35 protein-coding genes are annotated in these 42,342 nt (G+C 72.9%); 19 read left to right on the top strand and 16 right to left on the bottom strand.

All coding sequences use genetic code 11. The annotated features are described in order from the left end of the window. The coding region (locus ABZ135_RS34685) for an acyl-CoA dehydrogenase family protein (RefSeq protein ID WP_356693835.1) at positions 1 to 252 on the top strand (252 nt) is incomplete at its 5' end. Positions 253 to 319: 67 nt separating this feature from the next. Here the strand turns inward: ABZ135_RS34685 and ABZ135_RS34680 are convergent. The 3 genes from ABZ135_RS34680 to ABZ135_RS34670 are packed head-to-tail and all read right to left on the bottom strand — an operon-like array spanning position 320 to position 3,146. Next, positions 320 to 853: a hypothetical protein gene (locus ABZ135_RS34680; RefSeq protein ID WP_356701650.1), complete on the bottom strand. Its 534-nt coding sequence runs from the start codon at positions 851 to 853 to the stop codon at positions 320 to 322. Then, positions 854 to 2,665 carry an alpha/beta hydrolase gene (locus tag ABZ135_RS34675; RefSeq protein ID WP_356701648.1) on the bottom strand — a complete coding sequence of 604 codons (1,812 nt, stop codon included), beginning with the start codon at positions 2,663 to 2,665 and terminating at the stop codon, positions 854 to 856. 7 nt (positions 2,666 to 2,672) lie between these two features. Further along, on the bottom strand, positions 2,673 to 3,146 hold the full coding sequence (locus ABZ135_RS34670; protein WP_356701647.1) for a hypothetical protein: 474 nt from the start codon (positions 3,144 to 3,146) through the stop codon (positions 2,673 to 2,675). A 258-nt stretch (positions 3,147 to 3,404) separates the two neighbouring features. On the opposite strand from ABZ135_RS34670, the gene ABZ135_RS34665 reads away from it, so the two are divergent. Beyond that, positions 3,405 to 4,994: a hypothetical protein gene (locus ABZ135_RS34665; protein WP_356701645.1), complete on the top strand. Its 1,590-nt coding sequence runs from the start codon at positions 3,405 to 3,407 to the stop codon at positions 4,992 to 4,994. On the opposite strand, the gene ABZ135_RS34660 is transcribed toward ABZ135_RS34665, so the two are convergent. Beyond that, positions 4,978 to 6,219: an LCP family protein gene (locus ABZ135_RS34660; protein ID WP_356701656.1), complete on the bottom strand. Its 1,242-nt coding sequence runs from the start codon at positions 6,217 to 6,219 to the stop codon at positions 4,978 to 4,980. The two genes, ABZ135_RS34665 and ABZ135_RS34660, sit on opposite strands and share 17 nt — an antisense overlap. 173 nt (positions 6,220 to 6,392) lie before the next feature. Here ABZ135_RS34660 and ABZ135_RS34655 point away from each other — a divergent pair, with 173 nt between their 5' ends. Next, the gene (locus ABZ135_RS34655) at positions 6,393 to 6,926 is read left to right on the top strand and encodes an acyl-CoA thioesterase (protein WP_356701643.1); all 534 of its coding nucleotides are present in this window, start codon (positions 6,393 to 6,395) and stop codon (positions 6,924 to 6,926) included. A 40-nt stretch (positions 6,927 to 6,966) separates the two neighbouring features. On the opposite strand, the gene ABZ135_RS34650 is transcribed toward ABZ135_RS34655, so the two are convergent. After that, the gene (locus ABZ135_RS34650) at positions 6,967 to 8,343 is read right to left on the bottom strand and encodes an LCP family protein (RefSeq protein WP_356701641.1); all 1,377 of its coding nucleotides are present in this window, start codon (positions 8,341 to 8,343) and stop codon (positions 6,967 to 6,969) included. Between the two features lie 222 nt (positions 8,344 to 8,565). Between ABZ135_RS34650 and ABZ135_RS34645 the strand changes: the two genes are divergently transcribed. Then, positions 8,566 to 9,573, top strand: coding sequence for a glycosyltransferase family 2 protein (locus ABZ135_RS34645; RefSeq protein WP_356701639.1), 1,008 nt, complete (start codon positions 8,566 to 8,568; stop codon positions 9,571 to 9,573). Positions 9,574 to 9,670: 97 nt separating this feature from the next. Here ABZ135_RS34645 and ABZ135_RS34640 read toward each other — a convergent pair whose 3' ends face one another. From ABZ135_RS34640 to ABZ135_RS34625, 4 genes are all read right to left on the bottom strand, one after another. Beyond that, positions 9,671 to 11,500 carry an LCP family protein gene (locus ABZ135_RS34640; RefSeq protein ID WP_356701637.1) on the bottom strand — a complete coding sequence of 610 codons (1,830 nt, stop codon included), beginning with the start codon at positions 11,498 to 11,500 and terminating at the stop codon, positions 9,671 to 9,673. Between the two features lie 50 nt (positions 11,501 to 11,550). Continuing rightward, positions 11,551 to 13,332, bottom strand: coding sequence for an LCP family protein (locus ABZ135_RS34635; protein ID WP_356701635.1), 1,782 nt, complete (start codon positions 13,330 to 13,332; stop codon positions 11,551 to 11,553). A 245-nt stretch (positions 13,333 to 13,577) separates the two neighbouring features. Then, positions 13,578 to 14,720, bottom strand: a complete 1,143-nt coding sequence (locus ABZ135_RS34630; protein ID WP_356701633.1) for an LCP family protein — start codon at positions 14,718 to 14,720, stop codon at positions 13,578 to 13,580. Positions 14,721 to 14,991: 271 nt separating this feature from the next. Then, the gene (locus ABZ135_RS34625; RefSeq protein WP_356701631.1) at positions 14,992 to 15,747 is read right to left on the bottom strand and encodes a TIGR03089 family protein; all 756 of its coding nucleotides are present in this window, start codon (positions 15,745 to 15,747) and stop codon (positions 14,992 to 14,994) included. A gap of 136 nt (positions 15,748 to 15,883) precedes the next feature. Here ABZ135_RS34625 and ABZ135_RS34620 point away from each other — a divergent pair, with 136 nt between their 5' ends. From ABZ135_RS34620 to ABZ135_RS34610, 3 genes are all read left to right on the top strand, one after another. After that, positions 15,884 to 17,344 carry a peptidoglycan recognition protein gene (locus tag ABZ135_RS34620; RefSeq protein ID WP_356701629.1) on the top strand — a complete coding sequence of 487 codons (1,461 nt, stop codon included), beginning with the start codon at positions 15,884 to 15,886 and terminating at the stop codon, positions 17,342 to 17,344. Between the two features lie 113 nt (positions 17,345 to 17,457). Continuing rightward, complete coding sequence (locus tag ABZ135_RS34615) at positions 17,458 to 18,540, top strand: NDP-sugar synthase (protein ID WP_356701627.1); 1,083 nt, start codon at positions 17,458 to 17,460, stop codon at positions 18,538 to 18,540. A gap of 511 nt (positions 18,541 to 19,051) precedes the next feature. Further along, the gene (locus ABZ135_RS34610; protein ID WP_356701625.1) at positions 19,052 to 20,038 is read left to right on the top strand and encodes a DNA-3-methyladenine glycosylase 2 family protein; all 987 of its coding nucleotides are present in this window, start codon (positions 19,052 to 19,054) and stop codon (positions 20,036 to 20,038) included. 17 nt (positions 20,039 to 20,055) lie between these two features. Here the strand turns inward: ABZ135_RS34610 and ABZ135_RS34605 are convergent, their stop codons facing one another. From ABZ135_RS34605 to ABZ135_RS34595, 3 genes are all read right to left on the bottom strand, one after another. Continuing rightward, complete coding sequence (locus ABZ135_RS34605) at positions 20,056 to 21,336, bottom strand: coenzyme F420-0:L-glutamate ligase (RefSeq protein ID WP_356701623.1); 1,281 nt, start codon at positions 21,334 to 21,336, stop codon at positions 20,056 to 20,058. 104 nt (positions 21,337 to 21,440) lie between these two features. After that, the gene (gene cofD / locus ABZ135_RS34600; RefSeq protein WP_356701621.1) at positions 21,441 to 22,433 is read right to left on the bottom strand and encodes a 2-phospho-L-lactate transferase; all 993 of its coding nucleotides are present in this window, start codon (positions 22,431 to 22,433) and stop codon (positions 21,441 to 21,443) included. Between the two features lie 13 nt (positions 22,434 to 22,446). After that, a complete protein-coding gene (locus ABZ135_RS34595; RefSeq protein WP_356701619.1) occupies positions 22,447 to 22,989 on the bottom strand; it encodes a cysteine dioxygenase family protein in 543 nt (180 codons plus the stop codon). Positions 22,990 to 23,699: 710 nt separating this feature from the next. On the opposite strand from ABZ135_RS34595, the gene ABZ135_RS34590 reads away from it, so the two are divergent. From ABZ135_RS34590 to ABZ135_RS34580, 3 genes are all read left to right on the top strand, one after another. Beyond that, complete coding sequence (locus tag ABZ135_RS34590) at positions 23,700 to 23,963, top strand: WhiB family transcriptional regulator (RefSeq protein ID WP_345487777.1); 264 nt, start codon at positions 23,700 to 23,702, stop codon at positions 23,961 to 23,963. A gap of 193 nt (positions 23,964 to 24,156) precedes the next feature. Next, complete coding sequence (locus ABZ135_RS34585) at positions 24,157 to 27,858, top strand: glycosyltransferase (protein ID WP_356701617.1); 3,702 nt, start codon at positions 24,157 to 24,159, stop codon at positions 27,856 to 27,858. Further along, positions 27,855 to 29,381, top strand: coding sequence for a DUF5719 family protein (locus tag ABZ135_RS34580; protein ID WP_356701615.1), 1,527 nt, complete (start codon positions 27,855 to 27,857; stop codon positions 29,379 to 29,381). Before ABZ135_RS34585 ends, ABZ135_RS34580 begins: the two co-directional genes overlap by 4 nt. A gap of 101 nt (positions 29,382 to 29,482) precedes the next feature. On the opposite strand, the gene ABZ135_RS34575 is transcribed toward ABZ135_RS34580, so the two are convergent. Further along, positions 29,483 to 29,896 carry a metallopeptidase family protein gene (locus ABZ135_RS34575; protein ID WP_356701654.1) on the bottom strand — a complete coding sequence of 138 codons (414 nt, stop codon included), beginning with the start codon at positions 29,894 to 29,896 and terminating at the stop codon, positions 29,483 to 29,485. Between the two features lie 305 nt (positions 29,897 to 30,201). Here ABZ135_RS34575 and ABZ135_RS34570 point away from each other — a divergent pair, with 305 nt between their 5' ends. From ABZ135_RS34570 to ABZ135_RS34545, 6 genes are all read left to right on the top strand, one after another. Then, positions 30,202 to 30,636: a DUF3499 domain-containing protein gene (locus ABZ135_RS34570; RefSeq protein ID WP_356701652.1), complete on the top strand. Its 435-nt coding sequence runs from the start codon at positions 30,202 to 30,204 to the stop codon at positions 30,634 to 30,636. An 89-nt stretch (positions 30,637 to 30,725) separates the two neighbouring features. Then, complete coding sequence (locus ABZ135_RS34565; RefSeq protein ID WP_356701613.1) at positions 30,726 to 32,087, top strand: phosphomannomutase/phosphoglucomutase; 1,362 nt, start codon at positions 30,726 to 30,728, stop codon at positions 32,085 to 32,087. A gap of 458 nt (positions 32,088 to 32,545) precedes the next feature. Further along, complete coding sequence (locus ABZ135_RS34560) at positions 32,546 to 32,728, top strand: Trm112 family protein (RefSeq protein ID WP_356701611.1); 183 nt, start codon at positions 32,546 to 32,548, stop codon at positions 32,726 to 32,728. 104 nt (positions 32,729 to 32,832) lie between these two features. Continuing rightward, positions 32,833 to 33,990, top strand: coding sequence for an SIS domain-containing protein (locus ABZ135_RS34555; RefSeq protein ID WP_356701610.1), 1,158 nt, complete (start codon positions 32,833 to 32,835; stop codon positions 33,988 to 33,990). Between the two features lie 166 nt (positions 33,991 to 34,156). Further along, a complete protein-coding gene (manA, locus tag ABZ135_RS34550) occupies positions 34,157 to 35,308 on the top strand; it encodes a mannose-6-phosphate isomerase, class I (RefSeq protein ID WP_356701609.1) in 1,152 nt (383 codons plus the stop codon). Positions 35,309 to 35,398: 90 nt separating this feature from the next. After that, positions 35,399 to 36,358: a cation diffusion facilitator family transporter gene (locus ABZ135_RS34545; RefSeq protein WP_356701608.1), complete on the top strand. Its 960-nt coding sequence runs from the start codon at positions 35,399 to 35,401 to the stop codon at positions 36,356 to 36,358. Positions 36,359 to 36,463: 105 nt separating this feature from the next. Here the strand turns inward: ABZ135_RS34545 and lepB are convergent, their stop codons facing one another. Then, positions 36,464 to 37,162, bottom strand: a complete 699-nt coding sequence (lepB, locus tag ABZ135_RS34540; RefSeq protein ID WP_356701607.1) for a signal peptidase I — start codon at positions 37,160 to 37,162, stop codon at positions 36,464 to 36,466. A gap of 327 nt (positions 37,163 to 37,489) precedes the next feature. On the opposite strand from lepB, the gene ahcY reads away from it, so the two are divergent. Next, a complete protein-coding gene (gene ahcY / locus ABZ135_RS34535) occupies positions 37,490 to 38,944 on the top strand; it encodes an adenosylhomocysteinase (protein WP_356701606.1) in 1,455 nt (484 codons plus the stop codon). Positions 38,945 to 39,092: 148 nt separating this feature from the next. Continuing rightward, positions 39,093 to 39,704, top strand: coding sequence for a hypothetical protein (locus ABZ135_RS34530; protein ID WP_356701605.1), 612 nt, complete (start codon positions 39,093 to 39,095; stop codon positions 39,702 to 39,704). Positions 39,705 to 39,728: 24 nt separating this feature from the next. On the opposite strand, the gene ABZ135_RS34525 is transcribed toward ABZ135_RS34530, so the two are convergent. Further along, positions 39,729 to 40,745 (bottom strand): RDD family protein, encoded by a 1,017-nt coding sequence (locus ABZ135_RS34525; RefSeq protein WP_356701603.1) that lies wholly within the window; start codon positions 40,743 to 40,745, stop codon positions 39,729 to 39,731. 131 nt (positions 40,746 to 40,876) lie between these two features. Here ABZ135_RS34525 and ABZ135_RS34520 point away from each other — a divergent pair, with 131 nt between their 5' ends. Next, positions 40,877 to 41,884, top strand: coding sequence for a stage II sporulation protein M (locus tag ABZ135_RS34520; RefSeq protein ID WP_356701601.1), 1,008 nt, complete (start codon positions 40,877 to 40,879; stop codon positions 41,882 to 41,884). Between the two features lie 167 nt (positions 41,885 to 42,051). Here the strand turns inward: ABZ135_RS34520 and ABZ135_RS34515 are convergent. Beyond that, a partial coding sequence (locus ABZ135_RS34515) for a hypothetical protein (RefSeq protein WP_356701599.1) occupies positions 42,052 to 42,342 on the bottom strand: 291 nt, incomplete at its 5' end.

The raw sequence follows: 42,342 nt of genomic DNA, 5'->3' as shown, positions 1-42,342 counted from the left end.
GCCGCCGCCAAGTCCGAGCGCGTCTCCGCCGGAGGTGACGGGGAGGCCCTGACCTTCTTCGGCGCCGCCGCCAAGTGCTTCGCCTCCGACGTCGCGATGGAGGTCACCACCGACGCCGTCCAGCTCCTCGGCGGCTACGGCTACACCCGCGACTACCCCGTCGAGCGCATGATGCGCGACGCCAAGATCACCCAGATCTACGAAGGCACCAACCAGGTCCAGCGCATCGTCATGGCCCGCAACCTCCCGTAGGACCTTTACGGAACCCCACGGCCCCCGGCACGAAAGCGCCGGGGGCCGTGGTGCGGGCGGGGGCCGCTCAGAAGCGCTCGACCTTCTCGCCGTCCGGCACCTGGTAGCAGCCGGACGTGAGGAACACGTTGAGGTTCGGCCGGGCGTCCTTCGCGAAGTGGGCGATCTTGACGCCGTACTTCTTCGCGTCGTGGTCGGCGGTGATCGTGACGTTCTGGTTCTTGCTGTTGTCGGGGCCGTAGGCGACGATCTTCCAGCCGTGCTTCGGCATCTCCTCCTTGAGCCGCTCCATGACGCCGTCGAGCTGCTCGGGAGAGGCCGGGGTGAAGGTCCACGGGTGGAAGACCGTGAAGTACTTCTCCGGGTCCTTGTCCGAGCACTCCGAGACGCCGGCCCTGGTCTTGGTCGTCGTCCCCTTCAGGCCGATCAGGTCGAAGAGCTCGCTGGAGACCTTCTCCGCCTGGTCGGCCGCCTGACTGGTGGTGCTGGTGCCGGCGGACGGGAGGCTGTCGGACTCGTGGGTGTCAGTCATGCTGCATCCGGTGAGGGTCGAGAGGACGAGGGACGCCAGGAGCGCGGACGCACCCGGGTTGATCTTCATCTAGCGCACTCCAGGAGTGGGGTTCGGCGGCGGCTTCAGGTCCGCGTTGTCGCCCTTGCCGGCGACCACGAGGCCCTGGTTCCGGAGGCTCTCGGTGCCTTCCTTCCAGTAGTCACTATGGCCTTCGGTGTCCGTGGCCAGTTGGTTGGCACCGAAGCGCTGGTCACTGGGGATCGTCCACGGGCCGTCCCAGTCGGTCCCGCCGTGTCCGAACCGGCCGATGTCCGGGACGGGGTCCCCCTTGGCCTCCTGGTTCCAGACATGACCCTTGGGCACGTCCATCTGCTCGGCCTTGGGCACCTGCACGCCGGGGCTGCCGGCCAGGATCACGTCGTCCGCGTTCAGATGGCCCTGTCGGGCCGCCGAGCCGATGAGGGTCGTGCCGTACGAGTGGCCGATCGCCGTGCGGTGCGGTTCCGAGTCGACCGCGCGCGACGCGTCGAGGCCGTCCATGAAGCGGTTGTACGCGGGGGCACCGTCATTGGCGTAGTGGCTGAAAGGGGCGTCCTTGACGATGTCCTGGGGGGCGTCGTAACCGAGCCAGGTGATGGTGGAGACCGAGCCGTTGTTCGCACCGGCGGCCACCCGCCAGACGTTCTCCATCCGCCCGATGTCCCCGCCGACGCTGCCCAGGTTCGAGGTCGTGCCCGGCACGTAGACCGCCTGGTGGTCGGCCGTGTCGGGGTTGCCGTTGGCGACGATCGCCCGGCCGTTGCCCTCCGCGTTGAAGCCGAGCAGATACGCCTCGGGCAGCCCCCGCTCACCCGTCCTGTCGAAGCGCGCCTGGATCGCGTTCATGCCGTTCAGGGATTTGTTGAGCTGCTCGTAGCGGTCCCCGTACTGCCGGTGCCACTCCATCCACTCGTCGGTGTGGACCTTCACCGGGAATCTCCCCGCCGTGATCCACGTCCACTCGTTGGCCGGCGGCTTCGGGATGGAGTTCAGCTCCGTCTGGTACTGGCCGTGCTTCTCCGCGAGGACGACGCGGTTGGCCTCGTCGCGCACCGGCGACGGCAGTCCGTCGAGCGCGCCGACGGTGTCGGGACGCAGGGACAGCCAGGCCGCCTGCTGCTCCTCGGTGAGCCCCTTCCACCACGACGCGTTGTCCTTCGGGCTGCCGTCCTTGGGCGGTTGCGGCAGGGAGGCGAGATAGCTGTTGCCCGCCTCGCGGGTCCCGCCCATGTCCGACTGGGCGTCGGCCCAGTCCCCGTCCGAGACCTTCAGGTCGTCGTCCGCCTTCAGTGCCCGCAGCTTCGGCGCCCACTTGGCGTCCGCGTCCGTCGCCTCCTTCAGCGCCTCGGCGATCCGGTCCGCGAAGGCGAGCGCCTTGCCGTAGTGCGGGTTGGGGTGGATGTTGACGGCCTGGCGTTCCAGGGCGTCCGCCGTGGGACTGCCGCCACCGGCGCTGCCGGTCACCGTCCCGCCGTCGGCCGGCTTGTCGGCGCCCGGTTTCGCGCCGGCCGGGAAGCCGACCGAGCCGTCCGGGTGCACCGTGCAGCCGGCGGCGTGGGCGTCCTCGATCGCCGCGTCCAGCTTCTTCTTGGCCGCCGCCATGTCGAAGGCGAAACCGTTCAGGGCGGTGCTCACCAGGCCGCATTCGGTCTGCGCGTAGTGGAAGTTCTTCGACAGTTCCTTGAGCTCGGCCAGGGCGGCGGTCGCCGCCTCGCCCTTGAGCTGGGCGCGGATGCCCGCGGAGACCTGGTTGTCGATCACGTCCTTGGCCGTGCCGGCCATGGCGCCGACGGCCCGGTAGCCGTCCGCGGCCTCCTCGTACTCCGTGGGCTTGAAGCCCTTCAGGGTCTGCAGGTCCACGGTCCCGTCACCGTCCCTGCGCCTGGCCGCCGACGGGCGCGGTGTCCGCGTACTTCGCCGTGAGGCCGCCGAGCTCCCCGACGAGGGCCTGGTCGGGCTTCGACAGGTCGTGCCCCGACGTCTGCAGCAGTCCGCCCAGCGCCTCGCAGCGGCCGCTCACGTCACCCACGTACTTCTTCCAGGAGTCGTACAACTCCTTCTGCGCCGCCGCGCTCTGGCAGCCGCCGGTGTCACCCAGCCCCGCCTGTCCGCAGTCGAGCGCCGATAACGCCTTGGCGACATCGGCCTTGAGACCCGAGACGCCCTCACCGGCCTTCACCCAGGCCCGCTTCTCCGTCTTCAGCTCCTCGGAGGCCCCGCCGGCCGGGGCGCCGCCTCCCGGGTCGGCCGGTAACTGGTTCAGCCGCATCGAGGGGGAGTGCTCCTCGGAACGTCCCGCCACCACCTCGGCCTTGAGCTGCTCCCATTCGTCCCACGCCATACGTGAAACCTCCCCGTTTCCCCGTGTCCGCGTCGTTTCCCGATCCCGGGAGCCTCCCGGGACCCGCCGCCATACTCCCGGGTTCGGCGCCCCCGGGGAGGCGAAACCGGACACTCACCGAACACTTCGGCGCGGAAACCGGACAGGAGTGCGTCGAGAGCGTGTTCCCGTCGGCGGTACCGTGGGGGACGGGCCGCAGGTCCTGGGGTTTCCGGGCGGTCGTGCCCGTGTCCGTCCGACCCAGTGAGGCCACCACCGATGACCGGCGAGTCCGCCATGCCCCGCTTCCGACCGCTCGACTCCGGCCGGCTGCTCACCGCGCTGCGGGGCGCGATCCTGCTGCTCGCCGCCGGCGCGGTCCTGATGATCGTGCGGCTGCCGTGGATCGGCGACATGGGCGTGCACGCCGCCACCGTCGAGCGGCTGCGGCACGACCTGGTCCACCCCGGCAACCCGATGGTCGACTCGCCCACCGACAGCCCGTACTACTCGCCCTGGACGGTCTGCCTGGCCCTCTTCGCCAAGGCGACCGGCCTGGACACCTTCGACGTGCTGCGCTGCGCCGCGGTCGTCGGCCTGCTCCTCCTGGCGTTCGGCGTACGGCAGTTCGTCCGCACCCTCAGCCCGCACCCGGCCGCGCCGCCGCTCGCCGTGCTGTGCCTGCTGCTGCTGTGGGGCGTCAAGCCGTTCATATGGAGCGGCTTCCTCGGCCTCACCTCCCTCTCGGCGAACGCCTCGTACCCGAGCACCTTCGCCACCGGCCTCGGCTTCCTCCTCCTCGCCCTGCTCACCCACGCCCTGCGGCGCCCCGACACCGGATTCGCCGCCTACGCGGGCCTGGGCGCGCTCTGGGCGGTGCTGACGCTGAGCCACCAGTTCACGGGTGTCGTCTTCACCTTCGGCGCCCTCGGTGTCCTGGTCACGGCCCGCGCCGGCTCCGCCCGGGTCCTGCTGCCGCGGCTCGCCGCCGCCCTCGCCGTGGGGCTCGCGATCCTCGCCGTCTGGCCGTACTACTCCTTCTTCGCACTGCTGGGCGCGGGCGGTCTCGAGGAGATACACCAACCGCTCTACCAGCACACCCTGGTCCGGTTCGGCCTCGTCCCGCTCGGTGTGCTGGCCCTGGCGCTGCGGCTGCGCCGGGACCGGCGCGACCCGCTGGTCGTCTGGTTCGCGCTCGGCCTGGTGACGGTCGCCGCCGGCGCGGCGCTCGACAAGTGGTCGCTCGGCCGCACCGAGCCCGCGGTGGTCATGCCCGCGCAGATCGCCGCCGCGCTGTGCGTCCTGGAGAGCGGCGCGCGCCGCTTCCGCGCGGCGTTCGCCGCGGTGCTGACCGCGGCTCTCGCGGTAGGCCTGTGGGCGCAGCGCGACGCGGTGACCTTCGTCGTCCGCGAGGACGCGCTGCCCGCGGCCGTCACCGCCGGCGCCTGGAAGGTCTGGGAGCCGCCGGCGTGGACGACCCGGTACACCGCGTACGGGGACGTCGTGCTGACCGGCGACCAGGGGGCGGCGATCACCCTGCCCGCGTACGGCGGCTACACCGTCGGGACCGGCTATCCGGACTTCTTCCTGCCGGACGAGGACCGGCGCGACGCCGACACCGAGCGCTACTTCGCCCCCGGCACCCCGCGCGAGGAGCGCCTGGCCGTCCTGCGCCGCTACGACGTGCGGTGGGTGCTCCAGCGGCCCTCGCGCGGCGGGCTCCCGGCCGGGGACCCCGCCCTGCGCGAGGCGGGCCGGGGCCCGGACGGCCGGGTCCTCTACGAGGTCGTCGACGAAGTGGTCGGCCAGGCGACCGGCCAAGCGCCCGGTCGGGCGGGCGCCGCCGGGGCGGTCAGCGGTCCGAGGTGACCGTCACCGGCTCGTCGTTCTGGATCTCCTTGACGAGCTGCTTCACCTTCGGCATGTCCCACTTCAGGGAGCCCTGCGGTGCGCCGCCGCTGATCGGGATGTTCATCGACTTCCCGTCGCCGCCGCTGATGCCCTTCATCGCGAAGAACATCTTCGCCAGGTCGTAGAGCGACATGTCCTTGTCCACGATCAGCGTGTCCAGGCCCGCGCCCAGCGTCGGGTACAGCGTGAACGGGTTGAGGATCGTGCCCGGCGTCGCGGCCTGGTTGGCCAGCGCGGACAGGAACTTCTGCTGGTTCTTGGTCCGCGCCAGGTCCGACTCGGCGAAGGCGTAGCGGGTCCGCACGAACGCGAGGGCCTGCTCGCCGTTCAGGGTCTGCTGCCCGGCCTGGAAGTCGGCGCCGGACTTCTTGTCCTTGAAGCCCTTCTCGATGTTCATCTCGACACCGCCGAGGGCGTCGACGATGTTCGCGAAGCCGGCGAAGCCGATCTCCGCGTAGTGGTCGATGCGCAGCCCGGTGTTGTACTCGACCGTGCGGACGAGCAGCTCGGGGCCGTCCATCGCGTACGCCGCGTTCAGCTTGGAGCCGCCGCGCGCGCCGTACTGCTTGCCGGACTCCGAGCCCACGAAGGACGGGATCGTCACCCACGAGTCGCGGGGCAGCGAGATCATCGTGTTCCCGCTGGAGCAGGCCGCCAGGATCATCATCGAGTCGGTCCGCTTGCCCTCGGCGGAGCCGGTGTGCAGCTTCTTCTTCTCCTCGGCCGACATGCCCTCGCGGCTGTCGGAGCCGACGATCAGATACGTGGTGCAGTCGCCCTCGGCGGGCCGCTCGATCACCTTGGCGAGATCGACCTCGTTCCGCATCTGCGAGCTGGCCCAGGCGTAGGTGCCGACGCCCCAGGCGAGCACCGCGACGACGAGGACGGCCGAGCCGACCTTGATCCGGCGGCGCCAGTCGGGTGCGGGGGAGCCCGGCGCGCCGCCGGGGCGGGGCGAGTACTGCGGCGGTACGGTGCCGTGGCCGCCGCCCTGCGCGCCCCGGCCGCCGCCCGGGCCCTGCGGGGCGCCGTAGACCTGGCCGCTGCTGTAGCCGGAGTCGTAACCGGACGCCTGGGCCTGCGTGAAGTTGGGGTTGTAGCCCTGGTCGTACTGCGGCTGCTGCTGCGCCTGCGGGTACGGCTGCTGCTGCGGGGGGACCTGCGGACGCCGCACATGGCGCATCCGGCGAGGCCCCTCGGGCTGGGCGTCGGGCCACTCATTCATGCGGAACAGTCTGCCGTTCCGCCCGGCCGGCCCGACAGGGCGGGTGGGGAATCGGGTCGGCGCTGTTGCCAAGCTGATGCAAAGCGGACGGCGTCGCGACCGGCCCGGGGGCCGGGCATAAGGTAGAGGGCATGACAGATCAGGGCGACATCCCGGGCAAGCCCACCTCGGCGTCCCGCACCACCCTCAGCCACATCATGACCAGCCACGACACCAACCTTCTGGGGACGGTGCACGGCGGCGTGATCATGAAGCTGGTGGACGACGTGGCGGGCGCGGTCGCGGGCCGGCACTCGGGCGGTCCCGCCGTCACCGCCTCCATGGACGAGATGGCCTTCCTGGAGCCGGTCAGGATCGGCGATCTGCTGCATGTGAAGGCCCAGGTCAACTGGACCGGCCGGTCCTCCATGGAGGTCGGCGTCCGGGTCATGGCCGAGCGCTGGAACGAGTCCACGCCCGCGACCCAGGTCGGCTCCGCCTACCTCGTCTTCGCGGCCGTCGACGCGGACGGCAAGCCCCGGCGGGTCCCGCCGGTCATCCCGGAGACGGAGCAGGACAAGCGCCGCTACCAGGAGGCCCAGATCCGCCGCACCCACCGCCTGGCCCGCCGCCGCGCGATCATGGACCTCCGCGAACGCCGCGCGGCCGAGGGCTACCCGGACTGACCGGCCCCGGCCCGAGTACCCGGCGAACCGAGCCACAAAATCACGGGCATGTCACCTGGTCGCCGGTGACCGCGTCGAACGGGCCCTTCTGGGTCTCCCGTGCCCGCACCGGTGTGACGCCCCGGTAGTCCGCGCCCACCGTCACCCGCAGGGTGCCGCCCTGGCCCTGTACGGGGCGCAGTTCGGCGCCCGGGAGGGCGGCGGCCAGGGACTTCGCCGAGCGGTCCCAGCCCGGGTCGTACTCGATGAGGGTGCGCGGGTGGGCCCGGTTCGGTCCGGCGGTCCTCGGGGCGCGGGTCGTGTCGAAGCCGGTGCCCCGCAGCGCCGCGTCGACCCGGCCGCCGAGCCCGTCCGTGCGGGTGCCGTTGTAGACCTGGACCCGGATCGTCCGGGGCGCGACGTCCACGTCGACGGGGCGCGGCCCCTGGGTGGCGGGTGGCCGGGCCGGGGCGAGGGGCCGGTCCTCGCGCAGCGACTGGAACAGTTTCTGCGCCTTCGCCGCGTCCCACTTCACGGTCGAGCCGATGCCCTTCACGGGGTAGCTCATGTCGCCGAGGGGCACGGACACGAATTCCGACGACGCCGGTGTGAAGCCCCGCATCGCCTTGGCCAGGGCCAGCATCTGTTCCGTACCGAAGCCCTCGTCGGCCCGCACGGAGCTCAGCGTGGTCGCCGCGACCTGGCGGAACCGCACCGGGTTGAGCAGGACGCCGCTGCTGGTGATGCGGTCGATGAGCGCGGCCAGGAACCTCTGCTGGCGCTGCATGCGCCCGATGTCGGCCGCTCCGTCGACGTGGCGGGCGCGCACGTACTGGAGTGCCTGCCCGCCGTCGAGCTCGTGCGGTCCGGCGGCGAGGTCGAGCCCGGTGTAGGAGTCCTTGAGCGGCTTGGCGGTGCAGATCCGCACGCCGCCGACCGCGTCGACCGTCTTCATGAAGCTGGTGAAGTCGACCTCCAGGTAGTGGTCGATCTTCACGCCGGTCATCGACTCGACGGTCCGTACGGTCAGTGCGGGCCCGCCCTCGGCGTAGGCGGCGTTCAGCTTCACCGGGTGCGCGTCGTGGTGGCGGCCGGTGGTGAGGTCGGTGTGCGCGGGCATCTCGGCGTACGAGTCGCGGGGGAGCGACACCACGCTCGCCCGCTCGCGGTCCTCGGAGATGTGGACGAGCAGGACGGTGTCCGTGCAGTGGCAGGGGGCGCCGCCGAGCCGGTACTTCCGGCGTTCCTCCTCGGTGATCCGGTCGCGGCCGTCGGTGCCGACGACCAGGACGTTCATCCCGTGTCCGGCCTGGGGGCGGTTCTTCATGTCCTTGAAGGGGTCGACGCGGGTGATGCCGGTGTCGAGGCCGGTCACCACCGCGTGCCCGATGCCTCCGGCGGCGAGCACCACCACCGAGAGCGTGGTCGCCATCCGCATTCCCCACCGGGGCCGTCTGGGGCGGCGCCGCCGGCGGACCGGTGCGGGGCGGGCCGGGAGCCGAGGCGGACGGGGCGTGCGGGGCGGTGTGGGCACCGGGGGACACCTCCGCGGTGGGACAGGGGGGACCGTGAGCACCGTAGGCCCATACGATCAGCGCCACACCGCATCGGGACCGGAGGCGCGCGTTCGTGTCCCCCGTTCGCGGTAACGTGGCGGACGATGAACGCCACGCCCCCTGTCTCCGTGATCATGCCGGTCCTCAACGAGGAGCGGCATCTGCGCAACTCGGTCCGCCACATCCTCGAGCAGGAGTACGACGGCGAGATGGAGGTGGTGATCGCGCTCGGCCCGTCCACGGACCGCACCGACGAGATCGCCGCCGAGCTCGTCCGCGAGGACCCCCGGGTGCACACCGTGCCGAACCCGACGGGCCGCACCCCGGCCGCCCTCAACGCGGCGATCAAGGCTTCCCGCCATCCGATCGTGGTCCGCGTCGACGGTCACGGCATGCTGTCGCCGAACTACATCGCGACCGCCGTCCGTCTCCTGGAGGAGACGGGCGCGCAGAACGTGGGCGGCATCATGCACGCCGAGGGCGAGAACGCCTGGGAGGACGCGGTCGCCGCCGCGATGACCTCCCGGATCGGTGTGGGCAACGCGTCCTTCCACACGGGCGGCGCGGCGGGCCCGGCCGAGACGGTCTATCTGGGCGTGTTCCGCCGGGAGGCCCTGGAGCAGCAGGGCGGCTACAACGAGGAGTTCATCCGCGCCCAGGACTGGGAGCTGAACTTCCGCATCCGCGAGGCGGGCGGTCTGATCTGGTTCTCGCCGGAGCTGCGCGTGCGGTACCGGCCGCGGCCGAGCGTCCGCGCGCTGGCGAAGCAGTACAAGGACTACGGCCGCTGGCGGCACGTGGTGGCCCGCTACCACGAGGGTTCGATCAACCTGCGCTATCTGGCGCCGCCGGTCGCGGTCTGCGCGATCGCCGCAGGCGTCGTGGTGGGGGCCACCCTCACCCCGCTCGGCCTGCTGGTCCCGGCCGGCTATCTGGCCGCCATCACCCTGGGCTCCGTCCCGGCGGGCAAGGGCCTGTCCCTGAAGGCGCGGCTGCAGATCCCGGTGGCCCTGGCGACCATGCACATGTCGTGGGGCTTCGGCTTCCTCACCAGCCCCCGCTCCCTGGCCCGGAAGGTCATCGCGAGCAGGCGCGAGGCGGTCACGGCGTAGCGGCCGGAGACGTTCGTCGTACGACGGTGGCCGGGCCCCTCCCTGGGGCCCGGCCACCGTCGTACGCCACCGCCGTGTCCCGGCGCCGGTCAGCGGGTCAGCTCTTGCCGTCCCAGCGGTAGACCGAGTAGACGTCCATGCAGGCGGTCTTGCTGGACGCGCCCTCGGGCAGGTCGCCCGCCTCGACCGTCGGCCGTTTGTACGTGCCGCCCTCGCGCCAGTCCGAGCCGATCACGAGCGTGATGTCCGACACCTTGGCGTCCGGGCGGACCGCCGTGGCCGGCAGGCCGAGCGAGGTGGCCACGGACAGGGCGTTCGCCTTGCCCTGGTCGCCGGCGCTCTTGGGGTAGAGGACCACGCTGTCCTTGCGCGGCTGGGCGTCCCGGGAGGCGTCGGCCCGGGTGAAGCCCTTGCCCTTCAGCTTCTCGGCGATCGAACCGGCCCGGCCCTCGGCGGGTGCCTGGCCGTCGCCGGCGGTGCCGTTGACGACCGTGACCGGGAAGGAGCCGGGCGCCTCGGCGGTCGCCGACGGCTTCGCGGAGGCGCTCGGCTTGGGCTTGGCGTCGGCCGGGTCGCCGTTCTTGTCGAAGGCGACGTCCTCGCGGAGCATCGACCACATCTTGTCGGCCGAGGACGGGACCATCTGGAGCCACGCCCTCGGGTTGCCCGGGTAGGGCTGCGTCGGCACGGTGGCCGTCGTGAGCCGGTCCAGCTTCACGTTCTTCAATTGCATCGACAGGTCGAAGAGCCGCTTCACCGACTTGATCTCGTCGGAGACGACCAGTGCCCGGGTGGCGGCGTCCGCGAGGCCCATGAGCCGGCCGGTGTCGGTCCAGGCGTTCTGCTCCTGGAGCTTCTTCATCATGCCGTTCATGTACATGTGCTGGGCCTTGGCGCGGTTCTGGTCGCTGCCGAACGCGTGCCGGGTGCGCAGCCACTGGAGGGCCTGCTCGCCCTTGACCTCGGTGGTGCCCTTGGGCAGCTTCAGGCCGGAGCCGCCCTTCTGGTCCCGGGTCGACTTGTCGTGGACGCCGGTGGTGACGCAGACCGGGACGCCGCCGACCTCGTCGGCCATCGCCACCACGCCCGCGAAGTCGATCATCATCCAGTGGTCGATGTAGACCCCGGTGAGCGTCTCCCAGGTGGTCAGGGTGCAGCCGGGGCCGCCGCGGCTCAGCGTCTCGTTGATGGGCCGGTTGGTGGTGGCCGGGTAGGTCTGCCCGCCGTCCGTGCACTTGGGGATGGGGACGACCGTGTCGCGCGGGATGGAGATGATCGAGGCGTTCTTGCGGTCCGCCGAGACGTGCAGCAGCATCTGCACGTCGGCGAGCGGCTTGCGGTCCCGCTGGTCCTTGCCGCCGCCGAGGGCGACGTTCTTGTCGTCCTTGCGGCTGTCGGAGCCGATGAGGAGGATGTTGAGCGGGGTGTCGCCCAGCGCGTTCGGCTTGGCCTTCTCCACGCCGCTGTCGCCGCCCGCGCGGCTGCCGCCGCGGAGGTTGTCGTTGAGTTTCTTGTAGTACAGGTATCCGGCGCCCGCCGTGCCGAGTATCAGCAGCGACAGCGTCGCGGCCACCCAGCGCAGCACCTTGCGCTTGCCCGCTTTCCTGGCCCGCCGGCGCGGCCCGCTCCGGCGGTGGCCCCGGCGGGTGCCGGCGTCGCCGTCGCCCCCTCCGCGACCGCCTCCGTCGGCGCCGTGACCGGCTCCCTGACCGGCCTCCTGACCGGAGTCGCCGCCGTCGCCGGCGGCGGTCCCGTCGTCGAAGGAGCCGCCCCGCGCGCGGCGCGAGCGGGGCACGGTGCGGCCCGGGCGTCCGCCCGGACCGGTGTCGCCGGCCCTGTCCTCGTAGAGACTCTCGTCCCAGCCCAAGTCGCGGGGGTGCGTGACGCGTTCCCGCGTCCCCTCCCCACCCACGCCGTTCTGTCCCACCCCTGGTCTCCTCGTCACTCAGGTGCGCCCCAAGTCCCGGCTCCGCCGGGTCACTTGGCGCACACCTGCTTGTCTGCCGTCTGCGCACCCTCCGGCGCCTTCGCCGGACCGGTGAGGGGCACCCCCGCGCCCTTGAAGTCCGCGCCGAGGACGAGCGTCATGGGCTCGCGCTCCCCGGCGTCCTGCGTGCCCGGCCGGAGAGCCGAGGCGGGCAGGCCCATCAGGTCCGCGAGCTTGCGGGCCTGGTCGGCTTGGTTCGGTGCGTACGTCAGTGTGGTCTTCGCCGCCTTCTCGGGGGCGTTGCTCTTGTTGGTGGACCGCGTCACACCGTGCTCGTTCTGCAGCCAGTCGATGGTCTTCTGCGCCGCGCCCGTGAGGCCGCTGCCGTTGTAGACGTCGACGCGGACCTCGCGGGCGGTGGAGCGCGCGCCCTTCAGGAGCGCCGCCTGGGCGTCGGCCTGGGCGTTCTTGGCGTCCTGCTCCTTCTTCTTCACCTCGGTGAGCGAGGTGTCGGACTTCATCATGGCGAAGAGCCGCGGTGCCTCGGCCGGGTCGGGGACGACCGTGACCGGGGTGGGCTCGGCCGGGTTGTCGATGACCGGCATGGTCAGGAAGGTGATGTTCTTGGTGTCGATCCGGGTCAGCTCCATGGCCAGGGACTTGAGCTTCGAGATGCTCCCTATCCCGGTGTCGACCGTGAGGGCGTTGGTCGCGGCCTCGGCGAGGTCGTAGAGCTTGCTCGGCGAGGTCAGGGTGTCGTCCGACTTCATCTGCCGGATCATCGAGCTCAGGAACTGCTGCTGGATCTTCATGCGGTCGAGGTCGCTCTTGTTGCCGAAGCTGGAGCGGGTGCGGACGAAGGCGAGGGCCTGCTCGCCCATGATCGTCGACTCGCCCTTGGGCAGCTTCAGATGCGACTTCGGGTCGTCGATCGGCCGCTCGACGCAGACCTTCACACCGCCCACGGCCGTCGTCATCTCCTTGACGGCGTTGAAGTCGGCCATCATGAAGTGGTCGACGGTCAGGCCGGTGATCTCCTTGACCGTGCGCATGGTGCAGCCGGGGTCACGGCCGGACTGGCCGAGGCTCGTGTTGAAGCGGACCCCGGACTGGGCGGGGATGGTCTTGACCGTGCCGTCGGGCTGCTTGGTCTCGCACTCCGGGATGTCGGTCATCAGGTCGCGCGGGATGGACATCGCCGTGGCGTTCGTCCGGTCCTTGGAGACGTGGAAGAGGATCGTGGTGTCGGCATGGCCGGGACTGTTCTTGTCTCCGTAGCCGCTGTTGCCCTCACCGGTCCGCTTGTCGGTGCCGATGAGAAGGATGTTGAAGGCGGCGTCCTTCTTGAAGCCGCCGTCGCTGCCGCCCGCGATCTCGATGGTGTTGATGTTGTTGTCGAAGTGCTCGTAGAGCGCGTACGCGCCGGCGGCGCCGCCCACGAGCACGAAGGCCATGGTGCCGCCGGTCCACATCAGGACCTTCTTCTTGCGGGACTTCGCCGGCTTCCGCTTGCGGCGGCTCGGCTGGCCGGGCCGTTCACCGGGCTCGGCGGCCCGGCGGCGGCGCTGCCCGGGGACGGGCGGGATCGTCTCGGTGAGGCGGTCCTGCGCTCCGCGGTCCTGCGTGCCACGATCCCGCGTTCCCCGGCCCTGCGCTCTGCGGGTCGGCGGGGGGACGGTGCCGGGCGTGCCGGGGCGCGAAGCGGACGGGGTGTGCGGCGACTGCCCAGCGGAGTGGTCCAGTCGCAGTTCGTAGTTGCCGGTCTGCGGGTTGAGCACCCACTGGTCGGCGGGGTCGATCTCGTCCGCCCGTCCACGGCTGTGCGCGTCCACGGTTACTTGAGTCCTCCGTCGGTGCCACGCGAGGCGCCTCCCCCTCGGGCGCTCGGTCGTTCGATCCATAGAGTGCGCGACCACGTGGTCGGGTGCACCGGATCGCGTCACACTATCCGCCCAGTTCAGCGTGGGGCGACGTCCGTGACAAATTCCACGCCCCTTACAACCGGGCAATTTGCTCAAACCTCATGCACTTCCACCCTCCCCTTGGTCACGCCTTTACGAATCGCGCCCCGCACGCCTCACCGGCACACCCCCTCCGCCGCGTTCCGTCCCGGGTAGGAGGGCGCCACCGACGCGTTCGGACCGTCCGCCTCCGGCTTCCCGGTGCCGCCCGGCCGGACGGTCACCGGCCGGTCGGCCCGGATCCGGGCGAAGAGTTCGTTCGCATCGGGCTGCACCAGTTCGTCCCGGTTCGCGTTGTACGTGTACGGGCGCCGCGGCACCGTGAGGAACTGCACCTTCTCGGTCGGGATCGCCCGCATCGACCGCGCCAGGTCGTACAGGTCCCGCATCGAGTCGAGACCGGGATCGGTCGTGATCGACTTGGTGGCCGCGTCCAGGACCGGATAGAGCCGGGTCGGGTTGAGCAGCACGCCGTCGCTCTGCACCTTGTTGACCAGGGCGCCGAGGAACTGCTGCTGGCGGTCCATCCGCTCGGTGTCGCTGCCGTTGCCGAGCGACTTGCGGGCGCGGACGAAGCCCAGCGCCTGTTCCCCGCGGAGCGTCTGGCGCCCGGCCGGCAGCTTCAGATGGGCGTCGGCGTCGTCGATCGGCTCGTCGAGGCAGATCTCCACCCCGTCCACGGCGTCGACCATCTTCTTGAAGCCCTGGAAGTCGATCACCATGTGGTGGTCGATCCGGATGCCGGTCAGCTTCTCGAGGGTGCGGATCGTGCACGCCGTACCGCCGAACTCGAACGCGAAGTTGAACTGGGCGAATATGGCGGGGCCGCGCGTCCCGTCCGGCTTCGTGCAGCTCGGGATGCGCACCATCAGGTCGCGCGGGATCGACACCGCCGTCGCGCTCGCACCGCGCGCCGAGAGGTGCAGCAGGATCGTGGTGTCCGAGCGCTGGGTGCCCTTGTCCCGCCCGTACTCCCGGTTGCCCGCGCCCGCGCGCGTGTCGGAGCCGATCAGCAGGATGTTCCGCGCCGCGTTGACCGCCGCCGACGGCCGCTCCTTCTCGTACTTGAGGAGTTCCGCGGCGGCGGTGGTGTCGGTGGTGATGTTGCCGTCGAGCTTGCGGTAGAGCCACCAGCCGGTGCCGGCCGCGGCGAGCACCACGACCGCCGCGCCGAGAGCGGTCCAGCGCAGCCAGTGCCGCTCGCGTCCGCCTTCGCCTTCGGCTCCGGCCTCCGCGGGCGTGTCTGCGCTGTCCGTCACGTCTGGGTCCGTCCCTCGATGGCGTCTTCGGGCGCCGGCCGGCCGTCGTCGCTGAAGGAGACGGCCGATCCGGGCGCGTGGTTCTGCGGAAGGCGTCGGTACCCCCCGGCCGATCATGTACCGGAGTCGGCGCCGGAGCCCGGGGACTCGGCGCGTCGATGGGCCGTACGGGTGGCCGGGGGGTGTGAGGCGGTGCGGTGCGTGCGGGTGCGGGCGTGCGGTGCGCGGGTGGCCGGGGACGGAGGCGGGCGGCCGGGGGTGGGCGCTGGGGTCAGTCCACGAGGGTGACGGTGACCCGCTCGCTCTCCACCCGCTTGGCCAGCCCTTCCGCCCCGAGCTGGTCCAGGTGGCGGCACAGGACCACCGACGCGCCGGTCGCGAGCGGTGCGTACAGCCCGGCCGAGACGCCGGCCCAGCCGTCGTACGAGCGCCCGGTCAGCAGCCGCGCGCCCGGGCTGAGCCCCAGCTCGGCGGCGTCCGTGCGGGCGCGCTCGACGAGCTGCACGCCCGTCAGTTCCATACCGTCGACGACGAGCGCGGGCGCACCCGGATCGACCGGTACGAACGGGGCGAAACGGTCGCCCTGGCTCGGCACCTCGACCGCGTAGTCCACGTAGCCGGCGGGCGGTTCGGGGAAGCGGCGCCCCAGCGGGGCGAGGGAGAGCGCGATCCGGTCTCCCGAGCAGGCGAGGCCCGCCTCCAGGGCGTCCGGCCCGGCGACCACGTAGTCGGCGTCGGCCGGGTCGCCGCCCACCTCGGCGGTCACTCCGACGGACGCGCAGGCGAGCAGCCAGACGGCGGTCTGCCAGTGCGCGGGCAGCAGCAGCGCGAGCCGGTCGCCGGGCGAGGCGGACAGTTCGCCCTGGAGCAGGTTGGCGGTCTTCGCCACCCAATTGGCGAAGGTGGCCACCGACAATTCCACGCGTTCACCGGTGGCGTCGTCGTAGAAAGTGACCAAGGGTCGGGTCGGGTCCGCGGCGAGCGCGGATCGCAGCAGGTCGGCGGGGGTGCGGTCGCTGGCGTTCACGCGGGCTAGCGTACGCGCGGCCGCCGGCCGGGTCCTCCGTACCGGTGACCCCGTACTCCGGTCGGCCCGATGAGGCGTCAGTTTCCCTTCCCGTTCCCGCCGAGCGGAACGTTCGTCCGCTGCGGACGATCGCTCCATGCGTGTTCACCTCGCCTCCTCGATCGCCGTCACCTGTGCGGCGGCACTCGCCCTGCCGCTCACCCTCGCGACCCCGGCCCTGGGCGCGGTCACGACACCGCCCGGTGCTCGCGGGGCCGCGACCGACCCGGCCGGTCCAGCGGATCCGGCCGCCTCGGCGGACCCAGCCGCGCGGTTCGCGGGCGCGTCCGCGAGCCCGCTCCCGGCGTTCGGCAGCGCGGCGACCGGCGCCCCGGCGGCCGGTACCGCGGTGTCCGGTACCGCGGCGCCCTGGGGCGTGCCGGCGGGGGACGTCGCCGGTTCCACGCAGTCGCTGCCGCTCGAACCGCTCGCCCCCGAGTCCCGGAGCCGGGCGTTCGGGACCGCCGAACCGGTGGAGGAGCAGGGTCTCGCCCGACAGGACGTCAGGCCGTTCTCGCTGGTCGGCGTGGTCTGGGACGACGCCCAGGCCCCGCTGCACGGCACCGTGCAGGTCCGCACCCGCGCCACGGCGGACGGCGTCTGGTCCGACTGGCAGGACGTGGAGACCCACAACGACGAGCACGGCGCCGACCCCGCCACGGCCGAGGGCCGTTCGGGCGCCCTGCACGGCTCCACCGCACCGCTGTGGGTCGGCGACTCGGACGGGGTCGAGGTCCGCGTACGCCCGGAGGAGCACGCCGCGGAGGTGCCGCTCCCGGCCGGTCTGCGCCTCGAACTGGTCGACCCCGGACCGGACCCGGCCGCCGAGGCCCCGCAGAGCCGGGCCCTCGCCCCGGCGGCCGCTGCCGAGGCCCTGCCCGCGCTCACCCGCGCCCAGACCCTCGCCGCGCTGCCGGACGCCGCGCCCGCCGCTCCCGCCGCGAAGCCGTACATCGGCCCCCGGCCGAAGATCATCACCCGCAAGGGCTGGGGCGCGGACGAGAAGATCCGCGAGAAGGGCTTCGTCTACACCAAGACGATCAAGGCGGCCTTCGTCCACCACAGCGCCACCGGCAACAACTACACCTGCAAGCAGGCCCCCTCCATCCTGCGCGGCATCTACCGCTACCACGTGAAGAGCAGCGGCTGGCGGGACTTCGGCTACAACTTCGCCGTCGACAAGTGCGGAAACATCTACGAGGGCCGCGCGGGCGGCGTCGCCAAGCCCGTGCTCGGCGCCCACACCCTCGGCTTCAACACCAACAGCATGGGCATCGCGGTCCTCGGCTCCTACGGCAGCACCAACCCGCCGGCCGCCGTCGTCACCGCCATCGCACGGCTGACCGCGTGGAAGCTGGGGCTGCACGGGGTGAATCCGAAGGGCAAGACGTATCTCACCTCGGGAGGCGGAAACCTCTACAAGAAGGGCAAGAAGGTCAAGTTCAACGCCATCGCCGGACACCGCGACGGCTTCGCCACCGAGTGCCCGGGCGGGCGCCTCTACGGCAAGCTCGGCACCGCCCGTAGCACCTCGGCGAAGTACCAGGGAAGGCGCTGATGGGGTCGGGGACTCAACCATCTGCATAAACTGACCGGTCATATCGTACGGACGGCGCGCGAAGCACCACCCCGGCGACGAGACCGGACCCGAACAGGAAGCAGAGACGACAGGTGACCGAAGCGATTCTCCTGGTCGGTGGCAAAGGCACCCGGCTGCGTCCCCTGACGGTCAACACGCCCAAACCGATGGTCCCCGCGGCCGGCGTGCCCTTCCTGACGCATCAGTTGGCCCGGGCCCGGGCGGCCGGCGTGGACCACATCGTCCTCGCCACCTCCTACCTCGCGGAGGTCTTCGAACCGCACTTCGGGGACGGCTCGGCGCTCGGCCTCAGCATCGAGTACGTCACCGAGGAGGAGCCCCTCGGCACCGGCGGCGCGATCCGCAACGTCGCCTCCCGGCTGCGGTCGGGGCCCGAGGACCCGGTCCTCATCTTCAACGGCGACATCCTCACCGGCCTCGACATCGGCGCCCTCGTCGCCACCCACCAGTCCTCCGGCGCGGACGTCTCCCTCCACCTCACCCGGGTCGAGGACCCCCGGGCCTTCGGACTCGTCCCGACGGACGAGACCGGGCGCGTCACGGCCTTCCTGGAGAAGCCGCAGACGCCCGAGGAGATCGTCACCGACCAGATCAACGCCGGGGCGTACGTCTTCCGCCGCTCGGTCATCGACACGATCCCGACCGGCCGCCCGGTCTCCGTCGAACGCGAGACCTTCCCCGAGCTGCTGGCCTCCGGCGCGCACCTCCAGGGCATGGTCGACTCCACGTACTGGCTCGACCTCGGCACCCCGCACGCCTTCGTCCGCGGCTCCGCCGACCTCGTCCTCGGCCGCGCCCCGTCCCCGGCGGTCCCGGGCCGCTGCGGCGACCGCCTGATCCTGGACACGGCCACGGTCGCCCCCGACGCCAAGCTGACCGGCGGCACGGTCATCGGCCCCGGCGCCGTCATCGGCTCCGGCGCCCGCATCACCGGCTCCACGGTCCTGGCCGACGCCGTCGTCGAACCCGGCGCCGTCATCACCGACTCCCTCATCGGCACGGCCGCCCGCATCGGCGCGCGTACGGTCCTGACGGGGGCGGTCATCGGCGACGGGGCGGACGTGGGCGCGGACAACGAGCTGCGGGACGGCATCCGCGTCTGGTGCGAAGCCAAACTCCCCCCCGCCGCAGTCCGCTTCTCCTCCGACCAGTAGCCCCACCCGCTGCCCGCCGTCGTGGGCCTTCGCTCCCCTGGGATGCGGCGGCCCTCCCCAACGGCGCTGCGCACCGCCGCCGCCCGGGCCGGCGCCCGCCCGGTACCTCCGCCGCGGGCCTTCGCCCCACTCCGTTGTGGGCATTCGTTCCGCTGGGGCGGAACGGGTGGGCACAACGGAACGGTGCCCTTTGCCGGGCCTAGGCTCCTGGTGCTTTGACCCGCACCCCTGGTGCGGCACCGTCGTGGTGCGGGCAGGTGCAGGTGCGGAACGCGCCCGCAAGGGCGCCGTCCCGTGTGCCCACCCGTCCCGCCCTGCGGGACGATTGCCCACACGGGCGGGGCATAGGGCCACGCGGGCGGGGGCGGCGGGCCGCACGGGCGGGGCGCCAGCCCAGCGGGGCGCTGTCTCAGCGGCGCGGCGGCCCGCACCACGACGGCGCCGCCCCCCCCCCGTGAGGGGGACGTCACACCGGGGCCCCATCGGGGGCGGGGCGGATAGGCTCGGCGGCATGGCCGGCCGTTTCGCCCCCCGCACCCCCACCACGCGCACCACCATCCGCGGCGGCCACATCCCCGTACCCCACACCCGCACCCACGCCCACGCCCACGCCGACGACCTCGACCTCGACCTCGGCCTCACGCTCGGCCCCCTGCGCCGCGGCCCCGCCGACCCCACGTTCCGGGCCACGCCCGACGGCTCCGTCTGGCGGGCCAGCCGCACCCCGGACGGCCCCGGGACCCTGCGGGTCCGGCTCCGGGGCGGCACGGCGCAGGCCGAGGCGTGGGGCCCCGGCGGCCCCTGGCTCCTCGACCGGCTCCCCGCACTGCTCGGCGCCGACGACGACCCCACCGCCTTCGTGCCCCGCCACAAGTTCCTCGCCCTGACCCACCGCGCCCGCCGCGGCCTGCGCCTCACCCGCACCGGCCTCGTACTGGAGTCGCTGATCCCGTCGATCCTGGAGCAGAAGGTCACGACGCACGAGGCGTACGCCGCCTGGCGGCTGCTCGTACGGAAGTACGGCGAGCCCGCCCCCGGCCCCGCCCCGGACGGCATGCACGTGATGCCCGACGCCCGCACGTGGGCGATGATCCCGTCCTGGGAGTGGCACCGCGCGAACGTCGACGGCAAGCGCTCCGCCACGATCGTGCGCGCCGCCCGGGTGGCGGCCCGCCTGGAGGAGGCCGCCCACATGGCGCCGGCCGACGCCCGCCGGCGCCTCGAACTGATCCCCGGCATCGGCCCCTGGACCTCCGCCGAGACGATCCAGCGCAGCAACGGCGCCCCGGACGAGGTCACGACCGGCGACCTCCACCTCCCCGGCATCGTCGGCTGGGCCCTCGCCGGCGACCGCACCGCCGACGACGCGGCGATGCTGGAGCTGCTCGCCCCCTACGAGGGCCAGCGCCACCGGGCCGCCCGCCTGATCCTGCTCAGCGGCCGGGTCCCGCCCCGCCGGGCGCCCCGGATGACGCCCGGCGACATCAGGTCCATCTGAGGGCCGGGGTCACGGCGTCACCGCACCTCGATGAACGCCCCCGCCTCCCGCGCCGCCCGCTCCTTCGGCGGCGCGGCCGGCCGGCCGACGGCCACCGCGCCCATCGGGTCCCAGTCCCCGGGCAGCCCGAGCACGTCCCGTACGACGTCACGGCAGAACATCGTCGAGGACACCCACGCCGAGCCGAGCCGTTCCCCGGCCAGCGCCACCAGCAGGTTCTGCACGCCCGCGCCCGCCGCCACCACGAACATCTCGCGCTCGGCGGCGTCCCGGCGCGGGTCCCCGTAGTGGTGGGCGCCGTCCATGACCAGGCAGGGCACGATCAGATACGGCGCCTTGCGCAGGACATCGCCGCGCCGAATCCGCTTGGCGATGGACTCCTCGGACTTCCCGTCCGTCCGCAGGTCCGCGATCCACGCGTCCCGCATCGCGTCCAGCAGCCGCAGCCGCGCCTCCGCCGACTCCAGGAGCACGAAGCGCCACGGCGTGGTGTGGTGCGGGGCGGGCGCCGTGACGGCGGCGGCCACCGCGCGCCGTACCGCGCCGGGATCGACCGGGTCGTCGGTGAACTCCCGTACGGTGCGCCGCATCGTCACCGCCTCCCGGACCGCCTCCGACGTCCCGAGCCGGAACATGTCGTCGGCCGCGTCGCGTACGAGGGCCCGGGCACCCGGCTCCTCGTCGCCGGCGACGACGTGCGGCAGCCCGCGGACGACGGCGACCGGCCGGCCGGCCGCCTTGCCCTTCACCAGGTCGCCGGCGGCGGCGAGTTCGTCGGCGGTGGCGACGACGGTGACGTTCAGCTCGTTGCCGTGGGAGTCGGTCCCGCCCCGCAGGTCGTCGAGGACCCGCACGCCCGCGGCGCCGATGGCCACGTCGGTGAGGCCGTTGCGCCAGGGGCGCCCGAAGGTGTCGGTGACGACCACCCCGACCTCGACCCCGAGCGTCTCACGCAGCCCGTCGCGGATCCGGCGGGCCGAGGCGTCCGGGTCCTCGGGCAGCAACAGCACGGTGCCGGTGGGGGTGTTGGAGGCGTCGACCCCGGCGGCGGCCATGACGAGACCCTGCCGGTTCTCGACGATTCGCAGCGGCCCGCGCCGGGCCACCACGCGTACGGTCTCGGCGTCGATCGCCGCCTCGCGGTCGTCGGCGGCGATCACCCGCCCCTCCGCCTTGCTCACGATCTTCGAGGTGACGAGCAGCACGTCCCCGTCGACGAGCTCCGGCGCCGCGGAGGCGATCAGCTTCCCGAGGTCGTCCCCCGGCCCGACCTCGGGTATCCCGGAGAGCGCCCACACCTCGAACCGCCCCGCCCCCTCCCCGGCCCGGCCCCCGACTCCGTCCCCGGCCCGGGTCCCGTTCCCGGCCCCGGCTCCCCGAGCGGCCCCCGCCCCCGCCCCCGTCACGCGCCCGCTCCGCCGGCCTCGCCGCCCTCGGCCGCCGCGCCCGCCTCGGCCGCCAGGGCCAGCGCCTCGCGGGCCATCGCGGCCGTCGCGTCCAGGTCGGTCATCATCAGCGGCACCGCGCGGCAGCGGATGCCCGCCGCCTCGACGTCCGCGACCGCGCCCGCGTCGACCGTGTCGACGAGCCAGCCGTCGAGGAGCTCGGAGCCGTAGTGTCGGGCGACGGCCGCCGCCGTGGCCTCGACGCCGACGGCCGCGAGGACCTTGTCGGCCATGCCCCGCACCGGCGCGTCGCCGACGATGGGGGAGAGCCCGACGACCGGCGCGGACGCGGCGGCGACGGCCTCGCGGATGCCGGGGACGGCGAGGATCGTGCCGACGGACACGACCGGGTTGGACGGCGGGAAGAGGATGACGTCGGCCTCGGCGATCGCCTCCAGGACGCCCGGCGCGGGCTTCGCCTGCTCCGCGCCGACCGGTACGACGGCCCGCGCGTCCACGGAGGCGCGCAGCTTCACCCAGTACTCCTGGAAGTGCACGGCCCGCTGTTCGCCGTCCACGTCGATCGCCACGTGCGTCTCGACGCGGTCGTCGGACATCGGGATCAGCCGGACGCCGGGCCGCCAGCGGTCGCAGAGCGCCTCGGTGACGGCGCTGAGCGGGTAGCCGGCGCCCAGCATCTGGGTGCGGACGATGTGCGTGGCGAAGTCGCGGTCACCGAGGCCGAACCACTCGGGCCCGACCCCGTACGCGGCCAGCTCCTCCTTGACGGTGAAGGACTCGTCCTCGCGGCCCCAGCCCTGTTCCTCGTTGATGCCACCGCCGAGGGTGTACATCACGGTGTCGAGGTCGGGGCAGACCTTGAGGCCGAAGAGATGGATGTCGTCACCGGTGTTGCCGATGACCGTGATCTCCGCGTCGGGCGCGGCCTGCTTGAGGCCGCGAAGGAAGCGGGCACCACCGATGCCACCGGCCAGAACCACAATGCGCATGCGGTGCAGTCTGTCAGGCGGGTACGACTCCGGGGGCGGCCGGGGCGGAGGCGGCGCCCGCGGTCACCGTGCCCGACGCGCACTGCTCGCGTACCGACTCGTGCATCGGCATCTCGGTGAGCCCCGGGTAGTAGACGTGCAGGCTGACGGCCGGCTCCAGGGAGTCGTTGACGACCTCGTGGACGTATCCGGGGGCGAAGACCTGCTGGGTGCCGGGCGTGAGCGTCCGGGCGCCCCGCCTCGTACGCTCCGTCAGTTCGCCTTCCAGGACCGTCACCACGCCGGAGGACGGGCCGTGGTCGTGGTTTCCGCTGCCCTGGCCGGGCAGCCAGGAGAGCAGCCAGACCTCGTAGCCGGGGCCGGTGCGCAGCCGGTGGTACCAGCGGGTGGTGGCGTCGTACTCGACGTAGGGGGCCCACAGGGCGCGGTCGGCGGCGATCTCGCGGGCGAGACCGACGAACTCGGCCACGGTGGCGGGGTGCTCGCGGGCGGGCTGCAGGAGGTGCGGGACCTCAAGGATGTCGCCGGCGATCTGAAGGTCGCTGTCCATGTTCATGGTGCGGTGGTTCCTCGGCAGGAGTGCTGGGGTGTCGCAGAGCAAGGGCGGGGCAGAAGGGCGGGGCAGGTGATGCGAGGTGGTGCGACGAGAGCGTCGCGACGGCCGTGGGAGGGCCAGGGTGGGAAGCCGGAGCGCAGGGAGAAGGGCGCGCGTCAACAGCCGGGACAGCAACAGCAACAGCGCGCCTGGACAGCGCGGCGGAACCCACGGGCGTGGGTCGCGGAGAGCGCTGTGGTCGCTGGCATGCCACCAAAGTGGCGGGACGGACACCCGACTGTCAACTCAATGCCCGATATGGGGGCAATGTTTCACCTCATCCGGTTACTGTGCCCGGAGAAAGGTTTGTGCACCGCGCGACCAGGAGACATGGCGCAGCATCCGCGCCCGTAAACGCGGCGAGGGCTCCGTGATCAGACTGTGATCCGGATCGCTTCCGTGGCTGGATCGCAACAAGATCCACGTCTCGGGCGTCCTCCCTCAGGGGCGCGGTGGCGCACCCAAGCCAGTGGCATGTGTCAGGTTTTTGGTGATTTGAACACTTTCCGCATAGGCTTGGTTCCGCAGAGTGAATACGGGGCCCAATAGCAGATCTCGGCTTGACTCGCACAGAGCACGAACTTGTAATTTCACTCGTGTCGTTCGGCCGGTTCGATCGGTAACCGGCGACGGCAACATCACGGGGACGCAAAGACGGACGAGGGGCGCACATGACCGAGTTGTTCCAGGAACTGCTGGTCGAGGACGCGGGCGAGGAACTCGGCTGGCAGGAGCGCGCACTGTGCGCCCAGACCGACCCCGAGTCCTTCTTCCCCGAGAAGGGCGGCTCGACCCGCGAGGCCAAGAAGGTCTGCCTCGCCTGCGAGGTCCGCTCCGAATGCCTCGAATACGCGCTGCAGAACGACGAGCGCTTCGGTATCTGGGGCGGCCTGTCCGAGCGGGAGCGCCGCCGCCTCAAGAAGGCCGCCGTCTGAATCCGGCCATCCGCCGGGCCCGTACGCGGGAGCGCGTACACCCGGACACAAAGCCGCACACAACGAACGGTCCGCATCCTGTGCTCTGTCCACAGGCGGCGGACCGTTCTGCTGCCAGCCGTTAGTGTGGGCCTCCGTCCGAGACGCACCCACGCCCCCCGCGGGCGACCCCGGCCGGAGGGCCCGTAGCTCGATGTCCTCAACTCCTGAGTTTCCGCGACACGTCGTCACCGCCGTGCTCGTCGCCCACGACGGCGCCCGCTGGCTGCCGGACGCCCTCGCCGGGCTTCTCGCCCAGGAGCGCCCCGTCCAGAACGCCGTCGCCGCCGACACCGGCAGCGCCGACGACTCCGCGCGGCTCCTCGCCGACGCCCTCGGCGACGACCGTGTCCTGCACCTCGCCCGCCGCACCGGATTCGGCGCCGCCGTCGAGGAGGCCGTCCGCACCGCGCCCGTCCTCGGCCCCGAGGACCTGCCCTATCTGAAGCGGCCCAGCGGCTGGGACCCGGTCACCCGCACCTGGCGCGACGACGCCTACGACCTGCCGGAACTCCCGCACGGCGAGCCCGTCCAGTGGCTCTGGCTGCTCCACGACGACTGCGCCCCCGAGCCCGGGGCGCTCGCCGAACTCCTGCGCGTCGCCGACTCCGACGCGTACGCCGCCGTCATCGGCCCCAAGCTGCGCGGCTGGTACGACAGGAAGCAGCTCCTCGAAGCCGGCGTCTCCATCGCCCGCAGCGGCCGCCGCTGGACCGGCCTCGACCGCCGCGAGCAGGACCAGGGACAGCACGACCAGATCCGCTCCGTCCTCTCCGTCTCCAGCGCCGGCATGCTGATCCGGCGCGACGTCTTCGAGGAACGCGGCGGCTTCGACCGCCGCCTGCCCCTCATGCGCGACGACGTCGACCTGTGCTGGCGCGCCCACGCCGCCGGCCACCGCGTCCTCGTCGCCCCCGACGCCGTGCTGCGCCACGCCGAGGCGTCCGCCCGCGAGCGCCGCACCGTCGACTGCGCCGGCCGCACCGCCGCCAACCCGCACCGCGTCGACAAGGCCGGCGCCGTCTACACGCTGCTCGCCAACACCCGCGGCGCCGCCCTGCCGTACGTCTTCCTCCGCCTCGTCCTCGGCACGCTGCTGCGCACCCTCGCCTACCTCGTCGGCAAGGCGCCCGGCCAGGCCGTCGACGAGGTCATGGGCCTGCTCGCCACCCTGCTGCGGCCCGAGAAGATCCTCGCCGCCCGCAAACGGCGCAAGAACCCCGCCGTCCCCGCGAGCGAACTGCGCTCCCTCTTCCCGGCACCCGGCGCCACCGTGCGCGCCACCGCCGAACAGCTCGCCTCCCACTTCGGCGGCTCCGACGCCGACTCCGGCGGCTCCCGCCACGGCGTGGTCGAGTCCGGACCCGGCGGCGACGACGCCGACTACCTGGAGATCGAGCAGTTCGCCCGGCTGAAGAAGATCGCCCGCAAGCCCGGGCCCGTCCTCTTCGCCCTCCTGCTCGTCGTCTCCGTCGTCGCCTGCCGCAACCTCTTCGGCGGCGGCTCCCTCGCCGGCGGCGCCCTGCTGCCCGCCCCCGACAGCGTCTCCGGCCTCTGGTCGCGCTACGCCGACGGCTGGCACGCGATCGGCACCGGCGGCACCCAGACCGCCCCGCCCTACCTCGCCGTCCTGGCCGCGCTCTCCGCGCTCTTCCTCGGCTCCACCTCCTTCGCGCTGACCCTGCTGCTCGTCTGCTCGGTCCCGCTGGCCGGCGGCACCGCCTACTTCGCCTCCCGCGGCATCGTCGAATCCCGGCTGCTGCGCGCCTGGGGCGCCATCGCCTACGCCTTCCTGCCCGCCGCCACCGGCGCCCTCGCCACCGGCCGGCTCGGCACCGCCGTCCTCGCGATCCTGCTGCCGCTCATCGCCCGTGCCGCCGTCGCCGCCCACGGCCTGCGCCACGGCGGCACCGAGCGCGGCGGCACCGAGCGCGGCGGTACCGAGCGCGGCGGCGTCGAGCGCGGAAGCTGGCGCGCCACCTGGGCGTACACCTTCCTCCTCACCTTCGCGATGGCGTTCACCCCGGTCGTCTGGCCGCTCGCCGTCGTCCTCGGCATCGGCGTGCTCGTCCTGCGCCGCGACGACATCACCGCCTACGGACTGCGCTTCCTCGCCGCCGTCGGCACCCCGCTCCTCGTCCTGGCCCCCTGGTCGCTGTCGCTCCTGACCAGCCCCTCCGCCTTCCTGCGCGAGGCCGGCCTCGACATCCGTACGGGCACGGCCTCCGCGCTCGACCTGCTCGGCACCAGCCCCGGCGGCCCCGGCACCACCGGCGGGCTCGTCCTCATCGGCCTGCTGCTCGCCGCGCTCGGCGCCCTGCTGCGCGAGGAGCGCGTCTTCGCCGTCCGCGCCGCCTGGACCGCCGCCCTCGCCGGACTCCTCTTCGCCGTCCTCACCAACGGCACCGGCGAGACGGAGACCCACTGGGCCGGACCGGCCACCCTCGTCTACGGCGCGGCCCTGCTCGCCGCCGGCATGATCGGTGCCGAAGGCGGCCGCACCCGCGTCGCCGCCCACGGCTTCGGCTGGCGCCAGCCCGTCGCCGCGCTCGTCGCGCTCGCCTGCGCCCTCGGCCCGGTCGTCGCCGCCGCCACATGGATGATCGGCGGCGCCGACGGCCCGCTCACCCGCCGCGACCCGGTCCAGGTCCCCGCCTTCGTCGCCGAGGAGAGCGGCACCCGCGACCAGGCCCGCACCCTCGTCCTCGGCGGCAGCGCGCCCGGCCAGGTGTCCTACACCCTGGTGCGCGGTTCCGGCGGCCGGCTCGGCGACGCCGAACTCGCCGCCGCCGGCGGCGGCGACCCGCGCCTCGACAAGGTCGTCGCCCACCTCGTCGCCGGCTCCGGCGCCGACCAGACCCAGGAGCTCAGCGGCTTCGCGATCCGCTACGTCCTCGTACGGGACGGGGCACCGCGCTCCATGAGCCGCGTCCTCGACGCCACCCCGGGCCTGTCCCGGCTCAGCCAGCTCGACGGCAGCGCCCTGTGGCGGGTCGACCGCGAGGTCGCGCGCATCACGATCGTCCCGGGCGGCACGAAGGCCGCGGCCACCGGACCGGCGGACGGCCCCGACCGGCCGGTCACCGTCGCCGCCGGCCCTGTGGAGGCCCACACCGACATCCCGGCCGGGCCCGCCGACCGCGTCCTGCGCCTCGCCGACCGCGCCGACGAGGGCTGGACCGCCACCCTCGACGGCAAGGAGCTCACGCCCACCACCGTCGACGGCTGGGCCCAGGGCTTCGAACTGCCCGCCACCGGCGGCCGCCTCGACCTCACCTACGAGGAGCCGTTCACCCACACCGTGTGGATCTGGACGCAGGTCGGCCTCGCCCTCGTGCTGCTCGTCCTCGCCCTGCCCGGCCGCCGCCGCGACATCGACGACGACCTGCCCGACGAGGAGCTCGCCGTGCCCGCCCCGGCCGCCGAGGGCGACGGCCGCCGCGCCCGCCGCCTGCGCGCCGCCGCGGAGGCGGAGGCCGCCGCCGAAGCCGAAGCCGCCGAGCCGGCCCCGCAGCCCGCCCCCGTACCCGTCGCCGTACCGGAGCAGCCCGGGTACGAGCCGCAGCCGGAATGGGACGGTCAGTACGCCGCCGCTCCGCAGCAGGGCTACCCACACGACCAGGACCCGTACGGGCAGCAGCCCTACGACCCCTACGCGCAGCAGCAGCCGTACCCGCAGCAGTACGACCCCCAGCAGTACCCGCAGCAGCCGTACGACCCGTACGCCCAGCAGAGCACCTACGAGGGCTACGAGCCGCAGAACGGCTACGAGCAGCAGACCGGTTACGACCAGCAGGCGTACGACCCGTACGGCTACGAGCAGCAGCAGCGTCCCGACGGGAGCAGCAACCAGTGAAGCGCACCACCCTCTCCCTGATCGCGGTCGTGACCACCCTCGCCGCCGTCACCGGCGTGGCCGCCCTGACCGCCCCCGACGGCACCGTGACCGAGACCCTCGAGGCGTCCGTCCCGCTGCCGGTCGAGCGCTCCAGCCTCCTCTGCCCGGTGCCCAGCACCTCCGAGGTGGCCGAGACCACGTACACCTCGTACACGCCCGTCTCCAAGGGCACCGCCGGTGAACGCGCCCCGTCCCAGGCCCAGTCCGCCAAGGCCGAACTGCGGCCCGCCGCCGCGGCCGGCACGCCCGGCGAGACCCCGGCGAAGAAGCCCGGGCAGCCCAAGGCGCCCGCGACCGTCACCAAGCCCGGCACCCCCGTCACCGCCGAGGCGAACGGCGCCGCCGCGCCCGCCCTGACCGGCGCGGCGAACGGCACGCTCGCCCCCGGCTGGACCGTCCAGCAGACCACCGTCGTCCCGGCCGGCGGCTCGCGCGGCCTGCTCGGCGTGAGCTGCACCGCCCCGGACACCGACTTCTGGTTCCCCGCCGCCTCCACCGGCAAGCAGCGCCAGGACTACGTCCACCTCACCAACCCCGACGACACCGCCGCCGTCGCCGACATCGAGCTGTACGGCCCCGAAGGCCCGCTCACGTCCCAGATCACCGAGGGCATCCCGGTCCCCGCGCACTCCAGCGTCCCCGTGCTGCTCTCCACCCTGACCACCGACCCCGCCACCCAGGACCTCACCGTCCACGTGACCACGCGCAGCGGTCGCGTCGGCGCGGTCGTCGGCTCGGCCGACGAGAAGCTGGGCAGCGACTGGCTGCCGGCCTCCGCCGACCCGGCCGGCACCGTCGTCCTGCCCGGCATCCCGGCCGACGCGACCTCCGTGCGGCTCGTGGCGTACGCGCCGGGCGACGACGACGCCGACCTGAAGGTCCAGTTGGTCACCCCGACCGGTGCCATCGTCCCGGCGAGCGCCGGCGCCCTGCACGTGAAGTCCGGCATGACCGCCGCCGTCGACCTGCCCGACCTCACGCGCGGCGAGCCCGGCTCGCTGCTCCTCAGCCCGTCCGACCCGAAGAAGGCCACGCCGGTCGTGGCCGCGCTGCGGGTGGTGCGCGGCAAGGGCGAGAACCAGGAGGTGGCGTTCATCCCCGCCACCGGCGCGATCGACGCGCGCGCGACCGTCGCCGACAACCGGTCCAAGGTCTCCACCCTGACGCTGACCGCCCCCGGCGCCACCGCCCAGGTACGGATCACCGCCTCGGCGGGCTCGAAGGGCGGCACCCCGGTCACCAGGAACGTCACCGTGAAGGCGGGCACCACGACCTCGCTGGCCGCCCCTCTCCCCGAGGGCCTCAAGGGCTCCTACGCCCTGACCGTCGAACGGCTCTCGGGCGGCCCCGTGCACGCCTCCCGCATGCTGGAGCTGCCGCAGGACGGCATCCCGATGTTCACGGTCCAGCCGCTGACCGACGACCGCGGCACCGTCGAGGTCCCCGAGGCACGGCAGGACCTGTCGGTCCTCGACGACTGACGGGACCGCTCTTCCCGTCCCCGTACGGCCCCTTCGCTCCCCGTACGGCCCCTTCGCTCCCCGTAGGGGCCCCCGTGGCTCCCCGTAAGGGGGCCGGGGGCTCAGTCCTGCCCGTAGCGCGGGTCGACGGACTCGGGGGAGAGGCCCAGGAGGTCCGCCACCTGCTCCACGACCACCTCGTGGACCAGCAGGGCCCGCTCGTCGCGGCTCTTCGAGCGGATCTCGACCGGGCGGCGGTAGACCACGACCCGGGCCGGCTCGTTCTTCTCCGCCGGCGTCGAGCCGCCGAGCGGCACCGTCTCGCTCGTCACCGCCGGCGGGACCTCCATGACCATGAACTCGACGTCGGCGAGCTGCGGCCAGCGCCGCTCCAGGCGCTCCACCGAATCCAGGACCAGATCGCGGAAGGTGTCCGCCCGGCTCGCGGACAGCGGGACCTGGGGTGGGGCGACCGGCCCCCGCATGCCCCGGCCGTGCCGGTCACGGCGCCGCACGCGCGGCGCGGGAGTCTCCATGCTGTCGGTGGTGTCGGTCACTGACGCAGCGTAACTCTCCCCGGTGTTCCACGACCGGTCCGCGAAGCCGTTCCCCGGCGCGCGCGGCCGCCGCCGCTGTCGGAAACCGATCGTTCCGGCCGGTGAACGGCTCTCATTCCGCAGCTCCGGCGATCGGCCATCTGGCTGTGGTTGACCGGATTTCTCCCTGTCACTGTCCGGATCGCATGCTCCCCGTGACCCCGCCCCGCACCGCTCCCGCAGGTCAGAACGGCCGACCGCATCCGGCCCGTGGCGGACGTCACACCGCGACACGGTGGAGTGACCTGGGGGAGAGTCGTCGCGGCCCGCTCAAGAGTGCGGTACCGTCCAACGTCGTGAGCCCTGTACGTCGCTGTTCGCGCACCGCGTGCGGCCGCCCTGCCGTCGCGACACTGACGTACGTCTATGCCGACTCGACTGCGGTCCTCGGCCCGCTCGCCACCTACGCCGAGCCCCACTGCTACGACCTGTGCGCCGAGCACAGCGAGCGCCTCACCGCCCCGCGCGGCTGGGAGGTCGTGCGGCTCTCCGACGGCACCGCGCCCAGCCGGCCCAGCGGTGACGACCTCGAAGCCCTCGCCAACGCCGTGCGTGAGGCGGCCCGCCCCCAGGAGCGCGCCGCCGAGGCCGGCGGCGTCGGCAAGGGCGGCCGCGGCGGCGACCCCGTGGAGGTCGGACGCCGGGGCCACCTCAGGGTGCTCCGTTCCCCCGATAACTGATCAAGGTCCCCTCCCGGGTAGTTTGGGCGTTCCGTACGCGCGCCGTATCCGCGCGTACACCGCTTGCCAAGACTTCAGGAGGTTGATCCGTGGCTGCTGATCTGTCGCAGATCGTGAAGGCGTACGACGTCCGCGGGGTGGTGCCGGATCAGTGGGACGAGACCCTGGCCGAGCTGTTCGGTGCCGCCTTCGTACGTGTCACCGAGGCCGACGCCATCGTCGTCGGCCACGACATGCGCCCCTCCTCGCCCGGCCTCGCCACCGCCTTCGCGCGCGGCGCGTCCCGCCTCGGCGCCGACGTCACCCTGATCGGGCTCTGCTCCACCGACCAGCTCTACTTCGCCTCCGGGCAGTTCGACCTCCCCGGCGCGATGTTCACCGCCTCCCACAACCCGGCGCAGTACAACGGCATCAAGATGTGCCGCGCCGGCGCCGCCCCCGTCGGCCAGGACACCGGCCTCGCCGACATCCGCGCCCTCGTGGAGCGCTGGACGGACGAGGGCGCCCCGGAGCCGGCGGCCACCGAGGGCACGATCAGCGAGCGCGACACGCTCCAGGACTACGCGGCCCACCTGAAGTCCCTGGTCGACCTCCGCGCGATCCGCCCCCTGAAGGTCGTCGTCGACGCCGGCAACGGCATGGGCGGCCACACCGTCCCCACCGTCTTCGGCGGTCTGCCGCTCGACGTCGTCCCCATGTACTTCGAGCTCGACGGCACCTTCCCCAACCACGAGGCCAACCCGCTCGACCCGAAGAACATCGTCGACCTCCAGGAGCGCGTCCGCGCCGAGGGCGCCGACCTCGGCATCGCCTTCGACGGCGACGCCGACCGCTGCTTCGTCGTCGACGAGAACGGCGACCCGGTCTCCCCGTCGGCGATCACCGCCCTCGTCGCCGCGCGCGAGCTCGCCAAGAACCCCGGCGGCACCGTCATCCACAACCTGATCACCTCCTGGTCCGTCCCGGAGGTCGTCCGCGAGAACGGCGGCACGCCCGTCCGCACCCGCGTCGGCCACTCCTTCATCAAGGAGGAGATGGCCAAGACCGGCGCCATCTTCGGCGGTGAGCACTCCGCGCACTACTACTTCAAGGACTTCTGGAACGCGGACACCGGCATGCTGGCCGCGCTCCACGTCCTCGCGGCCCTCGGCGGCCAGGAGGGCCCGCTGTCCGGGCTCGTCGCCGCGTACGACCGCTACGCCTCCTCCGGCGAGATCAACTCCACGGTCGCCGACCAGAACGCCCGCCTGGCCGCCGTGAAGGCCGCCTTCGCCGACCGCGACGGCGTCACCCTGGACGAGCTCGACGGCCTGACCGCCACCTCCGCCGACTGGTGGTTCAACCTCCGCGCCTCCAACACCGAACCCCTCCTCCGCCTCAACGTCGAGGCCCGCGACACCCCCACGATGTCAACCCTCCGCGACGAGGTCCTGTCCCTGATCCGCGCGTAGGTACGCGCAGGAGGGCGGGCCCCTGTCCCGCCCCCCCCGTTGTGGGCATTCGTTCCGCAGGGGCGGAACGGGTGGGCACAACGGAACGGCGCCCCTGCGGGCGCCTCCGCTCCCCGCACCTACGGCACCCCCGACGGCGCTGCCCGTCCGTGCGGGGCAACCCCGTGGGCCTGGGAGGCCGGGGTGCTGGGCCAGGGGCCCGGCGGGGCGGGACCCAGGACCTCGGGCGAGGGCCCGCCGGGGCGCGCACCACCCACCCGCCGCACCCCGTTTCCCGCCCCGCCCACCCCCGTCCCCCCACCCGCCACGCGAACCCCGCAGCGTAACCCCCGGCACTCGCCCCACGCCGGGGGCGCCGCCCGCGGCCCGGCGGTAGGCTGACCTGGCCCGAGACCGCCGTGCGTCCGTACCTCCCGTACGGCCGTGCCGCCGCCCGTACCGTCCGAAGGGACCGCCCCATGCCGCTCGAAGCCGGCCTCCTGGACATCCTGGCCTGCCCGGCCTGCCACGCCCCGCTGAACGACCGTACGGCGGAGGAGTCCCCGGAGCTCGTCTGCACGTCCTCCGACTGCGGCCTCGCGTACCCCGTCCGTGACGACATCCCGGTCCTGCTGGTCGACGAGGCCCGCCGCCCCGCGTAGCCCGCGCCAGGGGGAACCCTTAGGGGGAAGCCCCCCGGGATGACCTCGCCGGCCGCATCCACGCACGGCGGCCGGCCCCGCTCCGACCACCGGAGGCCCGCCACATGCTCGACGAGACGCTCCTCGACGCACCGGACGCCCTCGCCCTCGCAGACCGCCGCGGTCTGCTCCGCGGCGCCGCCGAAGCGGGGGCGCGGGTACGCACCGCCGCCCGGCACGCCGCCGAGGCCGGCATCGCCGAGCTCCGGCCCGAGGGCCGGCCCCGCGCCGTCCTCGTCGCGGGCCCCGGCACCGCCGCCGTCGGCGTCGCCGACCTGGTCGGCGCCCTCGTCGGCGCGGCCGCCCCGGTGATCCGGCTGCGCCCCACCGGCGTCGCCCCCGCCGCCGGCGCGCTCCGCTGGTCGCTGCCCGGCTGGGCCGGCTCGGTCGACCTGCTGCTCGTCCCGACGACGGACGGCTCCGAGCCCGGCCTCGCACTCCTCGCCGAGCAGGCGTACCGCCGCGGCATCACCGTCGTCGCCGTCGCCCCGAAGGAGTCCCCGCTCGCCGAGAGCGTCAGCGGCTCCCGCGGCCTGATCGTCCCGATGGCGATGGCCCCGCACGAGACGGCCGAGGAGTACGCGGAGACGCTCGCCGCGAGCCCCGGCGCCCTGTGGGCGCTGTTCACGCCGCTGCTCGCGCTGCTCGACCGGGTCGGGCTCCTGGAGGCCCCGCCGGAGGCCCTGGAACAGGTCGCCGACCGCCTGGACCGTACGGCCGAGCGCTGTGGCCCCGCCATCGCCACGTACAGCAACCCGGCCAAGACCCTCGCCGCCGAGCTCGCCGACTCCCTCCCGCTCGTGTGGACCGAGGGAGAGGCGGCCGGCCCGGCCGGCCGCCGGTTCGCCGCCGTCCTCGCCGAACTCGCGGGCCTGCCCGCCCTCGTGGCCGAGCTGCCCGAGGCGCTGCCCGCCCACGGCATGCTCCTCACCGGTGACTACGCGGCCGGCGCCGACCCGGAGGACTTCTTCCGCGACCGCGTCGAGGAGCCGCAGGCCCTGCGCGCCCGGGTCGTGCTCCTGCGCGACCGGCCGGCCGAGGGCAACGAGCTCAGCGCCGCTCCCGCCGCCCGCGAACTCGCCCTGGGGCACGACACGGCCATCAGCGAGCTGGAGCCCGAGGAGGGCAGCGCGCTGGAGAACCTCGCCGAGCTCCTCGCCGTCACCGACTTCGCCGCCGTGTACCTCGCCCTCGCGGCCGCCGCCCACACACCCGAGCAGTAGCCAGCCGCGGAGCGGAAGCCGCCCAGCCCCCGCCCCGAACCCGGCCCCCGCCCGAACCCCGGCCCCGAACCCGGCCCGGCCCCGGCCCCCGAGCCCAGCCCCGAGCACCAGCCCCGGGCAGCCCCGCCCCCAACGGCCCCCCGCACTGAGAAGAGCTGGAAGCCCCATGGACCGCCTCGTCAACACCGTCCGCCCCTACGCCTGGGGATCCACGACGGCCATCCCGGAGCTGCTCGGCGTCCCCCCCACCGGCGAGCCCCAGGCCGAGCTGTGGATGGGCGCCCACCCCGGCGCCCCGTCCCGCACCGGCCGCGGCCCCCTCGACGAGGTCGTCGCCGCCGACCCCGTACGCGAACTCGGCCCCGCCGTCGTCGAGAAGTTCGGCCCCCGCCTGCCCTTCCTGTTCAAGGTGCTCGCCGCCGGCGCCCCGCTCTCCCTCCAGGTCCACCCCGACCTCGCCCAGGCGCGCGCCGGATACGCCGCCGAGGAGGCCGCCGGCCTCGCCCTCGACGACCCCCGGCGCAACTACAAGGACCCCCACCACAAGCCCGAACTGATCTGCGCCCTCACGCCGTTCCACGGCCTCTGCGGCTTCCGCGACCCGGTCGAGGCCGCCGACACCATGGACGCGCTCGGCGTGGACTCCCTCAAGCCGTACGTCGACCTCCTCCACGCCCACCCCGAGGAGGCCGCCCTCCGCGAGGTCCTCACCGCGCTGCTCACCGCCGACCGCGCCGAGACGGCCCGCACCGTCGTCGAGGCCGCGCACGCCGCCGCCCGCCTGGGCGGCGCCCACGCCCCGTACGCCCGGATCGCCCACCACTACCCGAGCGACCCCGGCGTCCTCGCCGCCATGCTGCTCAACCCGGTGACCCTCCAGCCCGGCGAGGCCATGTTCCTCGGCGCCGGCGTCCCGCACGCCTACCTGGACGGCCTCGGCGTCGAGATCATGGCCAACTCCGACAACGTGCTGCGCTGCGGCCTCACCCCCAAGCACGTCGACGTCCCCGAACTCCTGCGGGTCGTCCGCTTCGAACCCCTGGACCCGACGATCCTCCGCCCGGAGGCGTCCCCGTCGGGCGAGGAGGTCTACGACACCCCGATCGACGAGTTCCGGCTCTCCCGCTTCGTACGGCCGGAGGGCGCGGCCCCCACGGACGTCACCGCCGCCACGCCGCAGATCCTCCTCGCGACCGCCGGCCGCCCCGCCGTGGGCGGTGCGGCGCTGGCTCCGGGCGAGTCGGTGTTCGTCCCGGCGGGCGAAACGACCGAACTGTCCGGTGCCGGAACGGTCTTCCGCGCCACCGTCGTGGCCTGATGCGACAATGACCGGCCGTACGACGGCAGTAGGGTGCCGTCGGCAAGGCGGGATCACGCCGCATCACCGACGAAGGGACCACGTACACCCATGAGCGCGTCAGGCGGAACCAAGGCGATCGTGGCGGCACTCGCCGCCAACCTCGCGATCGCCGTAGCCAAGTTCGTGGCGTTCCTCTTCAGCGGTTCGTCCTCGATGCTGGCCGAAAGCGTCCACTCCCTCGCCGACTCCGGCAACCAGGGACTGCTCCTGGTCGGCGGCAAGCGGGCCCAGCGCGAAGCCACCCCGCAGCACCCCTTCGGCTACGGCCGCGAGCGGTACATCTATGCCTTCCTCGTCTCCATCGTGCTGTTCTCCGTCGGTGGCATGTTCGCCATCTACGAGGGCTACGAGAAGATCAAGCACCCGCACGAGATCGAGGCGTGGTACTGGCCGGTCGGCGTCCTCGTCTTCGCGATCATCGCGGAGACCTTCTCCTTCCGCACCGCGATCAAGGAGTCGAACGAGGTACGCGGCAACCTGTCGTGGAAGGAGTTCGTCCGGCGCGCCAAGGCCCCCGAGCTGCCCGTCGTCCTCCTCGAGGACCTCGGCGCCCTCGTCGGCCTCATCCTCGCCCTCGGCGGCGTCAGCGTGGCGCTCGCGACCGGCAACGGCGTCTGGGACGGCATCGGCACCCTGTGCATCGGTGTCCTGCTCATCGCCATCGCGATCGTGCTCGCCGCCGAGACCAAGTCGCTGCTGCTCGGTGAGTCCGCCGGCGTCGACGAGGTGAAGAAGATCGAGGACGCGATCGTCGACGGCTCGACCGTCACCCGCCTCATCCACATGCGCACCCTCCACCTCGGCCCCGAGGAGCTCCTGGTCGCGGCGAAGATCGCCGTCCGGCACGACGACTCGGCCTCCGACGTGGCCCGCTCCATCAACGCCGCCGAGGAGCGCATCCGCGCGGCCGTCCCGATCGCCCGGGTGATCTACCTGGAGCCGGACATCTACAGCGAGAAGAGCACCGCCGCCCCCGCCTCGGACGCCCCGGGCGCCCCGGGCGTCTGACGGAGCCGGACGGAAACGTGGGGGAGGCCCCGGACCTGGTGATGGTGATCAGGTCCGGGGCCTCCCGCATGTCCCGTCAGCGGCCGACGTACGGCGGGGAGTCCGTCAGCGGCCGACGTACGGCGGGGACGGGGACGGGGACATCGGCGCCGCCCCCGCCCCGGCCCGCACCGCCCGTCCGGCCCGCCATCCGCCGAAGCCGAGACCGGCCCCGACGAGGACCAGCACCAGGCCCCCGAAGAACCCGGCCGCGGCGGCGAGCGAGCCCACCGGGCTGTCCACCGCCCGCTCCACCACGGACGAGACCGGGACCGTGCCCTGGGCCTGCTCCGGGTGGTAGCGCGAGTCGAGGGAGTTGCTCCGGTTGTCGCCGAGCAGGAACACCCGGCCCTCCGGCACCCGGACGTCGACGTCCGGACCGGCCCCGATCGGATCGCCCCCGGCCACATACGGCTCCGAGAGCGGCTCCCCGTTCACGTACACCCGCCGGTCGTCCGACGTGACCCGGTCGCCGCCGACCCCGATCACCCGCTGCACCGCCGGCCCCTCGCGGACGCCCCACTCCGGCACCGACACCAGGACCACATCCCCGCGCCGTATCTCGTCGGACGGCCCGATCCGCTCCGCGTAGAGCCGGTCACCGGGCAGGTAGGTCGGCCGCATCGACTCCGACGGCACACGGTGGGCGGGGTACTCGGCCCGCAGCGCCAGCCCGCCGGCGCACGACAGCGCCCCCACCGCCATGAGCAGCCATCCAGTGATCCGCAGTCCCCGCCCGGGCCTCGACGGCCTCGCCGGTCTCATCGTCAGCGCCCCTCCCGGCATGGTTCCGGCCCGCACCCTATCGGCGGGCCGGAGCGCACCGGGACACCGGCCGAGGACCCCGCGGGCCGGGCTCCGGACCATGGTCCACTGTGGGTCACTGCGCCGATCGGTGTAGATTCGTGACCAGCCAGACGTCGCTGCTGATGGCGGTCGGGCGGTCGCGCATGGACCGGCCGAGGGAGAGAGGGCCTCCGACGACTGCACCGCGGGAGCACCCGGGCATTCGTATGCCCGCGTCGTCCACAGCCGCGGTGCCAGGTGCCCACTCGATCCCTCGAACCCGATCCACGAGGAGCAGCTCCAGTCATGACGACTGTCGCCAAGCAGGACTTCAAGGTCGCCGACCTCTCCCTGGCCGCGTTCGGCCGCAAGGAGATCACCCTCGCCGAGCACGAGATGCCCGGTCTGATGTCGATCCGCCGCGAGTACGCCGAGCAGCAGCCGCTCGCCGGCGCCCGCATCACCGGCTCCCTGCACATGACCGTGCAGACCGCCGTCCTCATCGAGACCCTGGTCGCCCTCGGCGCCGAGGTCCGCTGGGCCTCCTGCAACATCTTCTCCACCCAGGACCACGCCGCCGCGGCCATCGCCGTCGGCCCGAACGGCACCCCGGAGAACCCGCAGGGCGTCCCGGTCTTCGCCTGGAAGGGCGAGACCCTGGAGGAGTACTGGTGGTGCACGGAGCAGGCCCTGACCTGGCCGAACACCCCCACCGGCGGCCCGAACATGATCCTCGACGACGGTGGTGACGCCACCCTCCTCGTCCACAAGGGCGTCGAGTTCGAGAAGGCCGGCTCCGCCCCGGACCCGTCCACCGCGGACAGCGAGGAGTACGGCTACATCCTCCAGCTCCTCAACCGCACCCTCTCCGAGAACCCGCAGAAGTGGACCCAGTTGGCGTCCGAGATCCGCGGCGTCACCGAGGAGACCACCACCGGTGTCCACCGCCTCTACGAGATGATGCAGGCCGGCACCCTGCTCTTCCCGGCGATCAACGTGAACGACGCCGTGACCAAGTCGAAGTTCGACAACAAGTACGGCTGCCGCCACTCCCTGATCGACGGCATCAACCGCGCCACCGACGTCCTCATCGGCGGCAAGACCGCCGTCGTCTGCGGCTACGGCGACGTCGGCAAGGGCTGCGCCGAGTCCCTGCGAGGCCAGGGCGCCCGCGTCATCGTCACCGAGATCGACCCGATCTGCGCCCTGCAGGCCGCGATGGACGGCTACCAGGTCACGACGCTGGACGAGGTCGTCGAGACCGCGGACATCTTCATCACGACCACGGGCAACAAGGACATCATCATGGCCTCGGACATGGCCAAGATGAAGCACCAGGCCATCGTCGGCAACATCGGCCACTTCGACAACGAGATCGACATGGCCGGCCTGGCGAAGATCCCCGGCATCGTCAAGGACGAGGTCAAGCCCCAGGTCCACACCTGGACGTTCGAGGACGGCAAGGTCCTGATCGTCCTGTCCGAGGGCCGTCTGCTCAACCTGGGCAACGCCACGGGCCACCCGTCCTTCGTCATGTCGAACTCGTTCGCGGACCAGACCCTGGCCCAGATCGAGCTCTTCACGAAGCCGGAGGAGTACCCGACCGACGTCTACGTCCTCCCGAAGCACCTGGACGAGAAGGTCGCCCGCCTCCACCTCGACGCCCTCGGCGTCAAGCTGACGACCCTCCGCCCGGAGCAGGCCGAGTACATCGGCGTCAAGGTCGAGGGCCCGTACAAGCCGGACCACTACCGCTACTGATCCCCACGACCGGCGGGTGACGGCACACACCGGCACCCGCCCGTCGCGGGACTCCCCCCAGCGGAACGAGCAGGCCCCCGCACCCCCGTGCCGGGGGCCTGCTCCGTCTTCGACCATCGCCACCGCTTCAGGACGCACCCGAGGACCCATGCCCCGCGGCCGCTATTCGCTCCACGATCCGCACGATCACACCCCCCTCGGCGAAGAACACTTCACCTGCGCGCCCGGCCCCTCCGGCTGGCGCTACGTCTCCCGCACGACCGCCCCCTCCGGCGACCCCACCGGCTCCGTCGACCTGGCCATCGACGAACGGGGCCGCCCCATCCGGCTCGAACTCCACGCCGCGCACTGGCAGGTCCGCGGCGCCGCCCTCAACGGCGTCACCTGGGTCCGTACCGACCCCACCGGAACCCACGCCACCGAAGGCAATGTGCGCGCCCACGCCTTCACCGGAACGTCCCCGGCCTTCCTCGTCGCGATCTCCCGACTCCTGCGCCTCACCCCCGATTCCCCCGAGACCCGCGTCCGGCTCGTCGCCTTCACGGATCCCGTCCTCGCACCCCTGACGGTCGACCAGTCCTGGGCCCTGGTGAAGAGTGAAGCGCACGCCACTGACAACGGCCCCCTGATCGTGGACGAGTTCCAGGTCAGCGCCCTGGACACGGGGGAGCGGCACACCGTCCACCTCGCCGGCGACGTGGTCCTCTCCGCCCCTGGCATCGAACTCGAAGAGCTCGACACCCCGCCCAACGTCTTCTGACCGCGGGCACCCGCCGGCCCGGCCTCAGGCCGGCGGAGCGAACCCCGTCGACCGCGGCGCCGGAGAAGGAGTGCCGGGAGCCGCCGGGACGGCAGGGCTCGCGGAGACGGGCGCGGGAGCCACCGGAGCCACCGGAGCCACCGGAGCCGTCGGACTCACCGGACCCGCCGGAGTCACCGGACCGGCCGGACCGGCCGGACCCGCCGGACCCGCCGGACCCCCCGGAGTCATCGGAAGCGCGGGGCCCCCGGGGCCGGGCGCGGGAGCAACCCGTACGTGAGCGGTCTCCCCGGCCGGCGCGAACGCCCGCCGCGCCTCCCGGGCCTGCCGCTCCGCCACCACACCCGCCAGATACGCGCCGGCCGGCACCCCCGGCGGCGCCGGCGCCCCGGTCCGCGCCGCCAGCTCGGCCGCGAGGCGCTCCGCGAGCCGCTGCCCGATCGCCGGATCCAGTTGCCCCATCCGCGTCAGGTACTGACGTATCTCCAGCCACAGTCCGTCCGGCACCGCCGACAGATCGAGACCGGTGAACTGTCCCGCCAGCCACGGCGGCGGAGGCGGCAGCACCATGCCCGCGGCCGGCGCCACCCGCTCCCGTACCACCAGCGTCCCGGCGAACACGTCACCCAGCCGCCGCCCCCGCTCCGACACCAGCGAGGCGATGCACGCGACCACCCCGAACGTCATCAGCAGTTCCACGACCCCCATCGCCCCGCGCATCAACGCGTGCCGGAACCGGATCGGCCCGCCGTCCTCCCGCACCACCCGCAGACCGCACACCAGCTTCCCGAGGGACCGCCCGTGCGACAGCGTTTCCACGGCGATCGGCACCCCGACCAGGACCAGCAGGAACGACGCGATGGACAGCGCCATCGCCGCCGCCTCGTCCAGCGACGCCGTGGCGAAGGCCAGCCCCACACTGATCAGCAGATACGCGGCCCACACCACGACGAGGTCGAGCAGCAGCGCCAGCGCCCGGCTCGGCAGCCGCGCCGGCTGCAACCCCAGATAGACGGCATCACCCGTCACCACCCCGTTCACGGCACCCCACCCTTCCTCGCCCAGACGAACCGCGTCCGAACGCCAGTCTGCCAAGCTGACCCGCAGCGCGCCGCAGTAGTACGAACCCGTACGCACCCGTACGCACCCAGTGCCTGGAGCAGCAGCCGATCATGGACCTCGATGTCTTCGTCACCGCCCACCGCGCTGAGTGGGACCGCCTCGACCACCTGCTGCGGCGCGGCCGGCGCCTCACCGGAGCCGAGGCCGACGAGCTCGTCGCCCTCTACCAGCGCACGGCCACGCACCTCTCCCTGATCCAGTCCAGCGCCCCCGACCCGATGCTCACGGCGCGGCTCACCCAGCTCGTCGCCCGCGCCCGCGCCACGGTCACCGGCACCCGCCGTGCCTCCTGGCGGGACGCGGCCGCGTTCCTGACCGCCGGCTTCCCCGCCGCCGTCTACCGCTCCCGCCACTGGTGGATCCCGACCGCCGTCCTCTCCACCCTCCTCGCGGCCCTGATCGGCTGGTGGATCGGCACCCACCCCGAGGTCCAGTCCGCGATGGGCGCCCCCGCCGAGCTCCGCGAGATGACCCGCCCGGGCGGCCGGTACGAGACCTACTACTCCAGCCACCCGGCGGCGTCCTTCGCCGCCCAGGTCTGGACGAACAACGCGCAGGCCGCCGCCATGTGCCTGGTCCTCGGCGCCTTCCTCGGCCTTCCGGTGCTCGCGGTCCTGTTCGCCAACATGCTCAACCTGGGCGTCGGCATCGGCCTGATGTCCTCCGCCGGCCGTCTCGACGTCTTCCTCGGCCTGGTCCTTCCGCACGGTCTGCTCGAACTGACCGCCGTCTTCGTCGCCGCCGGCACCGGTCTACGGCTCGGCTGGACCGTCATCGACCCGGGCCCCACCACCCGCCGCGCCGCCCTCGCCGAGCAGGGCCGCGCCGCGATCGGCATGGCCGTCGGGCTCGCCCTCTGCCTGTTCGTCGCGGGCCTGATCGAAGGCTTCGTCACCCCCTCCGGCCTGCCCACCTGGGCCCGCATCGCCAGCGGCATCGCCGCCGAGCTGGCCTTCCTCGCGTACGTCTACGTGCTCGGCGGCCGCGCGGCCCGCGCCGGCACCACGGGCGACGTGGCGGAGGCCGACCGCACCGCCGAGCTGCCCACCGCCGCCTGATGTGCAGAGCACCCCGCTGACCTGCTAGTCTCCTCTTCGCCCACGAAACCCATTGACACGGGTGGCGTGGGGAGGTAGATTCAAACGGTTGCCTGGGGAGCTGGACAAGCGCCCGGCGGACAAGTTAGAGTCTTTCTCGCTCCGGTCGGAATTCAATGACGACGGAGTCACCCCGATTCCTTATCCGAATCACGAAGCCACCGATTAGGTCGGCGGAAATGAATCTGATAAAGTCGGAGCCGCTGGAAAGGCCCGAAACGACGAAAGTCGAAGAGGACCCGGAAAGCACCGAGGAAATCGGATCGGAAAGATCTGATAGAGTCGGAAACGAAGGAAGCGCCCGGAGGAAAGCCCGCGAGGGTAAGTACAAAGGAAGCGTCCGCACCTTGAGAACTCAACAGCGTGCCAAAAATCAACGCCAGATTAGTTGATACCCCGTCCATCTTCGGATGGTCGAG

Source organism: Streptomyces sp. NPDC006339, from assembly GCF_040612775.1.
Classification (GTDB): domain Bacteria; phylum Actinomycetota; class Actinomycetes; order Streptomycetales; family Streptomycetaceae; genus Streptomyces.
This window is presented reverse-complemented; position numbering and strand designations above follow the sequence as displayed.

Bases quoted from the DNA above. Each gene is read 5' to 3' on its own strand.
- cofD (WP_356701621.1), bottom strand. From the start codon at position 22,433: ATGCGCATTGTGGTTCTGGCCGGTGGCATCGGTGGTGCCCGCTTCCTT.
- ABZ135_RS34575 (WP_356701654.1), bottom strand. From the start codon at position 29,896: ATGGAGACTCCCGCGCCGCGCGTGCGGCGCCGTGACCGGCACGGCCGG.
- ABZ135_RS34660 (WP_356701656.1), bottom strand. From the start codon at position 6,219: ATGCGCCATGTGCGGCGTCCGCAGGTCCCCCCGCAGCAGCAGCCGTAC.
- ABZ135_RS34595 (WP_356701619.1), bottom strand. From the start codon at position 22,989: ATGAACATGGACAGCGACCTTCAGATCGCCGGCGACATCCTTGAGGTC.
- ABZ135_RS34560 (WP_356701611.1), top strand. From the start codon at position 32,546: ATGCCGCTCGAAGCCGGCCTCCTGGACATCCTGGCCTGCCCGGCCTGC.
- ABZ135_RS34590 (WP_345487777.1), top strand. From the start codon at position 23,700: ATGACCGAGTTGTTCCAGGAACTGCTGGTCGAGGACGCGGGCGAGGAA.
- ABZ135_RS34530 (WP_356701605.1), top strand. From the start codon at position 39,093: ATGCCCCGCGGCCGCTATTCGCTCCACGATCCGCACGATCACACCCCC.
- ABZ135_RS34520 (WP_356701601.1), top strand. From the start codon at position 40,877: ATGGACCTCGATGTCTTCGTCACCGCCCACCGCGCTGAGTGGGACCGC.
- ABZ135_RS34655 (WP_356701643.1), top strand. From the start codon at position 6,393: ATGACAGATCAGGGCGACATCCCGGGCAAGCCCACCTCGGCGTCCCGC.
- ABZ135_RS34620 (WP_356701629.1), top strand. From the start codon at position 15,884: ATGCGTGTTCACCTCGCCTCCTCGATCGCCGTCACCTGTGCGGCGGCA.
- ABZ135_RS34650 (WP_356701641.1), bottom strand. From the start codon at position 8,343: ATGCGGATGGCGACCACGCTCTCGGTGGTGGTGCTCGCCGCCGGAGGC.
- ABZ135_RS34555 (WP_356701610.1), top strand. From the start codon at position 32,833: ATGCTCGACGAGACGCTCCTCGACGCACCGGACGCCCTCGCCCTCGCA.
- ABZ135_RS34645 (WP_356701639.1), top strand. From the start codon at position 8,566: ATGAACGCCACGCCCCCTGTCTCCGTGATCATGCCGGTCCTCAACGAG.
- ABZ135_RS34670 (WP_356701647.1), bottom strand. From the start codon at position 3,146: ATGGCGTGGGACGAATGGGAGCAGCTCAAGGCCGAGGTGGTGGCGGGA.
- manA (WP_356701609.1), top strand. From the start codon at position 34,157: ATGGACCGCCTCGTCAACACCGTCCGCCCCTACGCCTGGGGATCCACG.
- ahcY (WP_356701606.1), top strand. From the start codon at position 37,490: ATGACGACTGTCGCCAAGCAGGACTTCAAGGTCGCCGACCTCTCCCTG.
- ABZ135_RS34585 (WP_356701617.1), top strand. From the start codon at position 24,157: ATGTCCTCAACTCCTGAGTTTCCGCGACACGTCGTCACCGCCGTGCTC.
- ABZ135_RS34665 (WP_356701645.1), top strand. From the start codon at position 3,405: ATGACCGGCGAGTCCGCCATGCCCCGCTTCCGACCGCTCGACTCCGGC.
- ABZ135_RS34545 (WP_356701608.1), top strand. From the start codon at position 35,399: ATGAGCGCGTCAGGCGGAACCAAGGCGATCGTGGCGGCACTCGCCGCC.
- lepB (WP_356701607.1), bottom strand. From the start codon at position 37,162: ATGAGACCGGCGAGGCCGTCGAGGCCCGGGCGGGGACTGCGGATCACT.
- ABZ135_RS34610 (WP_356701625.1), top strand. From the start codon at position 19,052: ATGGCCGGCCGTTTCGCCCCCCGCACCCCCACCACGCGCACCACCATC.
- ABZ135_RS34680 (WP_356701650.1), bottom strand. From the start codon at position 853: ATGAAGATCAACCCGGGTGCGTCCGCGCTCCTGGCGTCCCTCGTCCTC.